The sequence below is a fragment of the Agromyces humatus genome (assembly GCF_021228295.1).
Lineage (GTDB): Bacteria > Actinomycetota > Actinomycetes > Actinomycetales > Microbacteriaceae > Agromyces > Agromyces humatus.
Window position 1 is genome coordinate 57,054 of the sequence record NZ_JAJQPD010000013.1, and the last position, 54,354, is coordinate 111,407.

Below are 54,354 nucleotides of genomic sequence, written 5' to 3' on the forward strand. Positions count from 1 at the left end.
CGCCCGCTGCCGATTCGGTCGTGGACGTGTCGCTCACAGCTTGAACACCTTTCGGGGAATCGCGTCGACCAGGTCGACGGCGATGCGCTCGGCGGCGCCGAGCGAGACACGGCCCTCGCGCACGAGGCGCGCGAGGAAGGCCGAGTCGAGACGGCGGGCCATGTCGTGACGCGCCGGGATGGAGAGGAAGGCACGGGTGTCGTCGATGAAGCCCGACCCACGGTAGAACCCCGCGGTCTCGGTGACGGCCGCGCGGAAGCGCAGGATCGCGTCTGGGGCGTCGAGGAACCACCACGGTGCGCCGATGAACACGCTCGGGTAGAAGCCCGCGAGGGGTGCCACCTCGCGCGAGTAGATGGTCTCGTCGATGCCGAACAGCACGAGGTGCAGGCCCGGTTCGAGTCCGTGCTTCTCGAGCAGTGGGCGCACGTTCGCGGTGTAGGTCGTCGTCACCGGGATGTCGTGCCCGGTGTCGGGGCCGAGCCGCTCGAACGTCGAGCTCGAGTGGTTGCGGAAGACGCCCGGGTGAACGGTCATGACGAGTCCGTCGCGCGCGCTCATGCCCGCCATGCGCAGCAGCATGTTGCCGCTGAACTCCCGCGCGCCCGCGGCGTCGAGCTCGCCGGCGAGGGCACGCCGGAAGAGCGCGGATGCCTCGTCGTCGGTCAGGTCGACGGTGTACGGCTCGCGCACCCCGTGGTCGGCCGAGACGGCGCCGTGCGCGATGAAGTGCGCCCGGCGCGCCTCGAGCGCGGCGAGGTAGCCGGCGAAGTCGTCGGGTGCGGTGCCGTTCGCCTCGGCGAGTCGCTCGATGCGCTCGGTGAAACCGGGCGCGGTCGGGTCGAGGTAGGCGTCGGGTCGGAACGTGGGGAGCACGCGGCCCGAGAACGACGGGTCGGCGGCGAGCGCGGCGTGCACGGCCAGGTCGTCCATGGGGTCGTCGGTCGTGGCGAGCACTTCGATGCCGAAGCGCTCGAAGAGGGCGCGGGGGCGGTACGCGGGGTCGCCGAGGCGCGCGGCGATCTGGTCGTAGACGGCGTCGGCCGTCTCGGCCGAGGGCTCGAGCTCGATGCCGAAGAGCGTCGAGAGCTCGTGGGACAGCCAGTAGCCCGAGGCGGTGCCGGCGTAGAGGTGCCAGTGGCTCGCGAACGTGCGCCAGGTCTCGCGGGGGTCGGAGGGCCCGCTTCGGCCGACGCCGAGCGTGGCGAGGTCGACGCCCGCCGCGTGCAGCATGCGCGTGACGTAGTGGTCGTACGTGATGAACAGGTCGGCCGGGTCGGAGAACGGTTCGTCATCGAGGAGCAGCGACGGGGCGACGTGGCCGTGCGGGGAGATGACCGGCAGTTGCGCGACCGACTCGTACAGGCCCCTGGCGATGTCGCGGGTGGCCGGATCGGTCGGGAACAGCCGGTCGGGATCGAGATGCAGCTTCATTGACACACCTCCATGATGGTCTGGGATCGCGAGTTTGTCAACCGGTTGCCAAATGATGCCGTCTGGGCGGCAGGCCGACGCCGCGATGGCGAGGTTGATCGCCAGGCGGAGGTGCGACGGACGCCGGTGTCGACGCCGGTATCGGTCGTCGCCGTCAGTCGCCGGCGCCGGGCAGCGGATGCCCGGTCGACCCGCGCACCACGAGCTCGGTCGGCAGGAGCGCCTCGACGTCGACCCGACGATCGTCGGACTGCGGCGAAACCCGGCTGAGCAGGTGTCGCACGGCGCGCTCCCCCGCCTCGATGAGCGGCGCCCGCACCGTGGTGAGCGCCGGCGCGGTGAAGTCGCTGCCGAAGATGTCGTCGAAGCCGGCGATGCTGAGCTGCGACGGCACGGCGATGCCGCGTTCGAGCGCGACCCTGAGCAGGCCGATCGCCATGAGGTCGTTGAACGCGACGACCGCGGTCACGCCTGAGGCGATCACCCGTGAGATCGCTGCGGTTCCGCCGTCGAGCGTCGGCACTCCGGGTCCGATCTCGACGATCGTCATACCGCGCTTCGGCGCGGCCGCGAGCAGTGCCTCCCAGCGCCGGCGACTCACCCACGAGGTCTCGGGACCCGACACGTAGGCGATCGAGCGGTGTCCGAGTTCTGCGAGGTGCGCGACGAGCTGGTCGACGCCCCGCTCGACATCGGGCAGGATGCCGGTGACGCCCTCGAGCTCCCGGTTGATCACCACCACCGGCTTGCGGGCCGCGATCTGCTTGATCTGCGTGTCGGCTAGGCGGCTCGTCGCGAGCACCAGACCGTCGACCGAGGGCATCACCCGTTCGATCGCGGTCGCTTCACGCTCGCCCGATTCCTGCGACTCGGCGACGACCAGGGTGTACCCGGCGTCGGCCGCGGCCCGCTCGGCTCCGCGCACGATGCCGAAGATCACCGGATTCGTGATGTCGGCGACGAAGAGGCCCAGCGTGTTGGTGCGGCCGGTCGGGAGCGCCCTCGCGATCGGGTTGACCCGGTAGTTTAGCTCTTTCGCCGCCGCCTGGATGCGCTCTTCGGTCTTGACGTTGATGCGGCCGGGCTGGCTGAGCGCCCGCGACACCGTCGAGGGGTTCACCCCGGCGAGCTTCGCGATGTCGTAGATCGTGGGCGCCGAGCCGCCGCGGGAGCGCTTCGATTCGCGGGCCACCCGCTCGGGTTGCTGGTCACTCATCTCGGCTCACCTCCTCGGCGTACTCGGCCGCCCACCACCACGCTAGCGTGCGAGCAACCCGGAATATCCGAGTGCCACGATGTTGTCGTACGACGTCTGCAATGCCTCGTACACCGTTCGACCGTACAGGTCGTCCTGCTCGACGAGCAGGTACTCGGCCCCGCTCTCGAGGCTCTGGTCGATGATCGCCGTGAAATCGAGGTTGCCCTCGCCGACCTCGGCGAACTGCACGACGCCCGAGAAGGCCTGCATGAAGCCGCCGAAGTCGCCCTTCTCGAGCATCGAGAAGGCCTCGTCGGGCAGTTGCCCGATGCGGTAGTCCTTCAAGTGCACCATCGCCACGCGACCCGCATAGCGGCGGATGACGCCGACCGGGTCGACGCCGCCGCGCTGCAGCCAGTGCACGTCGAGTTCGAGCCCGACGTTCGGTGCGCGGTCGGCGATGATGTCGAGCAGGTAGCGCCCGTCGTACTTCGCGAATTCGATGTGGTGGTTGTGGTAGTAGAGCCTGATGCCCTCGTCGGCGAGGCGCACGGCCATCTCATCGGTGCGGTCGCAGAAGTCGAGCACGGCCTCGAGCGAGCGCATCGCGTCGAACGGCAGCATGCCGATGCGCAGCATCTTGGAGTCGAGCGTCTTCGCGTCGGCGACGATCTTGTCGAAGTCGTCGGTGAGTGAGTCGTTCGGCGACCCCGCGGGCTTGGTGAGGCCCGCCGAGAGGGCGGCGATGTCGACGCCGAGCTCCTGCCGGGCACGATCGAGTTCGGCCACGTTCTCGGGCGTCATCGGGATCTGCGACACCTCGACGGCGTGGTAGCCGATCTCGGTCACCTTGCGCAGGGCCTCGAACGCCCCGATCTCGGCGACACTGTCCTTCAGCATCATCGCCTGCACGCCGATCTTCGCCATCTGTCGTACTCCTTCGGTTGTCGGTTCCATGAATAGTGGTCGGGCGGCGTCAGGCTGCCGATGCGGACAGATCGGCCGCCTCGGCGTCGAGCAGGCGTCGCCGGTTCCGTCGACGCTCCGCCTGACGGTCGGGATCGGGCACCGGCGAGGCGAGCAGCAGTCGCTGGGTGTACGGATGCTCCGGGGTGCGTGTCACGAGTTCCGCCCGGCCCTGCTCGACGATGTCGCCGCGGTACATCACCGCCACGTCGTGGCTGATGTGCCGCACCACGTCGAGGTCGTGCGAGATGAACAGGTAGGCGACGCCGGTGTCGCGCTGGATCTCGAGGAACAGGTCGAGCACGCGTGCCTGGGTGGTGAGGTCGAGCGCGCTCACCGGCTCGTCGCACACGATGAGCTTGGGCTTCAGGGCGAGGGCCCGCGCGATCGCGACGCGCTGGCGCTGGCCGCCGCTGAACTCTCGGGGCCGGCGGTGCACCGAGTCCTGCGGCAGGCCGACCCGGTCGAGCAACTCCCTGATTCGCTGGTTCGCCGCCGTTGCGCTCGTGCCCTGGATGGTGAGCGGCTCCGCGAGGATGTCACCGACCTCCATCGCCGGGTTGAGCGACGTGTACGGGTCCTGGAAGACGACCTGCAGATCGCGGCTCAGCTCACGCCGTTGCCGTCGACTCGCGTGCGAGATGTCGCGGCCGTCGAAGGTCACCGTGCCGCCGCTGACCGGCGCCAGGCCGAGCAGCGCACGGCCGAGGGTCGTCTTGCCCGATCCCGACTCGCCGACGAGCCCGAGCGTCCTGCCCTGGTCGATGGCGATCGACACGCCCTTCAGTGCGCGGAACGGCTCGGCGCGGAAGCCCTTGCCGGGGTACTCGACGACCAGGTCGTCGACGCTGAGCAGTCTCTCGTTCATCGGGCGACCTCCTCGATCGCTTCGTTCGTCTCGGTCGAAGCGGTTGCCGCGACATCCGTGATCAGGCCGACCCGGGCGGCGTCCGCGAGCGTCGGAACGACCGGCGCCGCCGGCGCGCTCGACCCGAGCGTCGTCATCGGCTCCTTGCCCTCGAGCATGGAGTCGAGCAGCGTGCGGGTGTAGACGTCGCGCGGGTCGCGCAGGATGTCGCGCACCTGCCCGGCCTCGACCACACTGCCGTGCTGCATCACGACGACCCGGTCGGCGAGGTCGGCGACGACACCGAAGTTGTGCGTGACCAGGATGACGCCGACGCCGAGCTCCTTCTGCATGTCGCGCAGCAGGTCGAGCACCTCGGCCTGCACCGTCACGTCGAGCGCGGTGGTCGGCTCATCGGCGATGATCAGGTCGGGCTCGCAGCTGATCGCTCCCGCGATGAGCACGCGCTGGGCCATGCCGCCCGAGATCTCGTGCGGGTAGGCATCGAAGGTGCGCTTCGGGTCGGCGATGCCGACCTTCTCGAGCAGGTCGAGCGCGCGCCGGGTGGCCTCGGCCCTCGAGATGCCGAGCACGAGCATCATGGGGCGGACGAGCTGCGACCCGACCCGGTACGCGGGGTCGAGGTTCGACATCGGCTCCTGCGGAATGTAGGCGATGCGCCGCCCGCGAAGGGCGCGCAGACGCGTCTGCGAAACGCGCTCGTCGCCGGGCGCGACCGTGTACGCGCCGTCGAACTGGATGGTGCCTCCGGTGATGCGCGCGGTGTCGGGCAGGAGCCCGAGGATCGAGAACGCGGTCTGGGACTTGCCCGACCCCGACTCGCCGACGATGCCGACGACCTCGCCGCGATCGACATGGAACGACACGTTGCGAACGACCGACCGCACTGAGCCGTCGGCCTGCGGGTAGCCGACGCCGAGGTTCGACACCCGCAGGAGGTGGTGCTCGGTACCGGCTTCCACGGCGGGCAGCGCCGCCGAGACGGCGCGGGTGCGCACATCCGATGCCGCCGGAACCCGTGCGTCGACGGCGGCGACCGCCCCCGTGGCATCCGTCGCCCGGCGCTTCGCCTTCGCGATCTTCTGCCCGTCTTCGAGGGCATCGCGCACGGCGTTGCCGAGCAGCACGAGCGCACCGATCGTGAGGCCGATCGCGAGCACCGGCCAGACGAACAGCTGCGGGCTCAGGTAGACGTTGCGGAAGCCGTCGGAGAGCATGACGCCCCACGTCGCCTCGGCAGGGTTGCCGAGCCCCAGGAACTCGAGTCCCGACTGGACCGCGATGGCCACGCCGAGCACCATCGCGGTCTGGATGATGAGGGGTGCGCGCACGACCGAGAGGATGTGCCGGGTGATGATGCGTCCGTCGCCGAGGCCCGCGACGCGCGCGGCGTCGACGTACAGCTCGTTGCGAACCGACTGCACCGCGGTGCGGGTGAGGCGGTAGTACCCGGGGCTGATCAGGATGCCGAACATGATCATCGAGATCCACACCGACGGGCCGAGGGCCGCACGCGCCGAGAGCAGCACGATGATGCCGGGCAGGCTCATGAGCAGGTTCGTGAACCAGCTCGCGCCGGTATCGAACGGGCCGCCGTAGTAGCCGGCGATGAGGCCGGCCGGAAGGCCGATGCCGATCGCGACAGCAGCACAGAGCAGGGCCGACAGCAGCGTGAGCTGCGCGCCGTAGAGCAGCCGGCTCCACACGTCGCGGCCGGCACTGTCGGTGCCGAGGAGGTGCTCGCCGCCGGGGGCCGCGAGCGTGTTCCCGATGTCGGCGAAGTTCTGGTCGAACGGGGCCAGGAGGGCGGCGAAGGTCGCCGCGAGGATCATGATCGCGAGGATCGCGACCGCGATGATGCCGAGCGGGTTGGTGAAGATCCGCTTGACCAGCGAGCTGCGCACCATCGCGCCTGCCCGGGGATCGATGTCGACAGGCTGGGTCATGAGACACGCACCTTCGGGTTGAGCCATCCGTTCGCGAGATCCACGAGCAGGTTGACGATGATGACGATGATGACGGTGTAGAGCACGACGCCCATGACGATGGGGATGTCGCCGAGCGAGGTCGCCGAGACGGCGAGCGCGCCCATGCCGGGCAGCGCGAAGATCTGCTCGATGATGACGACGCCGCCGAGCATGCCGATGAACTGCAGGCTGAGCACGGTGAGCCCGGCCGGCGCGGCGCTGCGCAGGACGTGCTTGAAGAGGATCTCGCGCTCCGAGACGCCGCGGCTGCGCAGCGTGCGAACGTAGTCCTTCTCGAGCTGGGCGATGACGGCGCTGCGCACCTGCTGCGCGCCCGAGGTGACCGCGGTGACCGTCATGGCGATCGCCGGGAGGGTGAGCGAGATCAGCCAGGCGTCGGGGCCGGCTCCCGGTGCGATCGTGCTGATGGCCGGGAACAGGCCGAGCTGGATCGCGAAGATCGTGACGAAGATGATCGCGAGCACGAAGCCCGGGATCGCGTCGCCGATGACGGCGCCGATCTGCACCACGCGGTCGACCCAGCCGCGCTTGACCGCGGCGGTCATGCCGAGCACGGTGGCGAGGATCGCGGTCAGCAGGATCGCGACGACGACGAGGGTGAGCGTGATCGGCAGGCGGTTCATGAGCGACTGGCCGACGGTCTCGGCGTTGAACCAGGAACGGCCGAGGTCGCCCGAGAGCACCCCGCCCGCCCAGTCGAGGAATCGCGCGAACAGGGGCTGGTCGAGGCCGAGCTCCTGCTGCTTGAGCGCGACCTGGTCTTCGGTGGCCATGTCGCCGAGGATGTTGCGGGCGATGTTCGTGCCCGAGAAGTAGAGGAGTGTGTAGGTGAGCAGGCTGATCGCGACGAGCAGCACGATGCCCGATGCGATGCGCTTGAGAGTGAACGTGACCATGGGTGCTCCATTGCCGTTTCCGGTCGGTTGCCGCGCCGAGCGCGGCCGGGGGTTCCGGGCGACGGATGCCGCGGCATCCGTCGCCCGGAGGGGTTACTCCGCCGGGGCGAAGTTGTAGATCGACGGCACCGCCTGCTGGATCTGCGGTTCCGCCGTGATCGTGGCGGGGTTGACGTAGACGATCTGGTCGAGGCGGTACAGGGGGGCGAACCAGGCGTTCTCGGTGACGTAGCGGTTCACGTCCTTGGCGAGCTCGCCCGCCTCGTCGCCGCCGAAGTGCACGGCGTCGATCAGCTCCTGCAGTTCGGGGCTCGTGCTGTCGAACGGGTTGTAGAGCGCCTCGGTCGAGATCAGCTGGTTGATCGCGACCCACGGCTCGCCCTGGAACAGGAAGAAGTAACCCACGGGGTACTTGCCTGCCGCGAAGTCCGACACGATGTTCGCGACGGGGACGGTCTCGGTCTGCACGCGGATGCCGACGTCGCCGAGCTGCTGCGTGATGGCGGCGCTGATCGACTCGAGGCCGACGAAGCTCGGGATCACGAGGTCGAAGCCGTCGGCGTAGCCCGCCTCGGCGAGCAGGTCCTTCGCCTTCTCGGGGTCGTACGGGTAGGTCTCGTCGAGCTCGTCGACGTACGCGCCGCTCTCGGGTCCGAAGACCTGGTTCGTCACGGTGCCGTAGCCCAGCTGGATCTGCTCGAGCATCGTCTCGCGGTCGAGGGCGTGGTTGATCGCCTGGCGCACCGTGACGTCGGCCAGGGCGGGATTGAGTTCGCCGTCGCGGTCGAACAGCAGCAGGCCGGTCCAGTCGACCTGGCTCTCGAGCAGTTCGAGGCCCGCGGCATCGGCCTGTTCGGTCTGTCGCGCCTCGAGCAGGGTCACGTCGACCTGCTTCGACACGATCGCGTTCAGGCGGGCCGTCGGGTCGGTGAGCACCTTGAAGACGATCTTGTCGAACTTCTGCAGGTCGTGGTTCCAGTAGTCCTCACGCGGGGTGAAGGTGTACTGCGAGCCGACGACCGACCCGGCCGGATCCATCACGTAAGGGCCGGTGCCCACGGGCTCGGCGGCGATCTCGTCGGTGCCGAGCGAGGCGGGGCTGCCCATGAGGCCGGCGGCCTGGCTCAGGTAGTAGGTGAACGACGGGTCGGGAGCCGACAGGTTGATCTGCACGGTGTCCTCGTCGACGACGTCGACCGAGTCGACGGCGGTGAGCTGCGCCGCCTGGCGTCCGTTCGCGGCCTTGAAGGTGTCGAGGTTCGTCTTCACCGCCTCCGCGTCGAACACCTCGCCATCGCTGAAGGTCACGTCGTCGCGAAGGTCGACGGTGAGGGCGGTCTGGTCTTCGTCGTACGCCCACTCGGTGGCGAGCATGGGGCTGAGCGTTCCGTCGGGCTCGCGCAGGATCAGGGTGTCGTAGGGCGCCTGGTAGGGCTGCAGCGCATGGCCGACGTGCGCCTGCGAGGGGTCCCACGACGCGATGTCGAGGACGGCGCCGATGTTGAGGGTGCCGCCGCCGGACGACGCGCCTTCGGAGCCGGAGGGACTACCTGCGGCGCATCCGGTGAAGATCAGCGCAGTGGCGGCCGTGACGGCCGCGACGCGCGCGAGGGGTGCCAACTTCATTGTCAGATTCCTTCTGTGGGGTGGTGATGCGGAATGGTGATTCGGGTGGTGCTGATGGTGCGGGTCGGGTGTTGCGGCCTTCTGGTCGGTGAAGAATCGAGGGCGAGTCAGGCGGCCTGGATGGTGCCGACCTGGTCGGGCTCGGAGCCGATGACGGGTTCGACGTCGTCATGGCGCCCGGCGAGCACGTCGGCGAACGCGACCGGTCGGCCGAGGGTCTGCGAGAGGTACACGGCGCGCACGAGCGCGAGCGCGTCGGTGGCCTGTCCCGCGGTCACGCCGGGCTCACGGCCGGTGGCGATCGCCTCGATGATGTCCTCGTACTGGCGCAGGTGGCCCCTGAACAGCTCGGTGACCGGCGGGGCGCCGGGCAGGTCGTGCTCGGTGACCTCGCGTGCGGCCTGATTGCCGAGTCCGCCGAAGCCGCGAGGTTCGCCCGCGAGGTGCGCGTCGTCTGCGTGGAAGAACTCGAGCAGTTCGTTCTGCAGGAACGCCGAACCCGTCGAGCCGTGCACCTGCAGGCGGGTGGAGTTCTCGGGGAACGCGTCGGTCGTCGCGAGGAGCGTCGCCATGGCGCCGCTCTCGAAGCGGATGACGGATGCCGCGACATCCTCGACTTCGATGCGCTCGTGCACGAGCGCCGAGGCGTACCCGAACACCTCGACCGGGCGGCCGAGGAAGTGCAGGAGCAGGTCGACGGTGTGCACGCCCTGGTTCATGAGCGCACCGCCGCCGTCGAAGGCCCACGTGCCGCGCCAGTCGCCGGAGTCGTAGTACTCCTGGCTGCGCCACCAGGCCACGGTCGCGGTCGCAGAGGTGACGCGGCCGAAGCGACCCGACTCGATCGCGCGCTTGACCGCGACGACGGCGGGGGCGAACCGGTTCTGGCTGATGACGGTGACGACGAGGCCCGACGCCGCAGCCCGCTCGGCCAGCGCGACCATGCGGCGCGCCCGGTCGAGCTGCACGTCGATGGGCTTCTCGATGACGACGTGCTTGCCGGCGTTCACGGCGGCCTCGGCGATCTCGACGTGAGACCCGCTCGGGGTGGTGACGACGACGAGGTCGATCGTGGGGTCGGCGAGCACCGACTCGAGCGAGTCCCCGATCGCGGGCGCGTCACCCTCGAGCTCGACCTGCACGTAGCGGGCGAGTTCGCGGGCGGCGTCGGCATCGCGGTCGACGAGCGAGACGAGCCTCAGTCCGGGGTGCGCGACGGCGACGCGGGCGTGTGCGCGTCCGATGACGCCCGCTCCCACGACGGCGACCCCGAGCCGGGTGCTCATGCGGCGCTCGGCTCTCGCTCGTCGAACTTGCCCTCGGCGCGGATTCGTGCGTTGAGCTCGTCGAGGTACTCGGCCTCGTCGAAGTCGAGCGGCACCTCCCGGCCCGTCCAGCTCGAGAGGTGGATGGCGTTGGCGAGGCGCACCCCGTTGATGCCGTCGGAGCCCGGGGCGAGCAGCGGCGTGCCGTCGAGGATGTTGGCGGCGAAGTTCTCGAGCACGCCGGCGTGCTGGGCACCCCACGCGGAATCGAACTCGATGGTCTCCTGCTCGTAGAGTTCGGCGGCGTCGAGCTTGCCCGTGAAGAGCGCCAGCACGTCGTCCATCGTCATATCGGCGCTGAGCTCGCGCTCGGGCTTCTTCAACCGGGTGACGGTGGCGGTCCTGCTGTTCTCGACGACGATCTTGCCGGCGTCGCCGAGGATCTCGAAGCGGTCGGTACCGGCGAGGTCGTGGGTCGCGGTGATGAAGACGCCGGTGGCGCCGTTGCCGTAGTCGACGACGGCGGTCACCTCGTCCTCGACCGCGATGTCACGGCGGAACCCGTAGGCGACCTTGGCGTAGACCGACTCGGGCACACCGCAGATCCACTGCCAGAGGTCGAGCTGGTGCGGTGCCTGGTTGACGAGCACGCCGCCGCCCTCGCCGCCCCACGTGGCGCGCCATTCGCTCTGGTCGTAGTAGCCCTGCGGGCGCCACCAGGTCGTGATGATCCAGTTGGTGCGCAGGATGTCGCCGATCTCGCCGCCGTCGACGATCTCCTTCAGGCGCTTGTACAGCGGGTTGTTGCGCTGGTTGAACATGATGCCGAAGCTGAGCTCGGGCTTCGACGCAGCGTAGGCGTTGAGGTCGCGCACCTGCTCGGTGTACACGCCGGCGGGCTTCTCGACGAGCGCGTGGATGTCGCGCGAGAGTGCGGCGATGCCCATCTCGGGGTGCAGGTAGTGCGGCACGCAGGTGATGATCGCGTCGACGTCGCCCGACTCCAGCATCGCGACGTAGTCGTCGTAGTACGCCACGTCGGGGTAGGTCTCGGCGGCGACCGTGGCCTTGGCCGGGTCGATGTCGGCGATCGCGCCGATCGTCATGTTCGGCACCATGCCGTCGGCGATGAACTTGGCGTACATGCCGCCCTGTGCGCCGAGGCCGATGATTCCGAGGCGGACCTGCTTCGTCATAGCTGATGTTCCATTCGTCGTCGACCGGGTGGTTGGGATGATGGTGGTCGTCGGGCTCGTCATTTGGTGGTGACGCCGATCTGCGAGACGAGGCCCGAGAAGGCCCGGGCGGCGTCGCCGAATGCGGCCGGCCCCGAGAACCCGCCGAGTTCGTGCGCGGCTGCGAGGTGCGGCTCGAGCGAGGCGAAGCCGGTGTAGCCGTCGTCGCGCAACGCGGTGAGCGTGGAGAGCACCTGGCCGTCACCCTGCCCGGCGGGAACGACCTCGCCGGTCGCGGCGACGGCGTCCTTCACCTGCAGGTAGTCGAGGTACGGCCGCAGCATGGCGTAGCCGTCGTCGTGCGGGTGGGCGACGCCCACCTGCACGAAGTTCGCGCTGTCCCACGCGAGGCGCAGTGCCGACGAGCCGACCGACTCGACGAGGTCGAGCACTCGCTCGGGGGTGTCGCCGTAGATGTCCTTCTCGTTCTCGTGCAGCAGCGTCACGCCGGCCCGTTCGGCCTCGTCGGCCAGCAGGCGCATGCGCAGGAGCACGTCGTCGCGGATGCTCTCGACCGCGACGCCCGCGCTGCGGAAGAACGAGAAGATGCGGATGTTCGGAGTGCCGAGTGCGTCGGCGACGCGGATGATGCGACGAAGGCGTGCGACCTCGAGGTCGGCATCGAGCGACACGTCGACCTTGCCGATGGGCGATGCGACGGCCGAGGCGGTCATCTCCTGGTCGCGAAGGAGCGCGGCGAGCGCGGCGAGCTGCTCGTCATCGAGGTCGACGACGTTCACGCCCCACGCGCTGCGTACCTCGATGTGCCGGGCGCCGAGTGCCTTGAGCACGCTGATCTGCAGGCGAGGGTCGGGATCGATCTCGTCGCCGAAGCCCGAAAGGTCCCAGGCAACCGGTTGCGTTGACGTCACGATGATGTACTCCACTTCTCGCGTGTTCACTTCGTCGGGAACCCCGAGCCGTGGGCTCGTGAGGTTCGGTGTCCATGGTAGGCACAAGTCCGTCCATTGTGCAACCGATTGCCAAAATTGCGAATCATGACACTTTCGACTTGAATTGCCGAGCGACAACCGGTTGTCATTCGCACGGTAGCGAGAACACTGGCGGAGAGCGATCTCACGTCACGCTGCGACCCGCTCCAGAGCCGCCCCGAAATCGGGGCCGTGCGACGGCCTCACTGCAACGACGCGCAACGGTGAGCCTCGCTCACAGTACGCTGGAGTCGATCCCAGAATTCACGAGGAGAGTGTTCGTGCCCGCATCAGCATCAGCAAACATCGGCGTCGTCGGCCTCGCGGTCATGGGGTCCAACCTCGCCCGCAACCTCGCCAGCCGTGAAGGCAACACCGTCGCCGTGTTCAACCGCTCCCCCGAGCGCACGCGCACGCTCGTCGACGAGCACCCCGAAGCCGGATTCGTCGCTTCCGAGAGCTACGACGACTTCGTCGCCTCCCTCGCCAAGCCCCGCACGGCGATCATCATGGTGCAGGCCGGCAAGGGCACCGACGCCGTGATCTCCGAGCTCGCATCGCGCTTCGAGCCCGGCGACATCATCGTCGACGGCGGCAACGCGAACTTCCACGACACGATCCGCCGCGAGGCCGAGATCAGCCCCACGGGCATCCACTTCGTCGGCACCGGCATCTCGGGCGGCGAAGAGGGCGCGCTCAACGGCCCGTCGATCATGCCCGGCGGCTCGGCCGAGTCCTACGAGACCCTGGGCCCGATCCTCGCCTCGATCGCCGCGATCGCCGAGGGCGAGCCCTGCGTCACCCACGTCGGCACCGACGGCGCCGGCCACTTCGTGAAGATGGTGCACAACGGCATCGAGTACGCCGACATGCAGCTCATCGCCGAGGCCTACGACCTCATTCGCCAGGGCACCGGCAAGAGCCCCGCCGAGATCGCCGACATCTTCGCCGAGTGGAACACCGGCGAGCTGGAGAGCTACCTCATCGAGATCACCGCCGAGGTGCTCCGTCAGGTCGATGCCGCGACCGGCCAGCCGCTGGTCGACGTCATCCTCGACGAGGCCGGCGCCAAGGGCACCGGCGCCTGGACCGTGCAGAACGCGCTCGACCTGGGCGTGCCGACGTCGGGCATCGCCGAGGCGGTCTTCGCGCGCAGCCTGTCGTCGAAGCGGGCCCAGCGCGAGGCATCCGTCGACCTGCCCGGCCCCTCGACCACGTGGGCCGTCGACGCCGCCGACGCCGACGCCTTCATCGAGGACGTGCGGCAGGCGCTCTACGCCTCGAAGATCATCGCCTACTCGCAGGGCTTCGACGAGATCATCGCGGGCGCCGAGCAGTTCGGCTGGGACGTCAAGAAGGGCGATATCGCCAAGATCTGGCGGGCCGGCTGCATCATCCGAGCCCGGTTCCTGAACCGTATCGCCGAGGCGTACGCCGACGACCCCAGCCTGGTCGTCCTCGTCGTGGCACCGTACTTCCGCGACGCCGTCGCCGGTGCTCAAGAGAGCTGGCGCCGGGTGGTGGCGGCGTCGGCCGCGTCGGGCATCCCGACGCCGGCGTTCTCGTCGTCGCTCGCCTACTACGACGGCCTGCGCGCTCCGCGCCTGCCCGCCGCCCTCGTGCAGGGTCAGCGCGACTTCTTCGGCGCGCACACCTACAAGCGCGTCGACAAGCCGGGCGTGTTCCACACGCTGTGGTCGGGCGACCGCTCCGAGATCGAGACGACGCCGTCCTCGCACTGATGCGAGGCCCCGACCCGAGTCCGCGATGAGCGAACTGCAGCGCGGTCTCGACGACGAACCGCATGACGACCGCCCGGTCTACGGCGATCGGCGGCGCCGTGCGCTGCGCATCGCGGTGCTCATCGCGCTCGGCGCGCTCGTGCTTCCGCTCATGCTGTCGGCCTACGGCGTCGCCCGGTCGGCGGCCGATCGGGCCTGTGCGGTGTACGTCGACCGGTTCGACACCGACGCGGCCGGATTCAGGGTGACGTTCGAGCTCTTCGGCGACGGCGGTCCCGGCTGGGAGTGCTCGGCGGTGTCGGCGGGCGGCGTCGCGACGCCGCTCGCGAACCTCGGCGTCCTTCCGGCCGCCCCGCGCCCGATCACACCCCAGGAGCGCGACACCTGAGGCGGGATCGTCCGTACTGACGGGTCATCCCCCGCCCGGGTCATCCCCAGGACGGGTCATCCTCAGCCCGGGTCATCCGAACGCCGGCGACCGCCCGCCGCCCGGCGTCACGCCTCGGGCAGGAACACCCGCTTGTACTTGCGCCCGTCGGGCAGTTCCACGGTTCGCGCTTCGAGAAGCCCGCGAGTGACGCGCTGATAGATGGCCTGCGGCGTGACGCCGAGTCGCCGCGCCGCCTCTGCGACCGAAAGGCCGGGCAGATCGGTCGGCACGCTCGACGGACGTTCGCGCTTTCGCTTGCGACTCGCCTCGTGCCGCGCCGCGATCGACTCGTCGTCGCCCGACCATCGGTACTTCGCGGCCGCGGGGCTGAGTCCCGCAGCGTCTGCCACGTCGTCCCACGTCGCACCGGCGTCGACCGCTTCGCGTACCGCCGCGAGCGACGCCGGGTCGGCTTCGAGGGCGGCGACGAGCGAGCGGATGCCCCGGAGCCGATCGAGCGGCGTCGTGTCGGCCGCCCCCGGCTCGCCGACGCCGTGCGTGTCGTCGCCGTGCAGCGCGTCGAGCGCGACGAGTTCGGCGAGCGCCCGGGCCGCCTCGGCCGAGAGGAATCCCATGCTCACGCGTTCAGCAGGTTGTTGCGCACCTCGCGACGCAGCACCTTGCCGATGAGCGATCGCGGCAGGTCGTCGGCCTGCACCACCCGCTTGGGCACCTTGTACGCGGTGAGGCCGTCGCGCGCGAACGCGCGGATCGCCGCCTCGTCGAACGTCGCGCCGTCGCGCAGCACGACGACGGCGACGACCTGCTCGCCCGAGTGCTCGTCGGGCAGCCCGACGACCGCCGCGTCGTCGACGTCGGGGTGCGCGCGGAGCGCCTCCTCGACCTCGCTCGGGGCCACGTTGAAGCCGCCGGTGATGATGAGCTCCTTGATGCGGTCGACGATGCGCACGAAGCCGTCGGCGTCGATCGAGACGATGTCGCCGGTGCGGAACCACGGAGCGCCGCCGTCGGGGTCGGCGACGAACACGGCCTCGGTCTCTTCGGGCTTCTTCCAGTAGCCGGAGAACACCTGCGGGCCGCGCACGACGAGCTCGCCCTCGGTGCCGGGTGCCACGTCGGCCATCGGGTCGTCGGGATCGACGACACGCGCCTCGGTCGACGGCAGCGGCAGGCCGACGGTGCCGGCCTTGCGGTTCGGCGCCACCGGATTCGCCATGAGCACCGGCGAGCACTCCGACAGTCCGTAGCCCTCGACGAGGTACCCGCCGCTCGCGGCCTCCCAAGGCTCGACGACCTCGGCCGAGAGCGGCATCGCCCCCGAGATCGCGATCTGGATGCCGTCGAGTGACACGCCCTCGGCGGCGGCGGCCTTCGTGAGCCGGTCGTAGATCGGCGGAACAGCCGGCAGGAACGTCGCCGGATGCCTCTTCACGACCTTGAGCACGAGGTCGGGGTCGAACTTCGGGAACAGCACGAGCCGCGCGCCCATGCTCATCGCGAACGTGAGGCAGAGCGTGAGCCCGTAGGCGTGGAACATCGGCAGCACCGCATAGACCACGGCGGTGCCGCGCGGGACGTCGGGCACCCAGGCGCGCGCCTGGGCGGCGTTCACGAGCAGGTTCGCGTGCGTGAGCGTGGCCCCCTTCGGGCTGCCGGTCGTGCCGCTCGTGTACTGGATGAGCGCGACGTCTCCGGCGGTGGGCGCGATGATGTGCGGGTCGATCGGTGCGGATGCCGCGAGCTCGTGCCACGGCATCGTGCCGCGCACCTTCGTGGTGAGCGCGGCACGCGATTCGCGCGCCTTGGCCACGGGCAGCCGCAGCATCGCGCGCATCAGGAACGGCATCGCACGGGTCACATCGACCGAGATGACGTGCGGCACCGCGACATCCGACGGGAACGCCTGGATGGTCTCGACGACCTTGTCCCACGCGATGACGACCCTGGCGCCGTGGTCTTCGAACTGGTGGCGCAGTTCGCGCGGCGTGTAGAGCGGGTTGTGCTCGACGACGATCGCGCCGAGCCGCAGCACGGCGTAGAACGCGACGATGTGCTGCGGGCAGTTCGGGAGCACGAGTGCGACGGGATCGCCCTTCTGCACGCCGAGCAGGCGCAGCCCCTCGGCGACGCGCTCGATCTCGGCGCCGAGCTCGGCGTAGGTCGTGGTGCGCTCGAAGAACTCGAGGGCGACGTTGTCGGGGTACTGCTCGACCGACGCTTTGATCAGGTCGTACAACGAGCCCTCGGGCGCGTCGACGTCGTCGGGCACGCCCTCGGCGTAGCTCGCGAGCCAGGGCCGGGGGGTCGTGATCGCCATCGCGATGCGCCCTACGCCGCGCCGTCGAACATGCTCGTCACCGAGCCGTCTTCGAACACCTCGTGGATGGCGCGCGCGAGCAGCGGCGCGATGGGCAGCACGGTCAACCGGTCCCACCGCTTCTCGTCGGGGATCGGCAGGGTGTCGGTGACGACGACGCGGTCGATGAAATCGGACTGCAGGATCTGGGTGGCGGGGTTCGAGAACACCGCGTGCGTGGCGGCTACCACCACGCCGACCGCCCCGTTCGCCTTGAGCGCCTCGGCGGCCTTGACGATGGTGCGGCCGGTGTCGATGAGGTCGTCGACGAGCAGGCAGACCCGACCCTTGACGTCGCCGACGATCTCGTGAACCGAAACCTGGTTCGGCACGAGCGGGTCGCGGCGCTTGTGGATGATGGCGAGCGGCACGCCGAGCTTGTCGCTCCAGATGTCGGCGACGCGCACGCGGCCCATGTCGGGCGAGACGACCGTGAGGGTCGACGGGTCGAGCGAGTTCTTGAACTCCTCGAGCAGCACGGGCATCGCGAAGAGGTGATCGACCGGACCGTCGAAGAAGCCCTGGATCTGCGCGGCGTGCAGGTCGATCGACATGATGCGGTCGGCGCCGGCCACCTTGAACAGGTCGGCCACGAGGCGCGCCGAGATGGGCTCGCGACCGCGGCCCTTCTTGTCTTGCCGGGCATAGGGGTAGAACGGTGCGACCACCGTGATGCGCTTGGCCGATGCTCGCTTCAGCGCGTCGATCATGATGAGCTGCTCCATGAGCCACTCGTTGATCGGCGAGGTGTGCGACTGGATGACGAACGCGTCGCAGCCGCGCACGCTCTCGTCGTAGCGGGCGTAGATCTCGCCGTTGGCGAAGGTGCGCGCATCGGTCGGCACGAGATCGGCGCCCAGCTCCTCGGCGATCTCCTCGGCGAGCGCGGGGTGCGCGCGGCCGGATACCAGCACGAGTCGCTTCGATCCGGTGGTCTCGATTCCCGACATGTGGTTCGTCCTCTCCACCGGTACTGGCCGGTGCGTCAGTCGGCGGCTGCGTCGTGCGATGCCGGGCCGGATGCCCCGTCGGCGGCCTCGGCCGCCTGAGCGGCCGCGGTGCCGGGCCGGTTGGTCTGGACCCACCCCTCGATGTTGCGTTGCGGGGCCACGTTCACGGCGAGCGCGCCCGCCGGGACATCTTTTCGGATGACGGTGCCGGCGCCCGTGTAGACCCCGTCGCCAATCCTAACGGGCGCGACGAACACGCCGTGCGAACCGGTGCGCACGTGCGAACCGATCTCGGAGTGGTGCTTCGTGACGCCGTCGTAGTTGGCGAAGATGGATCCGGCGCCGATGTTCGACTGCTCGCCGATGGTGGCGTCGCCGACGTACGAGAGGTGCGGCACCTTGCTGCCGTGGCCGATCTTCGCGTTCTTCGTCTCGACGAAGGCACCGATCTTGCCGTCGGCGCCGAGCACGGTGCCCGGCCGCAGGTAGGAGAACGGGCCGACGGATGCCCCGGCACCGACCACTGCGAGCGTGCCGTCGGTTCGCTTCACCTCGGCGTTCCGGCCGATCTCGCAGTCGACGAGCGTCGTGTCGGGGCCGACGACCGCACCGGTCTCGATGACGGTGGCGCCCTTGAGCTGCGTGCCCGGGCGGATGGTGACATCGGGCTCGATACGCACGGTGAGGTCGATCCAGGTGGTCGTCGGATCTTCGATCGTCACGCCGTTGAGCTGCCAGCCGCGCACGATGAGGGCGTTCAGGCGCGCGGCGGTCTCGGAGAGCTGGGCGCGGTCGTTGATGCCCGCGACGAGCCACGGCTCGGAGACCGGCACGGCCTCGACCTCGGACCCCGCGGCCCGCAGGAGCCCGATGACGTCGGTGAGGTACTTCTCGCCCTGGGCGTTTTCGGTGGTGAGGTTCGCGAGCTGGTCGCGCAGCGCGGCGGCCCCGAATGCGTAGATGCCCGCGTTGATCTCGGCGATGCGGCGCTCGTCGTCGCTCGCGTCCTTCTGCTCGACGATGCGGTCGAACCGGCCGGTGATGTCGCGCACGACGCGGCCGTAGCCCGACGGGTCGTCGTAGATCGCCGAGAGCACCGAGGCCTGCGCGGCGTCGGCGCGGTGCTGCTCGAGGAACGCGGCGAGGGTGTCGGCGTTCAGCAGCGGAACGTCGCCGTTCAGCACGAGGACTTCGCCCTCGAAGTCGGCCGGGAGGGCGGCGATGGCCTGCTCGACGGCGCGCCCCGTGCCGGGGATCTCGTCTTGGTCGACGATGACCGTTCCCGGGAGTTCGGCCTCGACCGCCGCGGCCACGAGGTCGCGCTCGTGACGCACGACGGCGACGACGTGCGCGGCATCGAGGGTGCGCGCGGTGGCGAGCACGTGCGCGACGATGGGCGCGCCCGCGAGGGGATGCAGCAGCTTGGGCGTCGCGGACTTCATGCGGGTGCCCTGTCCGGCGGCGAGCACGATGATGGCGAGGTTGTTGTCCATGCTCCGCCACCAGGATTCGAACCTGGACCTAACAGCTCCAAAGGCTGTCGTGCTGCCGTTACACCATGGCGGACCGCTCGCACCCGTTCGGGTGGATCGAGCGCCCTCCAGTCTGCCAGACGCCGGAGGGACATCCGATTCGACGGGTTCGTCGCGATCGCTTGATAGGTGACCGAATGGTCACGTATTCTGATGGAGATGGATGATGACGACGCGGTGTTCAAGGCACTCGCCGACCCGACCCGGCGACGGCTGCTCGACCACCTCTTCGAGCACGACGGGGCTCGCCTGACCGAACTCGAGGCACTGGCCGAGATGACGCGGTTCGGCGTGATGAAGCACCTTCGAGTGCTCGAGGACGCCGGGCTCGTGGTCGCGCGACGCTCGGGGCGCGAGAAGCTGCACCACCTGAACGTCGTGCCGATCCGCCTCATCCACGACCGATGGATCGACAAGTACCGGGCCGGGCCGGCCGCGTACCTGGCCGATCTCAAACGAGAACTGGAGCAGGAGTCATGAGCAACTCGACGCAGGTCTATCACGTGTTCATCCGCGCGACCGCCGACGACATCTGGCGGGCCATCACGAGCCCCGAACGCACGGCGCAGTACTTCTACGGAACGGCGATCGAGGTCACGCCCGAAGCGGTCACCTCGCGCGGATCCGACGGTGAGGTCTCGAGCACCGACCCCGTGTTCGAATTCGCGCCTCCCACCCGGCTCGTCCACCAGTGGCGCTCGGACTACGATCCCGACCTCGCCGACGAGCCCGCGAGCCGGGTGACCTGGGAGATCGAATCGCGGGGCGACGGCATGTGCCTCGTGACACTCACCCACGACCGGCTGGATGCGTCGCCCAAGACCGCGGCCGACGTCGGCGGCCCGGGCTGGATGTACGTGCTGAGCTCCATGAAGACGCTGCTCGAGACGGGCGCGGGGTTGCCGGCCGCGAGCTGAGCGGGGCGAAGGCGCCCCCTCGCGGCATGCCTCGCTGCGCACCCGCCGGTCGCGGTGCACCTGCCCGTGGGTGCCGACGGCGATAATGGCGGGATGACCGATGCTGACGAGGTCGACCGCATAGTCGACGACTGGATGCGCGAGCGCCCCGACCTCGACTTCGCGCCCCTGCAGGTGCTCTCGCGCGTTGCGCGGCTCGCGAAGCACCTCGACCGCGCCCGGCGCGAAGCGTTCGCGCGGTCGGAGCTCGAGGCATCGGAGTTCGACGTCCTCTCGGCCCTGCGACGCGCAGGTGCGCCGTATCGCCTCTCCCCCAAGCAGCTGCTGCAGCAGACGCTGGTGTCGAGCGGGACCATGACGAACCGCATCGACCGGCTCGTCGAGCGCGGGCTCGTGTCGCGGCAGACCGACCCGAATGACGGGCGGGGAATCCTCGTCGAGATGAGCCAGGCCGGGCTCACCCGCGTCGACGCCGCGATCACGCGACTCGTCGATGCCGAGTCGGTGCTGTTGCGCAGCCTGCCGGCGGCCGAGCAGAAGCGCCTCGCCGACCTGCTGCGCAAGCTGAGCCTCGGGTTCGACTGAGGCTCGGGTTCGACTGAGCCTCGGGTCGCCGGCGTCGGCCTCCCCGTCGGTCGAGTAGCCGGCGAAGCGTACCGAGACCCGGCATCGCATGGAGAATTCCCCTCGGACTCTCGAATTTCTGTTCGAACTTCGGTAGACTCGACCCGTGAGCAAAGACCCGTCGAATCCCAGATCAGCGGGTAATTCTGCCGGTAGTGGCGAGCGAGTCGGTCGCGGCGAGCGCTCGCCGTATGCGAAGGCACAAGACGGGCTCTCCGAGCTGATCGGGGCGTCGGTTCAGGCCCAACGTGTCGAGGCGAAGAACGCCGCCATGCGGGTCGATGTGCTCTTCCTCACGGTGCGCTACGCCGTGGCAAGCGCCGAAGCGTTCGTCGCGGCATCCCTGACACCCGAACGGCGGCGTGAGATGGCGCACCGTGCCGTCACGGCCGAGCTCGCGACGGCATTGCACGTGCCTGAGCGCACCATGCAGCGACAGCTCGACGACGCGACCGCGCTGTCGACCCGGCTGCCCACGACGCTGGCCGCGATGCGCGACGGGGCGATCAGCATGGCGCACGCCCGGGTCGTGATCGAGCACACGAGCGACCTCGGCGACGACGACCGCGACACGGTCGCCCGACTCGACGACGTGCTCGCCGAACTGTCGCGGTCGAACACGGCCGCCACCGTGCGGCGCAGGGCCCGCGTCCTGCGTGAGCAGGTCATGACCGAGACGCTCGCCGAGCGGCACCGCAAAGCACGAGCGAAGCGGCGGGTCGAGTTCGAGGCCGCCGCCGACGGCATGGCTTGGCTTCATGCGCTTCTGCCTGCCGCCGACGCTGCGCTGATCTTCGACCGACTCGACGGCGTGGCCCGAGCGCACCGCGACGCCGAAGCAGCCGTCGCAGGGGCCGCCGACACCGACGACGGCAGCGGCACTGATCGGGCCGGAACCGACCGGCTCCGTGCCGAACAGCTCACCGCCGATCAGGTGCGTGCCGACGCTGCACGCGATCTGCTGCTCTACGGCACGCTCGACTCCGAACCCGCCTACGCCGACGCGGTCGCCCGGGTGCGTCCGAGCGTGCACCTCACCGTCCCGGTCCTCACCCTGATGGGCGAATCCGACGCTCCCGCACACCTCGACGGCTACGGCCCGATCGACGCAGAGACCGCCCGGCCCCTCATCGCACGCGCCCCTCGTTCACCCGAATCCTGACCCATCCGGTCTCGGGCACCGTGCTCGATGTCGACCGGCAGAGCTACCGCCCACCGGCAGACCTCGCCCGGTGGCTCGAAGTCCGCGACGGCACCTGCCGGTTCCCCGGCTGCAACCGTGCCGCCAGACGCAGCGACATCGACCACACCATCGACTGGAACGACGACGGCTGCACCGCACACGACAACCTCGCTCACGTCTGCGCGGCACACCACCACCTCAAACACGAAACCGCATGGTCGGTGCGACACCTGGGCAACGGCACCCTCGAATGGACCTCACCAGCCGGCCACACCTCCCTCACAGATCCGGCGAACCCGATCCCCGACCCGATCCCCGACTCGATCCCGATCCCCGATGTGGCACCGATCTCCGGTCTGGCACCGAGTCCCGAATCACCGCATCAGGGCGACGTCCTGCGGCCGCCGTTCTGACTCCAGAGATCTCGTCACAGGTAGTCATCGGGCGCGAACCAGCGCACTCCGTCGTCATGCACGATGAGCTGCGCCCGAACCGCAACCCCTCGCTCGCGGCAGGCGTCAGCGAACGCGCGTGCCCACCCGCGATCGGCCGACGTCGATTCAGGCGAACCCGGCCGCTCCCATGCGATCACCACCGCGGCCGCGCCTGCCGTGTGCACGATCTCGGCGATGCGGTTCGCGAGCAGTTCTGCGGCAGTGCCCTCGGGGGTGGGCTCGTCAGGCCGATGCGGGTACCCGGCCGTCGGAATGATGAGCGGCAACTGCACATCATGCTCATCGAGGTACAGCGTCCACAACTGGCGGCGGATCGCACCCTCGAGCAGCACGGCGACCCGCTCGAGCACGTCGTCGTCGGTCGGGATCGGCAGTTGCGTCGCGTCTTCGGCGTTGAGTTTCGTCATCTGCCGAGTGTCGCCGCCTCGCCGGGTCCCAGAAGGGCGCTGAGCGAGCCTGTGCGCGGCCAGGGCAGCCGCGCAGGTGGGGAGGACGAGTCCCCGGCTCCCGCCTACCGCCGCATCACCTTGCGTGCCAGCCAGTTGCCGAGGAACTGCAGCGCCTGCACGAAGATCACGATCAGCAGCAGCGCCGCCCACGTGATCGCCGGCTCGAACTGCCGGTACCCGTACACGAGGGCGAAGTTGCCGAGCCCGCCGCCGCCGATGAACCCGGCCATCGCGGTCATGTCGACGATCGCGACGACGATGAACGTGTATCCGAGGATGAGCGGGCCGAGCGCCTCGGGAATGACGACCGTGCGCAGGATCCGCACGGGGCCCGCGCCCATCGCGCGCGCGGCCTCGATGGCGCCGGGCGAGACCGTGATGAGGTTCTGCTCGACGATGCGCGAGATCGCGAACGACGCGGCGATCGACAACGAGAAGATCAAGGCGTCGTTGCCGATGCCCACCCCGATCACGTAGCGCGCGAGCGGCTGCACCGCCGCGAGGAAGATGATGAACGGGATGGGCCGGAAGAAGTTGATGACGACGTTCAGCACCGTGAAGACGGCGCGGTTCGGCAGCAGGCTGCCGGGCCGGGTGCTGTACAGCACGACCCCGAGCACGAGCCCGATGGCCCCGCCGATGATGAGCGTCGCCGCCACCATGTAGAGGGTCTCGGCCGCGGCGACCCAGAACTCCGAACCGAGTTCGAACAGGCGATCCATCAGGCGGCCTCCGTCACTTCGACCCGCGCGGCGATCGAGGTGAGCGCCGCATCGATCGAGGCATCCGCCCCTCTGATCGCGAGCGTGAGGTGACCGAACGCGCGCCCCTGGATGTCGTTGATCCCGCCATAGACGAGTTCGAAGTCGAGTCCTGCATTCGCGAGCTCGAGGAACACCGCTGCCTGCGAGGCGTCGCCGTCTCGGAAGGAGATCGTGACGATGCGCCCCTCGTGACGCTCGCGCAGCACCGCGAGCTCGGCGGGCGACGGAATGCCTTTCACCACGGTCGAGACGAACCGCTGCGACGACGGATTCTGCGGGGTCGAGAACACCTCGAACACGTCGCCGTCTTCGATGACCCGCCCCCCGTCCATGACGGCGACCTTCGTCGCGATCGACTGGATGACGTCCATCTCGTGCGTGATGACGATGATCGTCACGCCGAACTCGCGGTTGACGCGCTTGAGGAGCTCGAGCACCTCCTGCGTCGTCTCGGGGTCGAGCGCGCTTGTCGCCTCGTCGGCGAGCAGGAGCCGCGGCGAGGTCGCGAGCGCGCGGGCGATGCCGACGCGCTGCTTCTGCCCGCCCGAGAGCTGGTCGGGGTAGTTCCTCGCCTTCTCGCCGAGCCCGACGAAGTCGAGCAGCTCGGCCACGCGGGCGGCGATGTCGGCCTTCGACCAGCCCGCCACCTTCAGCGGGTAGGCGATGTTGCCCCACACGGTCTTCGAGTTGAACAGGTTGAACTGCTGGAAGATCATGCCGATGCCGAGGCGGATGGCGCGGAGCTCCCGTTCCGGCAGACCGCTGAGCTCTCGGCCGTCGAACGTGATGCTGCCCGAGCTCGCCGGCTCGAGCGCGTTCACGAGGCGCACGAGTGTCGACTTGCCCGCTCCCGAGTACCCGATGATGCCGTAGACGTCGCCGTGCTCGACCTCGAGGGTCACGTCGTCGACCGCGACGACGGGCCGCCCGTGCTTGTCGGGCGCGGGGTACGTCTTCGAGACGTTGGTGAGGCTCACGAGAGCCATGTGGTGCTCCTTCCGCCACGCGGTGACGGGCGGCGGTGCCGGAATCCGGCGCCCACCGCCCGTTCGCGTGACGATCGATCCGAGGATCGGTCGCGGACTACTTCGCTGCCTCGGTGTCGGCCTCGACCTTGGTGAGCGAATCGATCAGGTCGGGGACGGGCGTCTGCAGTGCGACCGCGGTGTTGCCCGACGCCTCGATGAGGCCCGCCTGCACCTCGGGGTCGGTCTGGAAGATCTCGACGAGCTTGAGATAGGTCTCGTTGTCCGTGTCTTCGGCGCGCGTGGCGAAGATGTTGACGTACGGCAGCGCGTTCGGATCGCTCGGGTCGTCCTGCGCGATCGCATCCTCGAACGTGAGGCCGGCGTCCTGCACGAAGTCGTTGTTGATCACGGCGGCGGCGACGTCGGGCAGCGAGGTCGGGGTGAGCGACGCCTCGAGGGCGGTGACCTCGACCTTCGACTTCGCCTCGTCGATGTCGGCGAGGTCGGAGAAGATCGTGCCGCCGCTCTTCAGCTCGATGAGGCCGGCCGACTGCAGCACGAGCAGCGCGCGCGCCTGGTTCGAGGGGTCGTTCGGCACGGCGACGGTCTCGCCCTTCCCGATGTCGTCGACCGAGTCGACCTTCACCGAGTACAGGCCGAGCGGGTAGATCGCGGTCGAGCCGATCGGCGTGAGGTCCTCGCCTGCCGACACGTTGTAGTCGGCGAGGTACACGATGTGCTGGAACTGGTTGAGGTCGAGTTCGCTCTCGGTCGTGGCCGGGTTCGGCTGCGCGTAGTCGGCGAAGTCGACGATCTCGATCGTGATGCCCTCGTCGGCCGCAGCTTCTTCGAACGCGGCCCATTGCGGGTCGCCCTTGCCGACGACACCGATCTTCACGACCTCGCCCGAGGCGTCGCCGTCGCCTGCGGCAGGCGTCGCGCAGGCGGCGAGCCCGAAGACGAGCGGTGCCGCGACGAGTGCGGCGATGAACGTGGAGCGCTGTGACATGTGAGTGGGTTCCCTTCGCGTTTCGGCGCGCCGCGATCAGGTGCTGATGAGCAGGGGGGAGACATGGCTCCGCCACTGTTCGTGACAGTGGGAGGGCGACGATGCCGCGAGCGCGGGCGCAACATCAACGCTAGGCGAAGATTCTTTACCCGAAGACCGTGACGGTCACAGTCCGTCACAGATCCTGCGACGTTAACCCTCGAGATTCTCGGATACTTCGAGCCAGCGCGTTTCAAGATCGGCGACGGATGCCTCGAGCCGTGCGAGTTCGTCGCCGAGCGAACCGAGCCCCACGTAGTCGGACTGGTCGTGGCGCGCGAGCTTCTCGTGCTGCTCGGCGATCTCGGCCTGCAGCCGCTCGAGCTTGCGGTCGATCGAGCTCAGCTCCTTCTCGGCGGTGCGGCGTTCGGCACCGCCGAGCGCGGGTGCCGCTGCCGGTCGAGTAGCGCCCGGCGCAGCCGGACGCGTATCGAGACCCGCCGCAGCTCGTGCCGCATCAACGCCCTTGCGCAGCTCGAGATACTGCTCGACCCCGCGCGGAAGGTCGCGCAGGTGCCCGTCGATGATCGCGAGCTGCCGGTCGGTGACGCGCTCGATGAGATACCGGTCGTGCGAGACGACGAGCAGGGTGCCCGGCCACGAGTCGAGCAGGTCCTCGATCGCCGCCAGCATGTCGGTGTCGAGGTCGTTGGTCGGTTCGTCGAGGATGAGCACGTTGGGTTCCTGCAGCAGGATCAGCAGCAGTTGCAGCCGTCGCTTCTGCCCGCCCGAGAGGTTCTTCACCGGCGTCGAGAGCTGGGCGCTGGTGAAGCCGAGCCGTTCGAGCAGCTGACCGGGCGTGAGTTCGACGGCCTTCGATCCCTCGCCGATCGCGTAGCTCGTGCGCTGTTCGGCGACGACCGCGCTGACCCGCTGGTCGGCCCACTCCGTGAGTTCAGCGAGCTCTTGGCTGAGGGTCGCGATCTTCACGGTCTTGCCGCGCTTCACTCGACCGGTCGTGGGCGCGACGGCGCCGGTGACGAGCCCGAGCAGAGTCGACTTGCCGGCACCGTTGACGCCGAGGATTCCGGTGCGCTCCCCCGGTGCGATGCGCCACTCGAGTTCGTGCAGCACGGTCTTGTGGTCGTACACGACCCCGACGTCGAGCAGGTCGACGACATCCTTGCCGAGCCGTGACACCGCAAGCCGGCTGAGCTCGACGGGGTTGCGCAGGGGCGGTTCGTTCTCGATGAGCTGGTTGGCCGCCTCGATGCGGAACTTCGGCTTCGAGGTGCGCGCGGGTGCGCCGCGGCGCAGCCAGGCGAGCTCCTTGCGCATGAGATTCTGGCGTTTCGCCTCGGATGCCGCGGCCATGCGATCGCGCTCGACCCGCTGCAGCACGTAGGCGGCGTACCCGCCCTCGAACGGCTCGACGATGCCGTCGTGCACCTCCCATGTGACAGTGCAGACCTCGTCGAGGAACCACCGGTCGTGCGTGACGACGACGAGCGCCCCGGCGTTCGCCGCCCAGCGTGCCTTGAGGTGCCCTGCGAGCCAGGCGATGCCCTCGACATCGAGGTGGTTGGTCGGCTCGTCGAGGAACACGACGTCCCAGTCGCCGACGAGCAGCGAGGCGAGCCCGACACGTCGCCGCTGCCCACCCGAGAGGCTCGCGATCTGCGCCTGCCACGGGACATCCGCCAGCAGGCCGGCGATGACGTCGCGAACCTTCGCGTCGCCCGCCCACACGTGCTCCTCGATGCCGCCGACGACGGCCTCGGCGACGGTCCGGCCCGGGTCGACGACGTCGGCCTGGTCGAGCATTCCGATGCGGATGCCGCGACGCTGCGTCACTCGCCCGCCGTCGGGTTCGATGCGGCCCGCGAGCAGCTTCAGCAACGTCGACTTTCCGTCGCCGTTGCGGCCGACGACACCGACGCGGTCGCCCTCGTCGATGCCGAGGGTGACCTCGTCGAAGACGGTGCGCGTCGGGAACTCGAGGTGCAGGCGCTCGGCGCCGAGGAGATGTGCCATGTCCTGTCGAGCCTAGTCGCCGCGGTGCGGTGACAACTCAGCTGTGCAGCACGCGCGCGCCGTGCACCGGGCCGTGCACGTGCACCGCGGTGAGGCGCGCGGCCGACAGCGCGACCTGCAGCTCGATCGCCGTATCGGCGTCGTCGACGAGGAACGCGATCGTCGGCCCCGATCCCGACACGATGCCCGCGAGCGCTCCGTGCAGTTCGCCGAGCTCGAGGATGCCGCCGAGGCCCGGGGCGAGGCCGATCGCGGCGGCCTGCAGGTCGTTGTGCAGGGCCTCGGCGAGCAGCCGCGGGTCGCCCGCGCGCAACGCCTGCAGCACGCCGGTGTCGACGGCGGGCGCCGCGCTGCCGGGGTTCAGGTCGGGAAACCCCTCGCGCCGGCGGTCGAGCTCGCGATACACGCCGGGCGTCGAGAGCCCGAACTCGGCGACGGCGAGCACCCAGTGGAACGAGCCGGTGGCGAGCGCCGGGCTCAGTCGGTCGCCGCGCCCCGTGCCGATGGCGGTTCCGCCGGTCAGGGCGAACGGCACGTCGGCGCCGAGCTTCGCGGCGAGCGCGTGGAGCTCTTCCTTCGGCAGGCCGGTGCCCCACAGCGCGTCGCACGCGACGAGCGTGGCCGCGGCATCGGCCGAGCCGCCGCCCATGCCGCCCGCGATCGGCACGTTCTTGTCGATCTCGAGTCGCACGCCGCCCGGCACCCCGACGGTGCGCGCGAGCAGTTTCGCCGCCTTGATCGCGAGGTTCGACCCGTCGGTGACGAGGCCCGAGGTATCGATCGAGCCGCCGAAGCTGACGCTGAACTCGTCGTCGCTCCACGCGCGCACGTCTTCGTAGAGTGAGACCGCCTGGTACGCGGTGGCGACATCGTGGTATCCGTCCGGCTGCACCGCGCCGACGCGCATGAACAGGTTGATCTTGCCCGGCGCCCGCACGTGCACTGCCTCGTCGGCCCAGGCGATCGTCATGGCTCCACGCTATCCCACGGGTCGCCGTCGACCGCGGCGGCTCAGCCGACGGACGCGAGCCACTCGCGCATGCGCGCCTTGACGTCGACGAGGCGCGCATCGTCGGGCATGCCGCCCCATACGAGCCCGATCGACGCCCTGCCGCCTGGGCGGTCGCTCGACGACGCGAGCACGAACTCGCCGCCGTCGAGCGGGAATCGCGCGGTCGGATTCGCCGCCGTGAGGTTGAGCGCAAGCGGTTCGACGCCGAGCTCGTCGGTCACGACCGCGGCGAGCGCGCGCAGCGCCTCGGTCTTCTCGAGCGCGACCGTGCGGGTGACGCCGGCCTCGTAGGTTCCGTCTTGACGTTGGCCGGGGCGACGGATGCCCCGTGCCTGTTCGTAGGCGACGGTGACGTTCTGGCTCCACCACGGATCGACGCGATGCTCGCCCGCGAGCCAGGACGCGATGTCGCGGTGCTTCCACCCGGTCGCCCCGGCCGCATCGAGCAGGTCGAACCACTCGTCGCGGCCACGACCCGTGGCCTCGCGGACTGCGTCGTCGCCGACCCCGTCGACGTTGGAACCCACTGCCTGTGCGGTCATGAGACGACGCTACCGCGCCGCCCGCGCGATGCGCAGGAAATCATCCATGGTCAGCTGTTCGCCGCGCGACTCGGGAGCGATGCCCGCCCGGGCGAGCACCGAGGTCGCCGCCGCCGATGACCCGCCCAGTACGCCCGAGAGTGCCTGCCGCAGCATCTTGCGGCGTTGCTGGAACGCGGCGTCGATGATGGCGAACGTGGCGATGCGTTCGGCCTCGGTTCCGGGGACATCCGCTCGCTCGAAGCCGACCAACACCGAATCGACGTTCGGCACCGGCCAGAACACCATGCGCGAGACCTGCCCGGCGATGCGCCAGCGGCCGTACCAGGCCGCCTTCACACTCGGCGCGCCGTAGATCTTCGAGCCCGGCTCGGCGGCGAGGCGGTGCCCCACCTCGGCCTGCACCATGACGATGCCCGACCGAAGGGACGGGAAGTGCACGAGCAGGTGCAGCAGCACGGGCACCGAGACGTTGTACGGCAGGTTCGCGACGAGTCGTACCGGTTCGCCGGGCAGCTCGGTGACGCGCAGGGCATCGTCGTGCACGACGTGGAGCTCGGTGCCGGGCTGCATGATGCGCACCGTGTGCGGCAACTGCTCGGCGAGGCGGCGGTCGATCTCGACCGCGATGACGGATGCCCCGGCCTCGAGCAGCCCGAGCGTGAGCGACCCGAGTCCGGGCCCGATCTCGAGCACGGTCTCGCCGCGCTCGACGCCCGCGGTCTGCACGATGCGGCGCACGGTGTTGGCATCGTGCACGAAGTTCTGCCCGAGCTTCTTCGTGGGCGTGACGTCGAGCAGCTGGGCCAGGTCGCGGATCTCGGCCGGCCCCAGCAGCCGCGGAGTCACCACGGCGCCGTTGCCCTCTGCCTCATGCCGGTGGGCGTTCACGCCGCACCCCGCTCATCAGTCCCCCGCACGGGGCTCATCTTGCCACGACCCGTACACCGACACCGTGTTCGACGCGAGCTGCGCGCAGAACTCGTCGAGATCGGCTCCGAGCACGTGGGCCATGAACCGGGCGGTGTGCGGCACCAGGTACGGCGCGTTCGGGCGGCCGCGCAGCGGCGCCGGGGTGAGGTACGGCGCATCGGTCTCGACGAGGATGCGGTCGGCCGGCAGCTCGCGCAGTGCCTCGCGCAGGTTCTCGGCGTTCTTGAACGTGATGTTGCCGGCGAACGAGCAGTACCAGCCCTCATCGCCCGCGAGTCGCGCGAGGTCGCCACCGCCCGAGAAGCAGTGGAACACCGTGCGTACGGGTGCCCCCACGCGGCGCAGGGTCGCGACCACGTCGTCGTGCGCGTCGCGGTCGTGGATCTGCAGCGCGAGCCCGTGCCGCTTGGCGATGTCGATGTGCGCCTCGAACGAGCGGAACTGCGCCGGCCTGCCGGCCTCGTCGGTGCGGTAGAAGTCGAGCCCGGTCTCGCCGATCGCGCGGACGCGCGGCTGCGCCGCGAGCTCGTCGATGACCGCGAGGGCGTCGTCGAGGGCGCCGGATGCCTCGAGCTCGGGCGCCTCGTTGGGATGCAGTGCCACCGCCGCGAGCAGCCGCGGCTCGCGCGCCGCGACGGCGGCCGACCAGCGGCTCGTGGCGACATCGGTGCCGACCTGCACGGCACCGGCCACGCCGACGGACGCCGCGCGCTCGAGGTGCTCGTGCACGTCGAGGGGCAGGGCGCCGTCGGCGATCTCAAGGTGGGTGTGGTTGTCGTAGACGGGCACCGTGAGCGGTTCGGGCGCGGGCGGATACTCGACGGCTCGGCCGCCGTCGGCGCGAGTGCGCAGGTGGGGTGCGTCGGTCACGCCCGGCTCACTCGGCGACCTCGACTCGCGGGAACAGCGCCTCGAGCGGCGCGACCTGCGTGCCGACCGCCCACTCGTTCGCACGGTCGATCCGCTGCTCCTGGACGGTGCCGGGTGCGCCGAGCGCGGTCCAGAGCTTGGCCGTGGCCACGGGCAGCACCGGCGACAGCAGCACGGCGAGCGTTCCGAGGCCGTGGTAGGCGGTGGCGAGCACCGTCTCGAGGCGCTCGCGCTTCGCCGGGTCCTTCGCGAGCGTCCACGGTTCTTCGATCGTGAGGTAGCCGTTGAGGGCGTCGACGAGCTCCCACGCGGCACCGATGGCGTCATGGATCGCGATGCGCCTGATGGCCGACCACGACCCATCGGTCGCCCGCTGCTCGATCGCACCGATCCCGAGGTCGGCCTCGGATCGCTCGCCAGCCGAGGGCACCGCGCCGTCGCAGTATCGGGTGATCATCGCGATGACGCGCGACGCGAGGTTGCCGAAGCCGTTGGCGAGCTCGGCCTGGTACCGCGCGGCCAGGTCTTCCCACGAGAACGAGCCGTCTTGGCCGAACGCGATCGCGCGCAGGAAGTAGTAGCGGAATGCGTCTGAGCCGAAGGTCTCGGTGATCTGCTCGGGTGCGATGCCGGTGAGCTTCGACTTCGACATCTTCTCGCCGCCGACGAGCAGCCAACCGTGCCCGAAGACGCCCTTCGGCACCTCGAGCCCGGCGGCCATGAGCATGGCCGGCCAGATGACCGCGTGGAACCGCAGGATGTCTTTCCCGACGAGGTGCCGGGCCGGCCATCGCCGCGCGAACTGCTCGTCGTCGTCGCCATAGCCGACCGCCGTGACGTAGTTCAGCAGCGCGTCGAACCACACGTACACGACGTGGCTCTCGTCCCACGGCACCTTGACGCCCCAGTCGAACGTCGACCGCGAGATCGAGAGGTCGGCGAGGCCGCCCTTCACGAACGAGACGACCTCGTTGCGCGCCGAGTCGGGCTGCACGAAGTCGGGGCGCTCCTCGTAGAGCGCGAGCAGCTTGTCGGCGAACGCCGACATGCGGAAGAAGTAGTTCTTCTCGTGCAGCAACTCGACGGGCTTCGAGTGGATCGCGCAGACCAGCTGCCCCTCGTAGTCGCCCGTGCCCTGCACGAGTTCGGACTGCTGCTTGTACTCCTCGCAACCGACGCAGTAGTAGCCCTCGTACTCGCCCGTGTAGATGTGGCCGTCGTCGTAGAGCTTCTGCAGGAACTTCTGCACGTTGCGCTCGTGGCGCTCGTCGGTCGTGCGGATGAAGTCGTCGTTCGCGATGTCGACCGTGGCGAGCAGGGGCTTCCACGCCTCGTCGACGAGCCGGTCGGCCCACTCCTTCGGTGTCACTCCGTTCGCGGTCGCCGTGCGCAGGATCTTCTGGCCGTGCTCGTCGGTGCCCGTGAGCATCCACGTGTCTGCGCCCGCCTGGCGGTGCCAGCGCGCGAGCACGTCGGCGGCCACCTCGGTGTAGGCGTGCCCGATGTGGGGCACGTCATTCACGTAGAAAATGGGCGTGGTGATGTAGAACGAGGAGCCGTCGGCCATACGTGCAATCTTATGGGCGAGCGGATGTCCCTACTCGACAGATGACTGCGCTGCCGCCTTCCGCTCCTTCTCTTCGCGGTGCCGGCGCCGCACGCTGCCGTCGCCGATTGCCGGCGGTACGGCCTCCTCCACATTGAGATGCGCATGCGGCGTCGGCACGCCGAGTGTGACGTCCTGCTGCTTGATCGCGGGTTCCTTCACCTTCTGCCCGGGGTAGTCGACGACCCGCAGCCCGAGCACGATCTTTCCCGGCGCCTCTCGACGGTCGAGCGCGCGGTAGGCGTCGGCGATCGAGTCGAGGGGGAACACGTCGGCGATGGGCAGGCGTACACGCCGCGCGGCCACGAGCGCGGCGACGCGGCCGAGGGCCACGACATCGCCTGGATAGAGCAGAATCGCGTCGGAGCCCTGCACCGCATCCCAGTCGAGGATCGTGAGGATCCGCGAGCGCGGCACCCCGAGCTTGATCGCCTCGTGCGTCTGCCCGCCGAGGAAGTCGAGGAACGCACTCACCGGCCGGCCGCCGGCTGGGTGGTTCGGGTCGTCGCCCAGCACCCGAACGCGGTCGGCGAGCCCGGGACCGTACGCCATGGGGATGACGCCGAACTGCCGCAGGAAGTCGAATCGCATCTCGGCACAGGTGCCGATGACGGTGGCGCCCTTCATCCGGGCGAACTGCGCGGCGAGACATCCGAGCCCGCCCGCCGCGGCGGTGATGACCACCTCGTCACTCGGGCCCAGGCCGAGACCCTCGACGGCGGTCCACGCCGTGGTGCCGGCGACGTACAGCGAACCGGCCACCTCCCACGTCAGCGACGGCGGCTTGGGCAGCAACTGCCGCTCTGGCACGGCGACGTAGGTCGCCTGTGCGCCGCGGTCGACGTAGCCCATGACCTCGTCGCCGCGTGCGAACTGCTGCACGCCCGGTCCGACGGCGACGACGACGCCGGCGAGGTCACGGCCCTGTGGCGACGGGAACTCGACCGGCCACCGCTCGGGGTGGTCGCCGCGCCGGATCGCGCTCTCGACGGGGTTCAACCCGGTCGCGAACACCTCGACGAGCACCTCGCCCTCACCCGGTTCGGGGGTCGGAACCTCGACCACCTCGAGCACTTCTGGACCGCCGAACTCGTCGAATCGGACTGCGTGGGTCCGAAGCGTGTGAGCCATGCCGCACCTCCACCGTTGTTCGGCACCAGTCGCGCGTTCGGCACCGTCGTGCTTCCTGCAATTGTCCGCCAGATCCGGCTGAAAGGACAGGGGCTTGTGCCCTATCCGAGGGACGGGCTATGACTCGCGGCGGGACGCGAGTGCGGCTTCGTACAGGTCGCGCTTGCCGAGGCCGGTCTCGCCGGCGACGAGCGCGGCAGCGTCTTTCAGGCGGGTTCCGGATGCCGCGAGCTCGAGCACCCGCCCGAGGGCGCCCTCTGGGTCGGCCGCGACGGCGACGGCACCGCCGACGACGATCACGATCTCGCCCCGCACCCCGCCCTCGGCCCACTCGGCGAGTTCGCGAAGACCCCCGCGGCGCACCTCCTCGTGCAGCTTCGTGAGCTCACGGCACACCGCGGCGGGCCGGGTGGCGCCGAAGCCCTCGGCGAGCGCGACGAGACTCGCGGCGAGCCGCGACGGCGCCTCGAAGAACAGCAGGGTCCGCCGGTCGCCCGCGAGCTCGGAGATGCGACGCGCCCGATCGCCCGCCTTGCGCGGCAGGAACCCCTCGAACGCGAAGCGGTCGGTGGGCAGGCCCGACACGGCGAGCGCGGTGACGACCGCCGAGGGCCCCGGAATTGCGGTCACCTCGACGCCCGCCTCGGCGGCCGCGGCGACGAGGGGGAACCCCGGGTCGGACACGGTCGGCATGCCGGCGTCGCTGAGCACGAGCAGGTCGGTCTCGCGTGCCAGCTCGACGAGCTCCCCCGCCTTCTGCCGCTCGTTGTGCTCGTGCAGCGCGATGAGTCGGGGCCGGTTCGCGATGCCGAGTCCGGCGAGCAGGCGCTGCGTGACGCGCGTGTCTTCGGATGCCACGACGGTGGCCGTCTCGAGCGCCTCGCGCAGCCGCGCCGACGCGTCGCCGAGGTTGCCGATGGGCGTCGCCGCGAGGATGATCATGCACTCAGTCTGCTCTACCGAACATCGGGCCCGGCTCCGCTTGCGGGACCAGGTCGTGCCTCATCGGCGAACCGAGCCGAGCAGACCGAGGATTCGAGTTGATTGAAGGACTCACTCGCCCCGCCCGTGGACCGGCCTGGCGTTCGTTGGGGGTTCTCCGACCTCGTGGATGGTATGGCCTCCACAAGCCCTCTTGGTCACGCTGGCTCGCTCGATGCGCGACACGGCGAACCATCGCATCGCGTCGCGCATGCGGCACCATCCAACGAGGTACCACTGGCCGTTCGGGGAGGCGAACAGCACGGGCTCGACGTCGCGGGTGGTCGTGGCCCCATCTCTCGACGTGTAGCGAATGCGGACCACTCGCTGCTCGGCCATCGCCTCCTCCAGTGCCGACCTGATCCCGCGCGCAGCGGAGGGAGGCGCGTTGACCCAGACGCGGTCGGCCAGCTCGTCGGCTCGTGCTCGGGTTCTCGGATCGAGGACGTCCAGGATCTTCTGGATCCCGGCTGCTGCGAGATCGGAGTAGGGGGCATCAGGTGCAGCGGACACGGCCGCCATGAGCGCCACCGCCTGAGCTGCGGACAGGCTGACGGGCGGCAGGGATGCGCCTACCGCCAAACCGTAGCCGCCGCCGGGACCTGGGCGCGACCAGATGGGCGCGCCGCTGCGTTCGAGCGCATCCAAGTCTCGCTTGACGGTGCGCACGGACACGCCGAACTCTCTCGCCAGCCGCTCTGCCGAGCAACCCCGCGATCCGTTCCGGCGCAGCATTTCGGACAGGGCATGAAGTCGTTCCGCTCGTTTCACCGCTCGGCACGTTTCAGATTCATGACACAGATAGTGACATACACCTGCCCAAGGCGCCCACGAAGGTGGAGACATGACAGCCTTGAAACGCAATCCGACCATCATTCTCATCGCCGGCCACTGGCTGGGCGCTTGGGCGTGGGATGACGTCCTCGAACATCTGGAAACCGACCACTCTCGTGCAATCGCGATCACGCTGCCTGGCCTCGACCGCGACGACCCTGCGCGTTCGACGAGGACCCTCGACGATCAAGCCGAAGCAATTCGCGACATCCTCGCTCGAGTCGACGTCTCCACGGACCAGCCCGCGACGCTCGTAGCTCACAGCGGGGCGAACGCTCCCGTCAGCCTCGTCCTCGACCGGCATCCTGAACTCGTTCATCGGGTGGTCTGGGTCGACTCCGGTCCGATGGCAACTGGGAGCGCCTTCGCCCCAGATCTGCCGGAGGGGTTGGAGGAACTTCCACTCCCGCCCTTCGACGTCCTCGCTCAGCAGGCGAGCCTCGAAGGCCTGAGCACAGAGGTACTTGAGCGTTTCCGCGCCAAGGCGGTCCCTGAGCCTGGGCCCGTTCTTCGCCAGACAGTCGAGCTCACGAACGATGCCCGCAGCACCGTCCCGACCACCCTGGTGTGCTGTTCGATCCCGAGTGCGCAGGTGCTCGACATGGCCCGAGGAGGACACCCCATGTTCGCCGAAGTCGCGAACCTCGAAACCCTCGACGTCATCGACCTCCCGACGGGCCATTGGCCGATGTGGAGCCGTGCCGGCGACCTTGCCAAGACCATCCAGTCAGCGGCGTCACAAACCAGCTGAACTGCACATACAACCTGAAGGGGCCAGCCGGACTCGGCTGGCCCCTTCCGATATCCGAGGGAATGGCGCCCTCTGCCTCAGTGCGAGGGTGTGCGAAGCTGCGGCCACGGCGCCGGCTCAGGTGCCGCTGGGTGGGTTTGCATGGCCTTGCCAGAACGTCCATGAGTAGCCCCACGGGTCACGGATGGTGAACGTCCGAGGTCCGTAGGGTTGATCGACTGGTGCATCGACGTGGATATCGGTGGCCTGCGTGATCCTGGCGTACTGGGCGTCGATGTCGTCGACGTTGACGATGAGCAGGGCATCGTCAAGGTGCGCCGGAGTCTTGCTGCCGCTGATGCTGATCATGGCGGGGCCGGCGGTGATGTCGGCCTCGCTGACCCTTCCTGACTCATCGCGCCACCGGACGGGGTCGGTGAAACCGAGCACCTCTTCCAGCCAGGTCAACGCGGCGTCGGCGTCCTCGTAGTAGAGGTACGGGGTTACTCCGATGATGGCCATGCGTTTCGGACTCCTGGTGTCTACGAAAGCCGTGCCATGGTGCGATTCATCCGGCATCACCGGGAGCTCGGCCATCACCGACAGGATACTGCTCATTCGACCTCACGGGCTGAATCGTTAGGGTTGGCGCATGGGATCGGAGTCGGGCACCGCCGGCGTGCGCGACGAGCACGCCGACGCGACATCCGACGATCTCGAGATCGGTTCCGACGAAGATCGCGACCTCGACGAACCCGAACCCGAACCTCGCGGCTCACGGCTCGACGACTGGTGGGGTCGCGTGCTCGCGACGCCGCGACGGCGGGCGCTCTGGTACTGGGGCGGGCCGATCCTCATCACCCTCGTCGCTGCGGTGCTGCGGTTCTGGAACCTCGGTCACCCGCCGTCGCTGATCTTCGACGAGACGTACTACGTGAAAGACGCGTGGACCCTCCTGCAGAACGGGTACGAGTCGGCCTGGCCCGAGGGCGCGAACGAGGACTTCAACGCGGGCGACCCGAACACGTTCAGTGATGATCCGACGTATGTGGTGCATCCGCCGCTCGGCAAGTGGATGATCTCGCTCGGCATGGCCGCGTTCGGTGCCGGTGATGCGTTCTGGTGGCGCGCGACGACGGCGCTCGCCGGCACCCTCGCGGTACTGCTCATCACGCTCGTCGCCCGTCGCCTGTTCGCCTCGACGGCCATCGCCGTCACCGCCGGGTTGCTGTTCGCCATCGACGGCAACGCGATCGTGATGTCACGCGTCGCCCTGCTCGACAACTGGCTCATGCTCTTCACCCTGCTGGGGTTCTGGTTCGTCCTGCTCGACCGCGACAGAACGCGCCGCGCGCTCGAGTCGCGCCTCGACGAGTCGCGTGACGCGGGACACGACCCGATCTACGGCCCCTCGCTCTGGGGGCGCCCGTGGGTCGTCGCCGCCGGCGTGGCCTTCGGTGCCGCGTGTGCCGTGAAGTGGTCGGGGCTGTGGTTCCTCGCCGGCTTCGGCATCTACCTCGTGGCGGTCGACGCGCTCGCGCGCCGCCGCGCGGGCGTGCCGTTCTGGCTCACCGGCGCACTGCTGAAGCAGGCGCCGATCACCTTCGTGCTGCTCGTGCCGATCGCCGCCGCGGTCTACCTCGCCTCGTGGGGCGGCTGGTTCGCCACCGACGGCGGGTACTACCGGCATTGGGCCGAAGCGACCGGAAGCGCGGCGACCGGGTGGCTGTCGTGGGTGCCGCTCCCCCTGCAGAACCTCTGGCACTACCACCAATCGGCCTACGGCTACCACGTGGGCGTGCACTCCCCGCACCCGTGGCAGTCGAACCCGTTGACGTGGCTCGTCATGGGGCGGCCGGTCAACATGTACTTCGCGTCGACCGACGACGGCTCGGGCGGGTGCGGTGCCGACACGTGCTGGTCTTCGATCCTCGAGGTGGGCAACCCGCTCATCTGGTGGGCGGCGGCAGCGGCATCCGTGTACCTCGTCTATCGGCTCGTGCGCTACCGCGAGTGGCAGGTCGGCGCGATCCTCATGGGGCTCGCGGCCGGTTACCTGCCGTGGCTGATGTACCTGAACCGCACGGTGTTCCAGTTCTACTCGATCGCGTTCCAGCCGTACACGGTGCTCGCCCTCGTCTTCGTGATCGCACTCGTGCTCGGGCGGCGCGACGACGAGCAGTGGCGGCGCGTGCGCGGGCTGGCGGTCGTCGGCATCTTCCTCGGGTTCACCGTGCTCGTGTCGGCGTTCTTCTACCCGGTGTGGACCGGCGTGCCGCTCACGCCGATGTTCCGCCAACTGCACTTCTGGCTGCCGAGTTGGGGATGACGGTGCCCCGTGTCGCGCGCCGCCTGCTGCCGGGCGTCGCCGTCGCGGCGGCCGCGGCCGCGGCCGCGCTCGCCTGGCTCGCGCATCTCGCGCTCCCGGCGGTGCCGGTGCTCACGGGCGCGGTGGCCCTCGGCATCGTCGTCGGCCAGGTGCCCGCACTTCGACCGGCCCTCGGCCGACAGCTCGCGCCCGGCCTGCGCTTCGCCGCTCGCAGCCTGCTGCGCGCGGGCATCGTGCTGCTGGGGCTCAAGCTGAGCCTCGTCGACATCGCCGGGCTCGGCTGGGTCACGATCGCGACGACCGTCGCCGTCGTCGTGCTGACGTTCGTCGGCACGATCGGCCTCGGGCGCGCGCTCGGCCTGCCCGGCCATCAGCCCGTGCTCGTCGCGAGCGGCTTCGCCATCTGCGGCGCCTCGGCGATCGGGGCGATGGGCGCGGCGTTGCGCGCACGCCACGAGGAACAGGCGGTGCCGGTCGCGCTCGTCACGCTGTGCGGCACCCTCGCGATCGCGGTGCTGCCCGCGCTGTGGCATCCGCTCGGGCTCTCGGCGACCGGATTCGGACACTGGGTCGGCGCCGGCGTGCACGATGTCGGCCAGGTCGTCGCGACTGCGCAGCTCGCCGGCACCGCCGCGCTCGCGGTCGCCGTGGTCGTGAAGCTCACTCGTGTGCTCATGCTCGCGCCGATGGTCGCGATCACGGCGGCGATCGAGCGTCGAAGGGCATCGGATGCCGCGGGCCCGCGTCCGACGATCGTGCCGCTGTTCATCGTGGGATTCCTGGCGGCGGTGCTCGTGAACACGTTCGTGCCGCTGCCCGAGTGGGTGCTCACGGGCGCCGACCTCGTGCAGACCGCGCTGCTCGCGATGGCGCTCTTCGCCCTCGGCGCGTCGATCCGCGTGGCCGCGCTCGTGCGCACCGGATGGCGCGCGCTCGTCGTCGGCCTCACGTCGTGGGTGCTCGTCGCGGCGCTCGCCCACGGCGCCGTGCTGCTCGGCTGAGGTGCACGCCCCTCGCGGCTGGGCCGCCATCGGCCTAGCCTGAGGTCATGTCGCGCATGCGCGTGAACGGAGTCGACCTCCACGTCGAGGAGCGGGGCACCGGGTTCCCGATCCTGGGCATCCACGGCACGCCGAGTTCGGCGGTCATGTGGGAGGGCGCGGCCGCGACGCTCGCCCACCACGGCCGCTGCATCACCTACGACCGGCGTGGGTTCCTGCGGAGCGGCGTACCCGCGACATCCGAGTCGGTCGACCTCGGAGACCACGTGGAGGATGCACGCGCCCTGCTCGAACTGCTCGACGCGACGCCCGCGATCGTCATCGGCCGCAGCACCGGCGGACTCGTCGCCCTCGAGTTCGCACTGGCCCACCCGTCTACCGTGCGCGCCCTCGTGCTGCTCGAGCCGGCGGTCTTCACGATCGACCCCGAGGTCGAGGCGTGGGCCGGCGGCCTTCGGCGACGCACCGCCGACGCGGCGGCAGAGGATCCCGACGGCGCCGCCGAGGCGGTGTTCCGGCTCTGGTTGGGTGACGCCATGTGGGAGTCGTTGCCCGGCGAACTGCAGGCGATGTTCGCCCGCACGAGCCCCGGGGTGCGCGCCGAGCTCGACGGCGACGGGCTCGATCTCAGCGCGCACCCCCGCCGGTACACCGACGACGAGCTCGCCGCGGTGACGATGCCCGCACTCATCGTCGCCGCCGATGAATCGCCCGAGCCGCTCCGTCGTGTCGCCGTGCGACTCGCGGAGCGGTTGCCCGATGCACGCCTCGCACCCGTGGAGGGTGGCCATCTCATCGATCCGGCAGGCCCCGAGGTGCTGCAGTTCGTCGACGAGCACGCGGCGGGCTGACCTGTCACACGGTGAGTACGAGCTTGCCGCGCACCGCGCCCGACTCGAAGTCGGCGATCGCATGCGCCGCCTGCGCGAGCGGGTACGTGCGATCGACCACGGGGTTCACCTCGCCGGCCTCGATCAGGCGGGTGAGCTCGGCGAGGTCGTCACCGCTGCGGCGGGCGGCGAGCGGGCGCAGCCGCTGCGACACGAACGGGTTCATGAGCGAGGCGCGGATGATGCGCCCGAACGGCCCGAACACCGCACCGCCCCTGCCCGACGAGAGCACGAGAGTCCCCCTCGGCGTGAGCGCGCGGCGGACGCGGCCGAGCGGGCGGTCGGCCACGAGGTCGAAGATCGCGTCGTACCGGCCGGTCGTGTCGGTGAAGTCCTCGCGGGTGTGGTCGATCACGTGGTCGGCGCCGATCGCCCGCACATGCTCGGACTTCGCGCCTCGGCAGACGCCGGTCACCTCGGCGCCCGCCGCCTTGGCGAGTTGCACGGCGAACCCGCCGACCCCGCCCGACGCGCCGTTCACGAGCACGTGCCGGCCGGGCCCGACATCGGCGAGGCGCCAGCCCTGCAGCGCGGTCGTCCCCGAGACGGGCACGGCCGCCGCGTGGATCGCGTCGACGTTCGCCGGCCGTCGAGCCACGAACTCCTCGGCGACGGCCACGAGTTCTGCGTAGCCGCCCTGGTCGGACTCGGCGTACACCTGGTCGCCGACCCCGAACTTCGTGACGGTCGGGCCGACGGCTTCGACGACGCCCGCGACATCGCGCCCGATGGTCGGTTGCTTCGGATGCCGCAGGCCGAACGCGAGGCGCACGGCGCGCGGTTCGCCCCGCATGATGAGGGCGTCCCCCGCGCTCACGGCGACGGCCCGCACCCGGATGAGCACCTCGTCGGCTGCCGGCGCCGGCGCGTCGACCTCGGCGAGGTCGAGCACGTCGGGCCCGCCGTACACGTGCTGCACGACAGCCCTCATGACGCCGCCTCGGGCGTGGCGTCGGATGCCGCGTCACGCGTGGCGCGGACGGTATCCGTGACACTCGCGGCATCCGTCGGACCGGTCTCGATGGGCACCGGAATGATCACGGCGCTGCCGCCCTTGTGGCCGGCGTCGACGATGCGATGCGCGGCGGCGATCTGTTCGAGCGGCAGCATCCGCTCGATCGGCGGACGGAAGGCGCCAGCCGCGGCGAGCGCGCCGAGCTCCTCGAGGTCGGGCCGCTTCTCGGCGTCCTTGCGGAGGCCGGTGAACATGATCACGGCGCGGCGGCTACCGAGCTTCGAGGTGAGCTGCTGGAACACGATCGACCACGATGGCACCGTCGTGAGGTACGAGCCGCCGGCCACGAGCGCACGCCGGCAACGCCGGAACGTGCTCTTGCCGACGGCGTCGAAGATCACCTCGTACTCGCTGCGCGCCTGCGTGAAGTCCTCGCGGGTGCGATCGATCACGCGGTCGGCCCCGAGCGATCGCACGAGTTCGGCGTGGGCTGGACCGCAGACCGCGATGACCTCGGCTCCGAGGTGCTTCGCAAGCTGCACGGCGGCGGCGCCGACGCTTCCCGAGGCGCCGTTCACGAGCACCCGGTCGCCCGGGCGGACGTGCCCGCCGTCGCGCAGGAAGGGCAACGCGGTGAGGGCGCCGTCGCAGATCGCCGCGGCATCCGCCATGCTCACCTCGTCGGGAAGCCGCACGACCGCACCTGATTCGGCCACGACGACGTGCTCGGCGTGGGCGCCGAGGCCGATGCCCGTGGCACCGAACGCCCGGTCGCCAACCGCGAACCGGGTGACGCCCGGGCCGATCGCGTCGACCACACCCGCGAACTCGGAACCGAGCACGTGCTGCTTCGGCGCCCGGAGCCCGAAGGCGAGGCGGGCGAACCAGGGTGTACCCGAGCGTGCGGCGCTGTCGGACGAGCCGACCACCGCGGCGTGCACGCGCACACGCACCTGCCCCTCGCGGGGTATCGGGTCGGGCCGGTCGGTGATGGCGACGACCCCGGGCGGGCCGTACTGTTCGTAAGCTGCGACTCTCATGATGCTGCTCCCTGCTGGTCTGATGTTGCATCGGGGTACTGGAACACCGCGTCGAGCGGGACCCCGAACACCCGCGCGATCTGGAAGGCCATCTCGAGCGAGGGTGAGTACCGCCCCTGCTCTATGGCGATGACGGTCTGGCGGGTCACGCCGAGTCGTTTCGCGAGCTCGGCCTGTGTCATCTCGCTCGCGCGGAACCGCAACGACCGGATGTCGTTGGTGACCCGCGTCGGCTTCACCATGTCGGCACGCCCTTGCGGTAGGCCACGAGTCGCGTGATGCTCTCGAGCAGTGCCGCGAGCACGAAGCACAGGTAGATGACATTCGCGATCCAGAACCAGTCCGCCTCGAGCATCGAGAGCACGAGCGCGCCGAGCGCGCCGATCACGATGAACGAGCTGCCGACCCTCGTGCCGAGCCGGTCGATCTCGCGATCGCGCACGTCCCCCTTGGTGCTCTCGCTCGGGAATACGATCTCGACGAGGATCCGGCCGATGATCGTGACGACGATGGCGCCGCCGATGGCCCAGAGCATGGGGGCGACGTAGTCGACGTCGGCGACGGGCGTACCGGCGAGCACCTCGGGCAGCACCCACGACAGGTAGAACGAGTACCCGGCGATGGCGACCACCAGGTAGAGCCACGTGCCCTTCTCCTCGTATGACATGACACGCTCCTATGTAAACAATTCTTGACATGTTCAGTGTCAACCAAGTTTCACACCATGTCAAGTATTTCTTACACCAGCCGTGCTTCGAAGCACCGACCGCTTGCGCCAGAGCAGGAACAATCGGCCGAACCTCGGCGTGTCGCCGGTCGCGCAGCGCGCGTGTCCGGCGGTTCTTCCTCCGTTCGGTCGCGAACGGGACGGGGCTGAGCGGTCAGTGGCTGCCGTCGACGAGCTTCAGTCCGACGACGCAGCCGACGAGGCCCGCGATGAGGGCGAGCTTCACCCACGAGACATCCGTATCGCCCGTGATCATCGCCCAGATCACCGTGAGCGCCGCGCCGATGCCGACCCAGACCGCGTACGCGGTGCCGGTCGAGATGTCGCGCATCGCCCAGGCGAGCCCGCCCATCGAGAGCGCGAGCGCGCCGAAGAAGACGACCGACGGCCAGAGCTTCGTGAAGCCCTCGGACCTGCCGAGCGCGGTGGCCCAGACGGCCTCGAGGATTCCGGAGACGATGAGGATGATCCACGCCATGACTGTTCACTCCCGTGGCCAGTCTTGTCGCGTTCCGGGTACTGGGTTCCCTCGTCCGGGGCCGCGCGGTGCGACCTACCCCGAGGCTAGCAAGCGCCCCTGATCAGGCACTGTGCACGAGCGCGAAGTGCTCGACGACCGGGAACGGCTCGTAGAACCTGTGCAGCAGCGCGCGCCACTGCCGGTACTGCTCGGAGCCTCGGAACCCGACCTCGTGCGACTCGACGCTCTGCCAGTGCACGAGCAGCAGGTACTCGTTCGGCGTCTCGATCGAGCGCGACAGGCGCAGGTCGACGAACCCGGGCATGCCCGCGATGATCGCCTTCGCCTCGGCGAACGCCGTTTCGAAGTCGGCCTCGCGGCCGGGGACGACGGGGAGGATCGCGTGCTCGAGGATCACCCGCTGAACTCTAGCGGCGGCAGAATGGAGGCATGGACAACGCCGCCCTCATCGTGATCGACGTGCAGCAGGGGTTCGAAGACCCGGTGTGGGGTGAGCGCGACAACCCCGGCGCCGAGGCGAACATCGGCCGGCTCGTCGACGCCTGGTCGCAGGCCGCACGCCCGATCGTGCTCGTTCGACATGACTCCGTCTCGCCCGGCTCGCCGCTCGCCGCCGGCGCACCCGGCAACGCGTTCAAGGACGTGGCGGATGTCCCGCACGAACTCCTGGTCACGAAACAGGTGAACTCGGCGTTCTACGGCGAACCCGACCTGCACGGGTGGCTCACGGCACGCGGCATCCGACAGCTCGTGATCTGCGGCATCCAGACGAACATGTGCGTCGAGACGACCGCGCGCATGGCCGGCAACCTCGGGTACGACGTGACCGTAGCGCTCGACGCGACGCACACGTTCGACCTCGAGGGGCCGGGCGGCACCCGTCTCACAGCCGCCGAACTGGCGCGCGCCACCGCAGCGAACCTGCAGGGCGGCGGCTTCGCCCGGGTCGTGTCGACCGCCGACGTGCTGGCGCCGTAGCCGCCCAGCGCGAGACGCGGCGCGTCGCGCCATCCGTTGCCCCGCATTACGGCTCGGAACGGATGCCGCACCGCCGACGGGTAGCGTGAAACCATGGCAGATCGCGAATACGGCTTCAAGACCCGCGCCATCCACGCGGGCAACATCCCCGACACCGTGACCGGCGCTCGCGCGCTGCCGATCTACCAGTCGAGCGCCTTCGTCTTCGACGACACGGCCGACGCAGCGGCGCGCTTCGCGCTGCAGAAGTACGGCAACATCTACTCCCGCCTCGCCAACCCCACGGTCGCGAGCTTCGAAGAGCGCATCGCGAGCCTCGAGGGCGGCCTCGGCGCCGTCGCCACCGCGAGCGGGCTGAGCGCGCAGTACATCACCTTCGCGAGCATCGCCGGCTCGGGCGACCACATCGTGGCGAGCGCGAACCTCTACGGCGGCTCGATCACCCAGCTCGACGTGACGCTGCGCCGGTTCGGTGTCGAGACCACGTTCGTGCAGTCGTCGAACGCCGACGACTACGCCGCAGCCATCACCGACACGACCAAGGCGCTCTTCGTCGAGACGATCGCGAACCCGTCGGGTGAGATCGCCGACCTCGAGGCCCTCGCCGACGTCGCACACGCGCACGGCATCCCGTTCATCGTCGACTCGACGATCCCGACGCCCTACCTCAACCGACCCATCGAGTGGGGCGCCGACATCGTCACTCACTCGGCGACGAAGTTCCTCGGCGGACACGGCACGACCCTCGGCGGCGTCGTGGTCGAGTCGGGCCGCTTCGACTGGCATTCCGAGAAGTTCCCGCTCTTCGGCCAGCCGGTGCCGAGCTACGGCGGCCTCGAGTGGTCCGGCAACTTCGGCGAGTACGCCTTCCTCACGCGCCTGCGGGCGGAGCAACTGCGCGACATCGGCCCGGCGCTCGCCCCGCACTCGGCGTTCCTCCTGGCACAGGGCGTCGAGACGCTGCCGTATCGCATCCAGGCTCACCTCGACAACACCCGCGCGGTCGCCGAGTGGCTCGAGGCCGACCCGCGCATCGAGCGGGTCTGGTGGGCGGGCCTGCCGAATCACCCGCACCACGACCGCGCGAAGAAGTACCTGCCCAAGGGACCGGGAGCGGTCTTCAGCTTCGAGGTCAAGGGCGGCCGCGCCGTCGGCCAGCGGCTCATCGAATCGGTCAACCTCGCCTCGCACCTCGCCAACATCGGCGACGCCAAGACGCTCATCATCCACCCTGCGTCGACCACGCACGCGCAGCTCACCGAGCAGCAGCTCGTCGACGCGGGCGTGCTTCCCGGCGTCGTGCGGATTAGCGTGGGCATCGAAGACGTTGAAGACATCATCGACGATCTCGATCAGGCCCTCGCGGCCGCGACAGGAGCAGAACGATGACGATCACCGATCCCGCGACGGAGTTCGCCGAGACGGCCGGGGCCGCGGCATCCGACGACCTCGAAACCGTGCAGCTCGTCAACGGCCTGTCGTGCGAGCTTCCGGCGAGCTCGCCCCTTGCGAAGCTGCTGCACTCGCAGCGCACGTGGATCGGCCCTGACGCGAAGCAACGCCGCACGATCCTGCGCGAGGCGAAGTCGGTCGCGATCGTCGGCGCCTCGCCGAACCCCGCGCGTTCGAGCTACTTCGTCAGCACCTACCTGCAGCAGTCGAGCGACTATCGCCTGTACTTCGTGAACCCCAACGCGACCGAGATCCTCGGCCAGCCGGTCTACAAGAGCCTCGCCGATCTGCCCGAGGTGCCCGACATCGTCGACGTGTTCCGCCGCGGCAGCGACATCCCGAGCGTGATCGACGATGTCGTCGCCATCGGCGCGAAGACCATCTGGGTGCAGCTCGGCATCTGGAACGAAGATGCCGCCTACTACGGCGAGCAGCACGGCCTGACCGTCGTCATGGACCGATGCATCAAGGTCGAGCACGCCAGGTTCGACGGCGGGCTGCACCTGCTCGGGTTCGACACGGGCCAGATCACGGCGCGCAAGACGCTGCGCTGACCCGAACCAAGTCGCGCGCACGCCGACCCGCCGCAGCGCCCGCATTCGCGAGCGAGCCCAGCGGCCTGCGGTATCGCCGCATGCCGCTGAGCCCGCTGAGCCGGCCCGGTCGCCGGGCGGGGCGTCTCCCCGCCCGGAGCGTCAGTTGCCGGGCCACACCGTTTCGTTGAGGTCTGGCAGCGTTCCCGGGCTCAGGCGCTCGGTGTCCCTCGCGGTCAGGTGCCCCGGGCCGAAACCGGCCATCGGGCCCGAGACCGGAAGGTTCAGCTTCGAACCGCTCAGACCGACCGTGTAGATGGTCGCCGCGGTGTCGACGGCCACGACGCCGTTGCGGCTGCCGCTGATCACGAGGCCGAGCTGGTGACCTGCCGGCACGACGATGTCGTTGGCAGCCAGTTCGACGGTGACCGTGTGGTTGCCGGCCCCGTCCAGTCGGGCCCAGCCCCTGGCCAGGACCTGCAGCTCGGTGCTCGAGATGCGCTTGGCGACCTCGTTGTAGCAGGCGTCGTCGGTTGCGGTCGCCGGGCCCCAGCAGGACTCCGTGCTCAGCGTCTGCGCCCCGTCACCCGAGGCGCTGATGCGATCCATCACGCCGTAGTCGACCAGCATGACCGACACCTGCCCGACCGGGGCGGTGTGCGTGACATCGAGGTCGAGGGTCGGTGTGCCCGAGATCCGGACGTCGTGCTGGGTCGTGCCGGTGAGGAACTGCAGCCGGTTCGGGTTGTCGCCGATCCTGACGGCATTCGCCTCACTCAGCGACGTGGAGTTGACGTAGCTGGCCGTGGAGCGGTCCTGCTTGCCCAGCATCAGCGTGCCATCGGAGTGCAGGTTCAGCGTCTGGGTGCGGGCCGACGAGATCGGCCAGGTCGGTGACTGCTCCCACTGGTTCGGCGCGGTCTCGACGCTCACGGCGGGCTCACGGTCGATGCCGTTGTCGATGTCCATGAGCTCGTGGTCGAACCATCGGTGGAGGGTGTCGACCCACAGGGCGCGCTCGGAGTCGAAGGGGTCCACGTGCCCGAGTCGGGTGAGCCACATCTTGCGGTCCACGCCCTGCTCGCCGAGGTCGTCCCACCACTTCGAGGCATTCATCGTCTTGACGTTGTTGTCCTGCAGCCCGTGCATGATGAACACGCTGGCCTTGACCTTGGACACGTCGTAGTAGGTGCCCTCGCGGTAATCGCGCTCGGCCCAGAAGTCGGTGTAGGCACCGGTCTCGTCACCGTCGTTGGCGTTCATCCAGTTCAGCCGCGCCGAGCAGTCGGTCGCGATCGTCCGGTTGGAGGCGACCGACCGGGACAGGCTGCTCGGGTAGTTGAAGGACTTCACCGCGCCCTGCCAGCGGTTGTAGTCGTACCACGAGCTGATCGCGCTGATCGGCACGATCGTCTCCAAGCCGTCGACACCGGTAGCGGCGACACCGTTGGCGAGGGTCCCGTCGTAGGACTTGCCGATCATGCCGGTCTTGCCATTGCTCCAGTCGGCGTCGACGACCGCGCCACTGGCGTCGTGGGCGACCCCGTTGCCGTTCAGCCACTCCACGACGGCCTTGACCGACTCGATATCGGAGCGGCCACCCTCGTCAGTGCACCCGGTCGAGCGGGCGGTGCCGGCCATGTCGACGGCGACGAAGGCGTAGCCGCGGGGCACGAAGTAGTTGTCGTAGTAGAGCGGGAACTTGACGATGTTGCCGTCGGCGTCATAGACCTTGCGCTCCGCCTCGTTGCCACGTCCGGAACTCAGGTAGTAGGGGCTGGCGTCCATGATGATCGGAACCCGGGCGTTGCCGTCCAGTTCGCGGGGGCGGATGATGTCGGTGGCGACCCGCTCGTCGTCACCGTCACCGTCGAGGTCGGGGGCGGTGACCCATACCGTCTCCCGGATGGCTCCGTCGTAGTCGTAGATCGGGGCAGTGACGTTGTCGACGAGCGTGACCGGGGGGTTGTCGGTCGGCGCCGCGCTGGCCGCCCCCGCCGCGCCGAGTGCGAGGGGTGCCGCGATGGCCACTGAACCCGCGAGGGCGAGAATTCTGGATTTCATCGAAGTCCTTCCGTAAGGGGAAAACGCTCTCCCATGAGTTCCTCAGCAACCTACGGTGCTGGACGAGATTGGTCAACAATCTTGACCTGACTTCGTCCTTGACCTGGCTTCGTCCGGTGATCGGCGACGCCGTTGGAATGACGACAGGCCTTCGATACTGGACATCACGGCGCGCAAGACGCTGCGCTGATCGCGGTCACGCCTTCCGCATGTAGGCGCGCACCGTGAGCGGCGCGAACACCGTGACCACCGCGGCTGCGCCCAGCAGCGCGAACCAGACCCCGACGCCCGCGGTGCCCGTCATCGTGAGGTCGCGCGCCGCGGTCACGAGATGGGAGACCGGATTCAGCCGCACGAACCACTCGAGCCAGCCCGGCAGCGTGTCGACCGGCACGAACGCATTCGAGAGGAACGTCAGCGGGAACAGGATCATCAGCGAGATGCCCTGCACGGCTGCGGCCGAGCGTGCGATCACGCCGAAGAACGCGAAGATCCAGCTCAGCGACCACGCGCAGACGATCACGAGCACGCTCGCAAGCAGCACTCCCGTCACGCCGCCGGCGGGGCGATAGCCCATCACGACCGCGGTGACGAAGGTCACGAGCGAGGCGATCGCGTAGCGCACGGTATCGGCCAGGAGCGCACCCGCGAGCGGGGCGACCCGGGCGATCGGCAGGGACCGGAACCGGTCGAACACACCCTTCGTCATGTCCTCGCGAAGCTGCACGCCGGTGACGACCGAGGTCATCACGACGGTCTGCACGAGGATGCCCGGCACGATGAACGGCAGGTAGTCCTCGGGCGTTCCGGCGATGGCGCCCCCGAAGATGTACGTGAACATGACCGTGAGCAGGATCGGCTGGAACGTCACGTCGAACAGCTGCTCGGGTGTGCGCTTGATCTTCAACAGTCCACGCCACGCCATCGCGAACGAGTTCGACAGGGTCTGCGCGAGGCTCACGGAGTTCTTCAGAGACCGCTCGGCGCCCGGCGTGATGGTCGCGGGCATGATGACCTCGGCGGTCATGCGCGGCTTCCTTCGAGATCGACGGATGCTGCGGCATCCGCTTCATCGGCCAGCTCTCTGTCGTCGGTCCGGCCCGGTTCGACGCCGTGACCCGTGAGCGTCAGGAAGACCTCGTCGAGGGTCGGCTTCGAGACGCTCAGCTCGGTGAGGCGGATGCGCGACTCACGCAGGGCGGCGAGGAGTTCGCCGACCCGATCGGCGTCCTGCATCGGCGCGGTGAGCCGCTTCGACTCATGCGTGACGGTCGGCCGCACGCCCAGGACCCGCTCGAGCACCGAGGCGGCATCGTCGAGGTCGCCGACCTCGTCGACGTGGAGCTGCAGGCTCGATGCGCCGACGGAGGCCTTCAGCTCATCGGTCGTGCCCTCGGCGACGACCCGTCCATGATCGATGACGGCGATGCGGTCGGCGAGTTGGTCGGCCTCGTCGAGGTACTGGGTCGTGAGGAGCACCGTCGATCCGGTCGCGACGAGACGACGGATCGTGGCCCACATCTGCGCGCGTGTTCGAGGGTCGAGCCCGGTGGTCGGCTCGTCGAGAAAGATCAGCGGCGGCTGCGCGATGAGGCTTGCGGCGAGGTCGAGTCGGCGCCTCATGCCGCCCGAGTACTGGGTGACGGGCTTCCGCGCGGCATCCGTCAGGCCGAACTCCTCGAGGAGTTCCGCGGCCTTCCGCCGTGCGGCGGCCGGGCGGAGGCCCTGAAGGCGACAGAAGAGCACGAGATTCTCGGCACCCGAGAGCGCCTCGTCGAGCGAGGCGTACTGGCCGGTGAGCCCGATGAGCTGGCGGACCACCTGCGGTTCGCGGCGCACGTCGTGCCCGAAGACACGTGCGGTGCCCTCGTCGGGGGGTGCGAGGGTCGCGAGCATCGAGATCATGGTCGTCTTGCCTGCGCCGTTCGGGCCGAGCACGCCGTAGACGCTGCCCGTGGCGACGCGCAGGTCGATGCCGTCGACGGCGCGGACGTCGCCGAAGGACTTGACGAGACCGTCGGCTTCGACGGCCTGGTCGTTGGATCGGATGCTCATGATGCCCTTCAGAATCGTTCGAGTCGAGCGATGAGTGCCGCACGGTCGACACCTGCGTATTCGATGGCGCGAGGCACGGTGCCGAGGTCGGCGCGCAGTACGCCGATGAGCGCGTCCGCGACGGCGAGGCGTTCGCGTTCGGCACTGCCACGGTTCCGGTGCGCCTTGAAGTCGCCACGGCGCAGGGCGTCGCGGATCGATGCGCCCCAAACCGGACGGGAGTTGCGGGTGGCGTGGAGCCGTTCGTCGGAGACCGGCTCGATGCCCGCGGCCCGCAGGGCGCGCGCTCGCTCATCCTGCAGGGCCGCCTCGATCGCGGGGTAGTCGAGTCCCGCGTCAGCGAGCGCCTGCGCTGCGGCATCCCCGCTCGCTGCGATCGACAGCAGCAGGTGCTCCGCCTCGACCTTGGCCGCACCCCGCCGGATTGCCTCCTCGATCGAAGCCGTGATCACGGTCTTCAGTGTCACGCCGAGGTCATCGTGCAGTTGTTCAGACATTGCGCCTCCTCAGTTCGATTCCCGCGGTTTCGAGCCGGCGGTGGTGCTTCTTGTGTACGGCCTGACGGGTGACGCCGAGCGCCTCGGCGACCTGGCTCCAGCTCCAACCGGCCCGCATGGCGCGCTCGACGGCGGCATCTTCGAGCCGGTCGGCGAGCTCGCGGAGCGCGACGACGGCGGCGAGGTCGTCGGCCTCGGCTCCGGTGGGATCCGGACTCTGCTGATTCGACGGGGGCGGGGTCATGTAAGCAACTTAGGTTGCTATCTCAGATTTGTCAACCGAAGTTGCTTACAAGTGGCGGCCGCCACCCCGTGCCGCGTCGAAGGAGCCACGAGTCGCCGAGTGGCCCCTTGCGCTCGGGGTCGCCGAGCGATGTCATCGAGAGATGCCCGACGATCTCTTCTTCTCCGACGACCCCGACCGCCTCGATCGTGGGCGCATCCACGCCTGGCTGGCAGAGGAGTCGTACTGGGCGGAAGGGCGGCCACGGGCGACGCAGGACGCGGCGATCGACGCCTCATGGAATTTCGGCGTGTACGACGCGGTCACTGGCGAACAACTCGCGTACGCACGAGTCGTGACGGATCGGGCGACCTTCGCCTGGCTCTGCGACGTGTTCGTCGCGGCCGGCGCGCGGGGGCGCGGTGTCGGGGTCGCCCTCGTCGACGGGGTGATGGCTGCACTCGAGCCGCTTGGACTGAAGCGCATCCTGCTCGCGACGGGCGACGCGCACGGACTCTACGAGCGATTCGGCTTCCGGCCGCTCGAGCGCCCGCACGACTGGATGGCGCGTCCGGGCATCCTCACGCCCCGCTGATCGACACAGCGTCCGCGCCGCAGGCGCGCGCGAACGAGGCTGCTGACGCACGATCCTGCGACTGCACGGCGGATGCGTGCGCGACCTGCGGCGTAGCCTTGAAGGGTGACAGCGTTCGTCTCTGCCCTCGATCTCTTCTCGATCGGGATCGGCCCGTCGAGTTCGCACACCGTCGGCCCGATGCGGGCGGCGCGTGCGTTCGTCGAGGGTCTCGACGTCGACGGTCGGCTCGACCGGGTCACGCGTATCACCTGCTCGCTCTACGGCTCGCTCGGCGCCACCGGCCTCGGTCACGGCACCCCCGATGCGGTGGTCGCCGGCCTCGCCGGCCTCGAACCGCACGACTGCGACCCCGCCGACGTGCGCGGAGCCTGGTTGCGCCTCGGTGAGGCGGGCGCCGAACTTCGCGTGATGGGGCGCCACCCTGTGCGGATGTCGCAGGCCGACGTCTCGCTCGAGCCGCGCACCCGCCTGCCCGGCCACCCGAACGCCATGACGCTGCAGGCCTGGGGCGACGACGATGCGCTCCCCCTCGCCGAAGAGACCTACTACTCGGTCGGCGGCGGGTTCATCCGCCGCGATGGCGACGCGCCTGAGCAGTCCGAGGCGCTGCGGCATCCGCTGCCCTACTCGAACGCGGCCGAATTGCTCGACCTCTGCGACGAGCACGGCGTCTCCTTCTGCGATGTCGCTCGCTTCAACGAGGTCGCCGTGCACGGCGAACAGGGCATCGACGCAGGCCTCGACGCCATCTGGGCGGCGATGGCCGAGTGCGTCGCACACGGGCTCGCGACCGAGGGCACGCTGCCGGGCGGATTGCGCGTCAAGCGCCGCGCGCCCGAGGTGCGCCGACGCCTCGAGGAGTACGACCGCGATGAACACCTTCGCGACACCTCGACCGAATGGCTGCACGCCTTCGCCCTCGCCGTGAACGAGGAGAACGCGTCGGGCGGGCGCGTGGTCACGGCGCCGACGAACGGCGCGGCCGGCATCCTCCCCGCCGTCGGGCACTACTACCTGCGCTTCGTGCCCGGAGCCGATGCCGCCGGCATCCGGCGGTTCCTGCTCACCGCGTCGGCGATCGCCTCGCTCGTGAAGAAGAACGCGTCGATCTCAGGTGCCGAAGGCGGGTGCCAGGCCGAGGTCGGGTCGGCGTGCGCGATGGCCGCCGGCGCCCTGTGCGCGGTGCTCGGGGGTACCGCACGACAGATCGAGAACGCGGCCGAGATCGCGATGGAGCACCACCTCGGCCTGACGTGCGACCCCGTCGCCGGGCTGGTGCAGGTGCCCTGCATCGAACGCAACGCGATCGCCGCGTCGACGGCGGTCTCGGCCGCGCGGCTCGCCCTGCACGGCGACGGCACCCACCTGGTGTCGCTCGACACCGTCATCGAGACGATGCGCCAGACGGGCATCGACATGATGACGAAGTACAAGGAGACGAGCGAGGGCGGCCTCGCGGTGAACGTCATCGAGTGCTGACGCGCCCGGGGCCGGTCACGCGTCCCACGGGTCGCGTGTCCCCCGATCTGGCCCCTCGTGCAACCGTCGCGGTTCTGGCACGCTGTGCTGATGGACACCCTCGCCGCCCCGATCCCCGACCCGAACTCCCTCGACCTGCTGTGGGGTGCCGGCCTCATCGGCATCATCATCGGCCTCGTCATCTATCTGGCCGTGCTCGCCCTGATGCTCTGGATCGGCTACCTGATCATCAAGGCCGCCGTGCGCAACGGCTTGCGCGAGCACACGCTGTGGCTCGAGAGCCGGCGGGGTCCGCTTCGGTAGCCGCTGGGCTACGCCCGGCCGCTGGGCTACGCCCGGCGGCCGTCAGCAGGCGCAGCTGATCACGCCGACCGAACCGGTCGGCAGCGGTGCACCACCGACCCCGGCCGCGGCGACGTTCGTCAGCGCGTCGGCCGGGCGCTGCCGCATGCCATCGGGGGTGTCGTACGCGAACCCCTCGCGCACCCAGTACTCGAAGCCGCCGAGCATCTCCTTCACCGGGTAGCCGAGTCGCGCGAACTCGAGCGCGGCGCGCGTCGCGCCGTTGCAGCCGGGGCCCCAGCAGTACACGACCACCGGCGTCCCGGCCGGGATGTGCGCCGTCGCCTCGCCGGCGATGCGCCGACCCGGC

General features: G+C 69.6%; 58 protein-coding genes, 1 tRNA gene and 1 riboswitch (2 of these 60 running past the window's edge). Of the genes, 17 read left to right on the plus strand and 42 right to left on the minus strand.

Annotated features, from left to right (window positions below; translation table 11 throughout):
• The 11 genes from LSF15_RS17725 to LSF15_RS17775 form a co-directional block, all read right to left on the minus strand.
• Positions 1-37 carry the beginning of a mannitol dehydrogenase family protein gene (locus LSF15_RS17725; RefSeq protein WP_232499890.1) on the minus strand. The gene continues 1,436 nt to the left of window position 1, outside the view, so 37 of the gene's 1,473 nt are visible here — the first part of the coding sequence; the start codon lies at positions 35-37; its stop codon lies off the left edge, out of view.
• Positions 34-1,434 (minus strand): glucuronate isomerase, encoded by a 1,401-nt coding sequence (gene uxaC, locus LSF15_RS17730; protein ID WP_232499891.1) that lies wholly within the window; start codon positions 1,432-1,434, stop codon positions 34-36. The genes LSF15_RS17725 and uxaC overlap by 4 nt, the downstream gene beginning before the upstream one ends.
• A gap of 154 nt (positions 1,435-1,588) precedes the next feature.
• Positions 1,589-2,650, minus strand: coding sequence for a LacI family DNA-binding transcriptional regulator (locus LSF15_RS17735; protein WP_232499892.1), 1,062 nt, complete (start codon positions 2,648-2,650; stop codon positions 1,589-1,591).
• Positions 2,651-2,692: 42 nt separating this feature from the next.
• Positions 2,693-3,559: a sugar phosphate isomerase/epimerase family protein gene (locus LSF15_RS17740; protein ID WP_232499893.1), complete on the minus strand. Its 867-nt coding sequence runs from the start codon at positions 3,557-3,559 to the stop codon at positions 2,693-2,695.
• Positions 3,560-3,608: 49 nt separating this feature from the next.
• Positions 3,609-4,466 (minus strand): ATP-binding cassette domain-containing protein, encoded by an 858-nt coding sequence (locus LSF15_RS17745; RefSeq protein WP_232499894.1) that lies wholly within the window; start codon positions 4,464-4,466, stop codon positions 3,609-3,611.
• On the minus strand, positions 4,463-6,412 hold the full coding sequence (locus LSF15_RS17750; RefSeq protein WP_232499895.1) for a dipeptide/oligopeptide/nickel ABC transporter permease/ATP-binding protein: 1,950 nt from the start codon (positions 6,410-6,412) through the stop codon (positions 4,463-4,465). Before LSF15_RS17750 ends, LSF15_RS17745 begins: the two co-directional genes overlap by 4 nt.
• Positions 6,409-7,350 carry an ABC transporter permease gene (locus tag LSF15_RS17755; protein ID WP_232499896.1) on the minus strand — a complete coding sequence of 314 codons (942 nt, stop codon included), beginning with the start codon at positions 7,348-7,350 and terminating at the stop codon, positions 6,409-6,411. Before LSF15_RS17755 ends, LSF15_RS17750 begins: the two co-directional genes overlap by 4 nt.
• A gap of 93 nt (positions 7,351-7,443) precedes the next feature.
• Positions 7,444-8,976: an ABC transporter substrate-binding protein gene (locus LSF15_RS17760; protein WP_232499897.1), complete on the minus strand. Its 1,533-nt coding sequence runs from the start codon at positions 8,974-8,976 to the stop codon at positions 7,444-7,446.
• 107 nt (positions 8,977-9,083) lie between these two features.
• Positions 9,084-10,262: a Gfo/Idh/MocA family protein gene (locus LSF15_RS17765; RefSeq protein ID WP_232499898.1), complete on the minus strand. Its 1,179-nt coding sequence runs from the start codon at positions 10,260-10,262 to the stop codon at positions 9,084-9,086.
• Positions 10,259-11,437, minus strand: coding sequence for a Gfo/Idh/MocA family protein (locus LSF15_RS17770; RefSeq protein ID WP_232499899.1), 1,179 nt, complete (start codon positions 11,435-11,437; stop codon positions 10,259-10,261). Before LSF15_RS17770 ends, LSF15_RS17765 begins: the two co-directional genes overlap by 4 nt.
• A gap of 59 nt (positions 11,438-11,496) precedes the next feature.
• Positions 11,497-12,348, minus strand: a complete 852-nt coding sequence (locus LSF15_RS17775; protein ID WP_344257039.1) for a sugar phosphate isomerase/epimerase family protein — start codon at positions 12,346-12,348, stop codon at positions 11,497-11,499.
• 335 nt (positions 12,349-12,683) lie between these two features.
• On the opposite strand from LSF15_RS17775, the gene gnd reads away from it, so the two are divergent.
• Positions 12,684-14,150 carry an NADP-dependent phosphogluconate dehydrogenase gene (gene gnd / locus LSF15_RS17780; protein ID WP_372460060.1) on the plus strand — a complete coding sequence of 489 codons (1,467 nt, stop codon included), beginning with the start codon at positions 12,684-12,686 and terminating at the stop codon, positions 14,148-14,150.
• Between the two features lie 25 nt (positions 14,151-14,175).
• Positions 14,176-14,538 (plus strand): hypothetical protein, encoded by a 363-nt coding sequence (locus LSF15_RS17785; RefSeq protein WP_232499901.1) that lies wholly within the window; start codon positions 14,176-14,178, stop codon positions 14,536-14,538.
• 107 nt (positions 14,539-14,645) lie between these two features.
• Here the strand turns inward: LSF15_RS17785 and LSF15_RS17790 are convergent, their stop codons facing one another.
• From LSF15_RS17790 to LSF15_RS17810, 5 genes are all read right to left on the minus strand, one after another.
• Complete coding sequence (locus LSF15_RS17790) at positions 14,646-15,155, minus strand: hypothetical protein (protein WP_232499902.1); 510 nt, start codon at positions 15,153-15,155, stop codon at positions 14,646-14,648.
• Between the two features lie 2 nt (positions 15,156-15,157).
• A complete protein-coding gene (locus LSF15_RS17795; RefSeq protein ID WP_232499903.1) occupies positions 15,158-16,858 on the minus strand; it encodes a long-chain-fatty-acid--CoA ligase in 1,701 nt (566 codons plus the stop codon).
• Between the two features lie 11 nt (positions 16,859-16,869).
• Positions 16,870-17,847: a ribose-phosphate diphosphokinase gene (locus LSF15_RS17800; RefSeq protein ID WP_232499904.1), complete on the minus strand. Its 978-nt coding sequence runs from the start codon at positions 17,845-17,847 to the stop codon at positions 16,870-16,872.
• A 35-nt stretch (positions 17,848-17,882) separates the two neighbouring features.
• On the minus strand, positions 17,883-19,340 hold the full coding sequence (glmU, locus tag LSF15_RS17805; protein ID WP_232499905.1) for a bifunctional UDP-N-acetylglucosamine diphosphorylase/glucosamine-1-phosphate N-acetyltransferase GlmU: 1,458 nt from the start codon (positions 19,338-19,340) through the stop codon (positions 17,883-17,885).
• Position 19,341: 1 nt separating this feature from the next.
• Positions 19,342-19,413 (minus strand) — tRNA-Gln (locus tag LSF15_RS17810).
• Positions 19,414-19,538: 125 nt separating this feature from the next.
• Between LSF15_RS17810 and LSF15_RS17815 the strand changes: the two genes are divergently transcribed.
• The 5 genes from LSF15_RS17815 (at position 19,539) to LSF15_RS17835 (ending at position 22,516) form a co-directional block, all read left to right on the plus strand.
• A complete protein-coding gene (locus LSF15_RS17815) occupies positions 19,539-19,859 on the plus strand; it encodes an ArsR/SmtB family transcription factor (protein ID WP_232499906.1) in 321 nt (106 codons plus the stop codon).
• Positions 19,856-20,296: an SRPBCC domain-containing protein gene (locus tag LSF15_RS17820; protein ID WP_232499907.1), complete on the plus strand. Its 441-nt coding sequence runs from the start codon at positions 19,856-19,858 to the stop codon at positions 20,294-20,296. The genes LSF15_RS17815 and LSF15_RS17820 overlap by 4 nt, the downstream gene beginning before the upstream one ends.
• A gap of 93 nt (positions 20,297-20,389) precedes the next feature.
• Entirely contained in the window at positions 20,390-20,881 is a 492-nt protein-coding gene (locus tag LSF15_RS17825) for a MarR family winged helix-turn-helix transcriptional regulator (protein ID WP_232499908.1), read from the plus strand.
• 310 nt (positions 20,882-21,191) lie between these two features.
• Positions 21,192-22,082: a DUF222 domain-containing protein gene (locus tag LSF15_RS17830; protein WP_232499909.1), complete on the plus strand. Its 891-nt coding sequence runs from the start codon at positions 21,192-21,194 to the stop codon at positions 22,080-22,082.
• 20 nt (positions 22,083-22,102) lie between these two features.
• Positions 22,103-22,516 carry an HNH endonuclease signature motif containing protein gene (locus LSF15_RS17835; RefSeq protein WP_232499910.1) on the plus strand — a complete coding sequence of 138 codons (414 nt, stop codon included), beginning with the start codon at positions 22,103-22,105 and terminating at the stop codon, positions 22,514-22,516.
• A 14-nt stretch (positions 22,517-22,530) separates the two neighbouring features.
• Here the strand turns inward: LSF15_RS17835 and LSF15_RS17840 are convergent, their stop codons facing one another.
• From LSF15_RS17840 to LSF15_RS17900, 13 genes are all read right to left on the minus strand, one after another.
• Positions 22,531-22,965: a hypothetical protein gene (locus tag LSF15_RS17840; protein ID WP_232499911.1), complete on the minus strand. Its 435-nt coding sequence runs from the start codon at positions 22,963-22,965 to the stop codon at positions 22,531-22,533.
• 104 nt (positions 22,966-23,069) lie between these two features.
• Positions 23,070-23,729 carry a methionine ABC transporter permease gene (locus LSF15_RS17845; RefSeq protein ID WP_232499912.1) on the minus strand — a complete coding sequence of 220 codons (660 nt, stop codon included), beginning with the start codon at positions 23,727-23,729 and terminating at the stop codon, positions 23,070-23,072.
• Positions 23,729-24,757 (minus strand): methionine ABC transporter ATP-binding protein, encoded by a 1,029-nt coding sequence (locus tag LSF15_RS17850; protein WP_232499913.1) that lies wholly within the window; start codon positions 24,755-24,757, stop codon positions 23,729-23,731. Before LSF15_RS17850 ends, LSF15_RS17845 begins: the two co-directional genes overlap by 1 nt.
• A gap of 97 nt (positions 24,758-24,854) precedes the next feature.
• Positions 24,855-25,748 (minus strand): MetQ/NlpA family ABC transporter substrate-binding protein, encoded by an 894-nt coding sequence (locus LSF15_RS17855; protein ID WP_232499914.1) that lies wholly within the window; start codon positions 25,746-25,748, stop codon positions 24,855-24,857.
• Positions 25,749-25,940: 192 nt separating this feature from the next.
• A complete protein-coding gene (locus LSF15_RS17860) occupies positions 25,941-27,761 on the minus strand; it encodes an ABC-F family ATP-binding cassette domain-containing protein (RefSeq protein ID WP_232499915.1) in 1,821 nt (606 codons plus the stop codon).
• 37 nt (positions 27,762-27,798) lie between these two features.
• On the minus strand, positions 27,799-28,731 hold the full coding sequence (locus LSF15_RS17865) for a 4-(cytidine 5'-diphospho)-2-C-methyl-D-erythritol kinase (protein ID WP_232499916.1): 933 nt from the start codon (positions 28,729-28,731) through the stop codon (positions 27,799-27,801).
• 41 nt (positions 28,732-28,772) lie between these two features.
• Complete coding sequence (locus LSF15_RS17870) at positions 28,773-29,315, minus strand: DUF4287 domain-containing protein (RefSeq protein WP_232499917.1); 543 nt, start codon at positions 29,313-29,315, stop codon at positions 28,773-28,775.
• A 9-nt stretch (positions 29,316-29,324) separates the two neighbouring features.
• A complete protein-coding gene (gene rsmA / locus LSF15_RS17875) occupies positions 29,325-30,167 on the minus strand; it encodes a 16S rRNA (adenine(1518)-N(6)/adenine(1519)-N(6))-dimethyltransferase RsmA (RefSeq protein ID WP_232499957.1) in 843 nt (280 codons plus the stop codon).
• A gap of 54 nt (positions 30,168-30,221) precedes the next feature.
• Positions 30,222-31,118 (minus strand): TatD family hydrolase, encoded by an 897-nt coding sequence (locus LSF15_RS17880; protein WP_232499918.1) that lies wholly within the window; start codon positions 31,116-31,118, stop codon positions 30,222-30,224.
• 7 nt (positions 31,119-31,125) lie between these two features.
• Positions 31,126-32,685, minus strand: a complete 1,560-nt coding sequence (metG, locus tag LSF15_RS17885; RefSeq protein ID WP_232499919.1) for a methionine--tRNA ligase — start codon at positions 32,683-32,685, stop codon at positions 31,126-31,128.
• A 30-nt stretch (positions 32,686-32,715) separates the two neighbouring features.
• The gene (locus LSF15_RS17890) at positions 32,716-33,855 is read right to left on the minus strand and encodes an NADP-dependent oxidoreductase (protein ID WP_232499920.1); all 1,140 of its coding nucleotides are present in this window, start codon (positions 33,853-33,855) and stop codon (positions 32,716-32,718) included.
• Positions 33,856-33,972: 117 nt separating this feature from the next.
• Positions 33,973-34,797, minus strand: coding sequence for a 16S rRNA (cytidine(1402)-2'-O)-methyltransferase (gene rsmI / locus LSF15_RS17895; protein ID WP_232499921.1), 825 nt, complete (start codon positions 34,795-34,797; stop codon positions 33,973-33,975).
• A gap of 111 nt (positions 34,798-34,908) precedes the next feature.
• Complete coding sequence (locus tag LSF15_RS17900) at positions 34,909-35,607, minus strand: helix-turn-helix transcriptional regulator (protein WP_308188494.1); 699 nt, start codon at positions 35,605-35,607, stop codon at positions 34,909-34,911.
• A gap of 73 nt (positions 35,608-35,680) precedes the next feature.
• Between LSF15_RS17900 and LSF15_RS17905 the strand changes: the two genes are divergently transcribed.
• Positions 35,681-36,421 (plus strand): alpha/beta fold hydrolase, encoded by a 741-nt coding sequence (locus LSF15_RS17905; RefSeq protein ID WP_232499922.1) that lies wholly within the window; start codon positions 35,681-35,683, stop codon positions 36,419-36,421.
• 117 nt (positions 36,422-36,538) lie between these two features.
• Here LSF15_RS17905 and LSF15_RS17910 read toward each other — a convergent pair whose 3' ends face one another.
• Positions 36,539-36,997, minus strand: coding sequence for a VOC family protein (locus LSF15_RS17910; protein ID WP_232499923.1), 459 nt, complete (start codon positions 36,995-36,997; stop codon positions 36,539-36,541).
• Between the two features lie 55 nt (positions 36,998-37,052).
• On the opposite strand from LSF15_RS17910, the gene LSF15_RS17915 reads away from it, so the two are divergent.
• Genes LSF15_RS17915 through LSF15_RS17925 form a run of 3 tightly spaced genes read left to right on the plus strand, consistent with a single transcriptional unit; the run spans position 37,053 to position 40,581 of the window.
• Complete coding sequence (locus LSF15_RS17915) at positions 37,053-38,729, plus strand: dolichyl-phosphate-mannose--protein mannosyltransferase (RefSeq protein WP_232499924.1); 1,677 nt, start codon at positions 37,053-37,055, stop codon at positions 38,727-38,729.
• Positions 38,726-39,730, plus strand: a complete 1,005-nt coding sequence (locus LSF15_RS17920) for a YeiH family protein (RefSeq protein WP_232499925.1) — start codon at positions 38,726-38,728, stop codon at positions 39,728-39,730. The genes LSF15_RS17915 and LSF15_RS17920 overlap by 4 nt, the downstream gene beginning before the upstream one ends.
• 47 nt (positions 39,731-39,777) lie before the next feature.
• Positions 39,778-40,581 (plus strand): alpha/beta fold hydrolase, encoded by an 804-nt coding sequence (locus tag LSF15_RS17925; RefSeq protein ID WP_232499926.1) that lies wholly within the window; start codon positions 39,778-39,780, stop codon positions 40,579-40,581.
• A 4-nt stretch (positions 40,582-40,585) separates the two neighbouring features.
• Here the strand turns inward: LSF15_RS17925 and LSF15_RS17930 are convergent, their stop codons facing one another.
• The 6 genes from LSF15_RS17930 to LSF15_RS17955 all read right to left on the minus strand — a co-directional run bounded on the left by LSF15_RS17930 (position 40,586) and on the right by LSF15_RS17955 (position 44,220).
• Entirely contained in the window at positions 40,586-41,551 is a 966-nt protein-coding gene (locus tag LSF15_RS17930; RefSeq protein WP_232499927.1) for an NAD(P)-dependent alcohol dehydrogenase, read from the minus strand.
• The gene (locus LSF15_RS17935) at positions 41,548-42,615 is read right to left on the minus strand and encodes an NAD(P)-dependent alcohol dehydrogenase (protein ID WP_232499928.1); all 1,068 of its coding nucleotides are present in this window, start codon (positions 42,613-42,615) and stop codon (positions 41,548-41,550) included. Before LSF15_RS17935 ends, LSF15_RS17930 begins: the two co-directional genes overlap by 4 nt.
• Complete coding sequence (locus LSF15_RS17940) at positions 42,612-42,857, minus strand: helix-turn-helix transcriptional regulator (protein WP_232499929.1); 246 nt, start codon at positions 42,855-42,857, stop codon at positions 42,612-42,614. Before LSF15_RS17940 ends, LSF15_RS17935 begins: the two co-directional genes overlap by 4 nt.
• On the minus strand, positions 42,851-43,282 hold the full coding sequence (locus LSF15_RS17945; RefSeq protein ID WP_232499930.1) for a hypothetical protein: 432 nt from the start codon (positions 43,280-43,282) through the stop codon (positions 42,851-42,853). Before LSF15_RS17945 ends, LSF15_RS17940 begins: the two co-directional genes overlap by 7 nt.
• Before the next feature lie 214 nt (positions 43,283-43,496).
• Positions 43,497-43,820 (minus strand): DMT family transporter, encoded by a 324-nt coding sequence (locus LSF15_RS17950; protein ID WP_232499931.1) that lies wholly within the window; start codon positions 43,818-43,820, stop codon positions 43,497-43,499.
• A 13-nt stretch (positions 43,821-43,833) separates the two neighbouring features.
• Positions 43,834-43,900: riboswitch (guanidine-III (ykkC-III) riboswitch) on the minus strand.
• 23 nt (positions 43,901-43,923) lie between these two features.
• Positions 43,924-44,220, minus strand: a complete 297-nt coding sequence (locus LSF15_RS17955; protein WP_232499932.1) for an antibiotic biosynthesis monooxygenase family protein — start codon at positions 44,218-44,220, stop codon at positions 43,924-43,926.
• Positions 44,221-44,252: 32 nt separating this feature from the next.
• Between LSF15_RS17955 and LSF15_RS17960 the strand changes: the two genes are divergently transcribed.
• The 3 genes from LSF15_RS17960 (at position 44,253) to LSF15_RS17970 (ending at position 46,807) form a co-directional block, all read left to right on the plus strand.
• Positions 44,253-44,801, plus strand: coding sequence for a cysteine hydrolase family protein (locus tag LSF15_RS17960; protein ID WP_232499933.1), 549 nt, complete (start codon positions 44,253-44,255; stop codon positions 44,799-44,801).
• Positions 44,802-44,894: 93 nt separating this feature from the next.
• Positions 44,895-46,190, plus strand: coding sequence for an O-acetylhomoserine aminocarboxypropyltransferase/cysteine synthase family protein (locus LSF15_RS17965; protein ID WP_232499934.1), 1,296 nt, complete (start codon positions 44,895-44,897; stop codon positions 46,188-46,190).
• Positions 46,187-46,807, plus strand: a complete 621-nt coding sequence (locus tag LSF15_RS17970) for a CoA-binding protein (RefSeq protein ID WP_232499935.1) — start codon at positions 46,187-46,189, stop codon at positions 46,805-46,807. Before LSF15_RS17965 ends, LSF15_RS17970 begins: the two co-directional genes overlap by 4 nt.
• A gap of 141 nt (positions 46,808-46,948) precedes the next feature.
• Here the strand turns inward: LSF15_RS17970 and LSF15_RS17975 are convergent, their stop codons facing one another.
• The 5 genes from LSF15_RS17975 to LSF15_RS17995 all read right to left on the minus strand — a co-directional run bounded on the left by LSF15_RS17975 (position 46,949) and on the right by LSF15_RS17995 (position 51,646).
• Positions 46,949-48,850 (minus strand): CocE/NonD family hydrolase, encoded by a 1,902-nt coding sequence (locus LSF15_RS17975; RefSeq protein ID WP_232499936.1) that lies wholly within the window; start codon positions 48,848-48,850, stop codon positions 46,949-46,951.
• Positions 48,851-49,046: 196 nt separating this feature from the next.
• Positions 49,047-49,877 carry an ABC transporter permease gene (locus LSF15_RS17980; protein WP_232499937.1) on the minus strand — a complete coding sequence of 277 codons (831 nt, stop codon included), beginning with the start codon at positions 49,875-49,877 and terminating at the stop codon, positions 49,047-49,049.
• Positions 49,874-50,905 carry an ATP-binding cassette domain-containing protein gene (locus LSF15_RS17985; protein WP_232499938.1) on the minus strand — a complete coding sequence of 344 codons (1,032 nt, stop codon included), beginning with the start codon at positions 50,903-50,905 and terminating at the stop codon, positions 49,874-49,876. The genes LSF15_RS17980 and LSF15_RS17985 overlap by 4 nt, the downstream gene beginning before the upstream one ends.
• 8 nt (positions 50,906-50,913) lie before the next feature.
• Positions 50,914-51,402 carry a Clp protease N-terminal domain-containing protein gene (locus LSF15_RS17990; protein ID WP_232499939.1) on the minus strand — a complete coding sequence of 163 codons (489 nt, stop codon included), beginning with the start codon at positions 51,400-51,402 and terminating at the stop codon, positions 50,914-50,916.
• Positions 51,395-51,646 carry a helix-turn-helix domain-containing protein gene (locus tag LSF15_RS17995; protein WP_232499940.1) on the minus strand — a complete coding sequence of 84 codons (252 nt, stop codon included), beginning with the start codon at positions 51,644-51,646 and terminating at the stop codon, positions 51,395-51,397. Before LSF15_RS17995 ends, LSF15_RS17990 begins: the two co-directional genes overlap by 8 nt.
• Positions 51,647-51,788: 142 nt before the next feature.
• Here LSF15_RS17995 and LSF15_RS18000 point away from each other — a divergent pair, with 142 nt between their 5' ends.
• From LSF15_RS18000 to LSF15_RS18010, 3 genes are all read left to right on the plus strand, one after another.
• A complete protein-coding gene (locus tag LSF15_RS18000) occupies positions 51,789-52,220 on the plus strand; it encodes a GNAT family N-acetyltransferase (protein ID WP_232499941.1) in 432 nt (143 codons plus the stop codon).
• Between the two features lie 105 nt (positions 52,221-52,325).
• Positions 52,326-53,702 carry an L-serine ammonia-lyase gene (locus LSF15_RS18005; RefSeq protein ID WP_232499942.1) on the plus strand — a complete coding sequence of 459 codons (1,377 nt, stop codon included), beginning with the start codon at positions 52,326-52,328 and terminating at the stop codon, positions 53,700-53,702.
• 90 nt (positions 53,703-53,792) lie between these two features.
• A complete protein-coding gene (locus LSF15_RS18010) occupies positions 53,793-54,005 on the plus strand; it encodes a hypothetical protein (RefSeq protein WP_232499943.1) in 213 nt (70 codons plus the stop codon).
• A gap of 42 nt (positions 54,006-54,047) precedes the next feature.
• Here LSF15_RS18010 and LSF15_RS18015 read toward each other — a convergent pair whose 3' ends face one another.
• Positions 54,048-54,354, minus strand: the 3' portion of a protein-coding gene (locus LSF15_RS18015) for a rhodanese-like domain-containing protein (RefSeq protein ID WP_232499944.1). It continues 218 nt past the right edge of the window; 307 of the gene's 525 nt are visible here — the last part of the coding sequence; the start codon falls outside the window, past its right edge — the gene reads right to left on this strand; the stop codon is at positions 54,048-54,050.

Bases quoted from the DNA above. Each gene is read 5' to 3' on its own strand.
- rsmI (WP_232499921.1), bottom strand. From the start codon at position 34,797: ATGATCATCCTCGCGGCGACGCCCATCGGCAACCTCGGCGACGCGTCG.
- LSF15_RS17960 (WP_232499933.1), top strand. From the start codon at position 44,253: ATGGACAACGCCGCCCTCATCGTGATCGACGTGCAGCAGGGGTTCGAA.
- LSF15_RS17995 (WP_232499940.1), bottom strand. From the start codon at position 51,646: ATGACCCCGCCCCCGTCGAATCAGCAGAGTCCGGATCCCACCGGAGCC.
- LSF15_RS17940 (WP_232499929.1), bottom strand. From the start codon at position 42,857: ATGGTGAAGCCGACGCGGGTCACCAACGACATCCGGTCGTTGCGGTTC.
- LSF15_RS17845 (WP_232499912.1), bottom strand. From the start codon at position 23,729: ATGGATCGCCTGTTCGAACTCGGTTCGGAGTTCTGGGTCGCCGCGGCC.
- LSF15_RS17745 (WP_232499894.1), bottom strand. From the start codon at position 4,466: ATGAACGAGAGACTGCTCAGCGTCGACGACCTGGTCGTCGAGTACCCC.
- LSF15_RS17855 (WP_232499914.1), bottom strand. From the start codon at position 25,748: ATGTCACAGCGCTCCACGTTCATCGCCGCACTCGTCGCGGCACCGCTC.
- LSF15_RS17740 (WP_232499893.1), bottom strand. From the start codon at position 3,559: ATGGCGAAGATCGGCGTGCAGGCGATGATGCTGAAGGACAGTGTCGCC.
- LSF15_RS17825 (WP_232499908.1), top strand. From the start codon at position 20,390: ATGACCGATGCTGACGAGGTCGACCGCATAGTCGACGACTGGATGCGC.
- LSF15_RS17990 (WP_232499939.1), bottom strand. From the start codon at position 51,402: ATGTCTGAACAACTGCACGATGACCTCGGCGTGACACTGAAGACCGTG.
- LSF15_RS17795 (WP_232499903.1), bottom strand. From the start codon at position 16,858: ATGGCGATCACGACCCCCCGGCCCTGGCTCGCGAGCTACGCCGAGGGC.
- LSF15_RS17830 (WP_232499909.1), top strand. From the start codon at position 21,192: ATGCGGGTCGATGTGCTCTTCCTCACGGTGCGCTACGCCGTGGCAAGC.
- uxaC (WP_232499891.1), bottom strand. From the start codon at position 1,434: ATGAAGCTGCATCTCGATCCCGACCGGCTGTTCCCGACCGATCCGGCC.
- LSF15_RS17870 (WP_232499917.1), bottom strand. From the start codon at position 29,315: ATGACCGCACAGGCAGTGGGTTCCAACGTCGACGGGGTCGGCGACGAC.
- LSF15_RS17865 (WP_232499916.1), bottom strand. From the start codon at position 28,731: ATGACGATCGCCTGGGCCGACGAGGCAGTGCACGTGCGGGCGCCGGGC.
- LSF15_RS17815 (WP_232499906.1), top strand. From the start codon at position 19,539: ATGGATGATGACGACGCGGTGTTCAAGGCACTCGCCGACCCGACCCGG.
- LSF15_RS17755 (WP_232499896.1), bottom strand. From the start codon at position 7,350: ATGGTCACGTTCACTCTCAAGCGCATCGCATCGGGCATCGTGCTGCTC.
- LSF15_RS17985 (WP_232499938.1), bottom strand. From the start codon at position 50,905: ATGAGCATCCGATCCAACGACCAGGCCGTCGAAGCCGACGGTCTCGTC.
- LSF15_RS17820 (WP_232499907.1), top strand. From the start codon at position 19,856: ATGAGCAACTCGACGCAGGTCTATCACGTGTTCATCCGCGCGACCGCC.
- LSF15_RS17925 (WP_232499926.1), top strand. From the start codon at position 39,778: ATGTCGCGCATGCGCGTGAACGGAGTCGACCTCCACGTCGAGGAGCGG.
- LSF15_RS17790 (WP_232499902.1), bottom strand. From the start codon at position 15,155: ATGGGATTCCTCTCGGCCGAGGCGGCCCGGGCGCTCGCCGAACTCGTC.
- LSF15_RS17735 (WP_232499892.1), bottom strand. From the start codon at position 2,650: ATGAGTGACCAGCAACCCGAGCGGGTGGCCCGCGAATCGAAGCGCTCC.
- LSF15_RS17800 (WP_232499904.1), bottom strand. From the start codon at position 17,847: ATGTCGGGAATCGAGACCACCGGATCGAAGCGACTCGTGCTGGTATCC.
- LSF15_RS17915 (WP_232499924.1), top strand. From the start codon at position 37,053: ATGGGATCGGAGTCGGGCACCGCCGGCGTGCGCGACGAGCACGCCGAC.
- LSF15_RS17850 (WP_232499913.1), bottom strand. From the start codon at position 24,757: ATGGCTCTCGTGAGCCTCACCAACGTCTCGAAGACGTACCCCGCGCCC.
- LSF15_RS17975 (WP_232499936.1), bottom strand. From the start codon at position 48,850: ATGAAATCCAGAATTCTCGCCCTCGCGGGTTCAGTGGCCATCGCGGCA.
- LSF15_RS17890 (WP_232499920.1), bottom strand. From the start codon at position 33,855: ATGGCTCACACGCTTCGGACCCACGCAGTCCGATTCGACGAGTTCGGC.
- LSF15_RS17765 (WP_232499898.1), bottom strand. From the start codon at position 10,262: ATGAGCACCCGGCTCGGGGTCGCCGTCGTGGGAGCGGGCGTCATCGGA.
- LSF15_RS17935 (WP_232499928.1), bottom strand. From the start codon at position 42,615: ATGAGAGTCGCAGCTTACGAACAGTACGGCCCGCCCGGGGTCGTCGCC.
- glmU (WP_232499905.1), bottom strand. From the start codon at position 19,340: ATGGACAACAACCTCGCCATCATCGTGCTCGCCGCCGGACAGGGCACC.
- LSF15_RS17930 (WP_232499927.1), bottom strand. From the start codon at position 41,551: ATGAGGGCTGTCGTGCAGCACGTGTACGGCGGGCCCGACGTGCTCGAC.
- LSF15_RS17980 (WP_232499937.1), bottom strand. From the start codon at position 49,877: ATGACCGCCGAGGTCATCATGCCCGCGACCATCACGCCGGGCGCCGAG.
- LSF15_RS17910 (WP_232499923.1), bottom strand. From the start codon at position 36,997: ATGGCCGAGCTCCCGGTGATGCCGGATGAATCGCACCATGGCACGGCT.
- LSF15_RS17785 (WP_232499901.1), top strand. From the start codon at position 14,176: ATGAGCGAACTGCAGCGCGGTCTCGACGACGAACCGCATGACGACCGC.
- LSF15_RS17860 (WP_232499915.1), bottom strand. From the start codon at position 27,761: ATGGCACATCTCCTCGGCGCCGAGCGCCTGCACCTCGAGTTCCCGACG.
- LSF15_RS17760 (WP_232499897.1), bottom strand. From the start codon at position 8,976: ATGAAGTTGGCACCCCTCGCGCGCGTCGCGGCCGTCACGGCCGCCACT.
- LSF15_RS17965 (WP_232499934.1), top strand. From the start codon at position 44,895: ATGGCAGATCGCGAATACGGCTTCAAGACCCGCGCCATCCACGCGGGC.
- LSF15_RS17905 (WP_232499922.1), top strand. From the start codon at position 35,681: ATGACAGCCTTGAAACGCAATCCGACCATCATTCTCATCGCCGGCCAC.
- LSF15_RS17970 (WP_232499935.1), top strand. From the start codon at position 46,187: ATGACGATCACCGATCCCGCGACGGAGTTCGCCGAGACGGCCGGGGCC.
- LSF15_RS17945 (WP_232499930.1), bottom strand. From the start codon at position 43,282: ATGTCATACGAGGAGAAGGGCACGTGGCTCTACCTGGTGGTCGCCATC.
- LSF15_RS18000 (WP_232499941.1), top strand. From the start codon at position 51,789: ATGCCCGACGATCTCTTCTTCTCCGACGACCCCGACCGCCTCGATCGT.
- metG (WP_232499919.1), bottom strand. From the start codon at position 32,685: ATGGCCGACGGCTCCTCGTTCTACATCACCACGCCCATTTTCTACGTG.
- LSF15_RS17840 (WP_232499911.1), bottom strand. From the start codon at position 22,965: ATGACGAAACTCAACGCCGAAGACGCGACGCAACTGCCGATCCCGACC.
- LSF15_RS17750 (WP_232499895.1), bottom strand. From the start codon at position 6,412: ATGACCCAGCCTGTCGACATCGATCCCCGGGCAGGCGCGATGGTGCGC.
- LSF15_RS17920 (WP_232499925.1), top strand. From the start codon at position 38,726: ATGACGGTGCCCCGTGTCGCGCGCCGCCTGCTGCCGGGCGTCGCCGTC.
- LSF15_RS17950 (WP_232499931.1), bottom strand. From the start codon at position 43,820: ATGGCGTGGATCATCCTCATCGTCTCCGGAATCCTCGAGGCCGTCTGG.
- LSF15_RS18010 (WP_232499943.1), top strand. From the start codon at position 53,793: ATGGACACCCTCGCCGCCCCGATCCCCGACCCGAACTCCCTCGACCTG.
- LSF15_RS17770 (WP_232499899.1), bottom strand. From the start codon at position 11,437: ATGACGAAGCAGGTCCGCCTCGGAATCATCGGCCTCGGCGCACAGGGC.